This is a genomic window from Acidobacteriota bacterium (genome assembly GCA_022340665.1).
Classification (GTDB): Bacteria; Acidobacteriota; Thermoanaerobaculia; order Thermoanaerobaculales; family Sulfomarinibacteraceae; genus Sulfomarinibacter.
Genome location: JAJDNM010000046.1, coordinates 1 through 49,269, shown reverse-complemented (window position 1 = coordinate 49,269; position 49,269 = coordinate 1). Strand labels below are relative to the sequence as shown.

The 49,269-nt window shown below is 61.9% G+C and carries 34 protein-coding genes; 22 read left to right on the top strand and 12 right to left on the bottom strand.

The genetic code is table 11. The annotated features are described in order from the left end of the window. From LJE93_06590 to LJE93_06550, 9 genes are all read left to right on the top strand, one after another. Positions 1-745: ABC transporter substrate-binding protein (locus LJE93_06590; protein MCG6948568.1), on the top strand; the 745-nt coding region annotated here is incomplete at its 5' end. 52 nt (positions 746-797) lie between these two features. Further along, positions 798-2,093, top strand: a complete 1,296-nt coding sequence (gene mtaB / locus LJE93_06585) for a tRNA (N(6)-L-threonylcarbamoyladenosine(37)-C(2))-methylthiotransferase MtaB (GenBank protein MCG6948567.1) — start codon at positions 798-800, stop codon at positions 2,091-2,093. A gap of 142 nt (positions 2,094-2,235) precedes the next feature. Further along, a complete protein-coding gene (locus LJE93_06580; protein MCG6948566.1) occupies positions 2,236-2,811 on the top strand; it encodes an HD domain-containing protein in 576 nt (191 codons plus the stop codon). An 89-nt stretch (positions 2,812-2,900) separates the two neighbouring features. Continuing rightward, a complete protein-coding gene (locus LJE93_06575) occupies positions 2,901-3,422 on the top strand; it encodes a DUF4136 domain-containing protein (GenBank protein MCG6948565.1) in 522 nt (173 codons plus the stop codon). A 31-nt stretch (positions 3,423-3,453) separates the two neighbouring features. After that, a complete protein-coding gene (gene mutS, locus LJE93_06570) occupies positions 3,454-6,054 on the top strand; it encodes a DNA mismatch repair protein MutS (protein MCG6948564.1) in 2,601 nt (866 codons plus the stop codon). Then, complete coding sequence (locus LJE93_06565; protein ID MCG6948563.1) at positions 6,041-7,081, top strand: hypothetical protein; 1,041 nt, start codon at positions 6,041-6,043, stop codon at positions 7,079-7,081. The genes mutS and LJE93_06565 overlap by 14 nt, the downstream gene beginning before the upstream one ends. A gap of 144 nt (positions 7,082-7,225) precedes the next feature. Next, the gene (queC, locus tag LJE93_06560) at positions 7,226-7,915 is read left to right on the top strand and encodes a 7-cyano-7-deazaguanine synthase QueC (GenBank protein ID MCG6948562.1); all 690 of its coding nucleotides are present in this window, start codon (positions 7,226-7,228) and stop codon (positions 7,913-7,915) included. Positions 7,916-8,212: 297 nt separating this feature from the next. Then, the gene (locus LJE93_06555) at positions 8,213-8,602 is read left to right on the top strand and encodes a BlaI/MecI/CopY family transcriptional regulator (GenBank protein ID MCG6948561.1); all 390 of its coding nucleotides are present in this window, start codon (positions 8,213-8,215) and stop codon (positions 8,600-8,602) included. Continuing rightward, positions 8,599-10,593 (top strand): hypothetical protein, encoded by a 1,995-nt coding sequence (locus LJE93_06550; GenBank protein MCG6948560.1) that lies wholly within the window; start codon positions 8,599-8,601, stop codon positions 10,591-10,593. Before LJE93_06555 ends, LJE93_06550 begins: the two co-directional genes overlap by 4 nt. Before the next feature lie 21 nt (positions 10,594-10,614). Here the strand turns inward: LJE93_06550 and feoB are convergent, their stop codons facing one another. Together feoB and LJE93_06540 are read right to left on the bottom strand one after the other, a co-directional pair. Next, complete coding sequence (feoB, locus tag LJE93_06545) at positions 10,615-12,534, bottom strand: ferrous iron transport protein B (protein ID MCG6948559.1); 1,920 nt, start codon at positions 12,532-12,534, stop codon at positions 10,615-10,617. Beyond that, on the bottom strand, positions 12,531-12,812 hold the full coding sequence (locus LJE93_06540; protein MCG6948558.1) for a FeoA domain-containing protein: 282 nt from the start codon (positions 12,810-12,812) through the stop codon (positions 12,531-12,533). The genes feoB and LJE93_06540 overlap by 4 nt, the downstream gene beginning before the upstream one ends. 416 nt (positions 12,813-13,228) lie before the next feature. Between LJE93_06540 and LJE93_06535 the strand changes: the two genes are divergently transcribed. The 3 genes from LJE93_06535 to LJE93_06525 all read left to right on the top strand — a co-directional run bounded on the left by LJE93_06535 (position 13,229) and on the right by LJE93_06525 (position 18,940). Beyond that, entirely contained in the window at positions 13,229-15,238 is a 2,010-nt protein-coding gene (locus LJE93_06535; GenBank protein MCG6948557.1) for a beta-propeller domain-containing protein, read from the top strand. 207 nt (positions 15,239-15,445) lie between these two features. Next, complete coding sequence (locus tag LJE93_06530; protein ID MCG6948556.1) at positions 15,446-17,446, top strand: urocanate hydratase; 2,001 nt, start codon at positions 15,446-15,448, stop codon at positions 17,444-17,446. A 234-nt stretch (positions 17,447-17,680) separates the two neighbouring features. Beyond that, a complete protein-coding gene (locus LJE93_06525; protein MCG6948555.1) occupies positions 17,681-18,940 on the top strand; it encodes a DUF4010 domain-containing protein in 1,260 nt (419 codons plus the stop codon). Here LJE93_06525 and LJE93_06520 read toward each other — a convergent pair. Continuing rightward, entirely contained in the window at positions 18,912-19,310 is a 399-nt protein-coding gene (locus LJE93_06520) for a YkgJ family cysteine cluster protein (GenBank protein MCG6948554.1), read from the bottom strand. The two genes, LJE93_06525 and LJE93_06520, sit on opposite strands and share 29 nt — an antisense overlap. A 79-nt stretch (positions 19,311-19,389) precedes the next feature. Between LJE93_06520 and LJE93_06515 the strand changes: the two genes are divergently transcribed. Next, the gene (locus LJE93_06515) at positions 19,390-20,139 is read left to right on the top strand and encodes a hypothetical protein (protein MCG6948553.1); all 750 of its coding nucleotides are present in this window, start codon (positions 19,390-19,392) and stop codon (positions 20,137-20,139) included. Positions 20,140-20,186: 47 nt separating this feature from the next. On the opposite strand, the gene LJE93_06510 is transcribed toward LJE93_06515, so the two are convergent. The 4 genes from LJE93_06510 to LJE93_06495 form a co-directional block, all read right to left on the bottom strand. Further along, positions 20,187-21,242: a phosphotransferase family protein gene (locus LJE93_06510; GenBank protein MCG6948552.1), complete on the bottom strand. Its 1,056-nt coding sequence runs from the start codon at positions 21,240-21,242 to the stop codon at positions 20,187-20,189. 82 nt (positions 21,243-21,324) lie between these two features. Further along, positions 21,325-23,454, bottom strand: a complete 2,130-nt coding sequence (locus LJE93_06505) for an alkaline phosphatase D family protein (GenBank protein MCG6948551.1) — start codon at positions 23,452-23,454, stop codon at positions 21,325-21,327. A 320-nt stretch (positions 23,455-23,774) separates the two neighbouring features. Next, a complete protein-coding gene (locus tag LJE93_06500; protein ID MCG6948550.1) occupies positions 23,775-25,529 on the bottom strand; it encodes an ABC transporter ATP-binding protein/permease in 1,755 nt (584 codons plus the stop codon). After that, positions 25,526-27,331, bottom strand: coding sequence for an ABC transporter ATP-binding protein/permease (locus LJE93_06495; GenBank protein ID MCG6948549.1), 1,806 nt, complete (start codon positions 27,329-27,331; stop codon positions 25,526-25,528). The genes LJE93_06500 and LJE93_06495 overlap by 4 nt, the downstream gene beginning before the upstream one ends. A gap of 288 nt (positions 27,332-27,619) precedes the next feature. Between LJE93_06495 and hpt the strand changes: the two genes are divergently transcribed. The 3 genes from hpt (at position 27,620) to LJE93_06480 (ending at position 30,996) form a co-directional block, all read left to right on the top strand. Continuing rightward, a complete protein-coding gene (hpt, locus tag LJE93_06490; GenBank protein ID MCG6948548.1) occupies positions 27,620-28,153 on the top strand; it encodes a hypoxanthine phosphoribosyltransferase in 534 nt (177 codons plus the stop codon). A gap of 576 nt (positions 28,154-28,729) precedes the next feature. Beyond that, entirely contained in the window at positions 28,730-30,172 is a 1,443-nt protein-coding gene (locus tag LJE93_06485) for an HAD-IG family 5'-nucleotidase (GenBank protein MCG6948547.1), read from the top strand. Between the two features lie 8 nt (positions 30,173-30,180). After that, the gene (locus LJE93_06480; protein MCG6948546.1) at positions 30,181-30,996 is read left to right on the top strand and encodes a menaquinone biosynthesis protein; all 816 of its coding nucleotides are present in this window, start codon (positions 30,181-30,183) and stop codon (positions 30,994-30,996) included. 98 nt (positions 30,997-31,094) lie between these two features. Here the strand turns inward: LJE93_06480 and LJE93_06475 are convergent, their stop codons facing one another. Both LJE93_06475 and LJE93_06470 read right to left on the bottom strand, forming a co-directional pair. Then, positions 31,095-32,567, bottom strand: coding sequence for an SLC13 family permease (locus tag LJE93_06475; GenBank protein ID MCG6948545.1), 1,473 nt, complete (start codon positions 32,565-32,567; stop codon positions 31,095-31,097). Further along, positions 32,557-32,922 carry an MGMT family protein gene (locus tag LJE93_06470; GenBank protein MCG6948544.1) on the bottom strand — a complete coding sequence of 122 codons (366 nt, stop codon included), beginning with the start codon at positions 32,920-32,922 and terminating at the stop codon, positions 32,557-32,559. The genes LJE93_06475 and LJE93_06470 overlap by 11 nt, the downstream gene beginning before the upstream one ends. A 172-nt stretch (positions 32,923-33,094) precedes the next feature. Here LJE93_06470 and priA point away from each other — a divergent pair, with 172 nt between their 5' ends. The 6 genes from priA to LJE93_06440 all read left to right on the top strand — a co-directional run bounded on the left by priA (position 33,095) and on the right by LJE93_06440 (position 44,784). Further along, on the top strand, positions 33,095-35,512 hold the full coding sequence (priA, locus tag LJE93_06465; GenBank protein MCG6948543.1) for a primosomal protein N': 2,418 nt from the start codon (positions 33,095-33,097) through the stop codon (positions 35,510-35,512). Between the two features lie 350 nt (positions 35,513-35,862). Further along, positions 35,863-37,572 (top strand): TolC family protein, encoded by a 1,710-nt coding sequence (locus LJE93_06460; GenBank protein MCG6948542.1) that lies wholly within the window; start codon positions 35,863-35,865, stop codon positions 37,570-37,572. A 194-nt stretch (positions 37,573-37,766) separates the two neighbouring features. Continuing rightward, entirely contained in the window at positions 37,767-39,068 is a 1,302-nt protein-coding gene (locus LJE93_06455; protein MCG6948541.1) for an MFS transporter, read from the top strand. Positions 39,069-39,077: 9 nt separating this feature from the next. Further along, on the top strand, positions 39,078-39,596 hold the full coding sequence (locus LJE93_06450) for a hypothetical protein (GenBank protein MCG6948540.1): 519 nt from the start codon (positions 39,078-39,080) through the stop codon (positions 39,594-39,596). Positions 39,597-39,681: 85 nt separating this feature from the next. Further along, the gene (locus LJE93_06445; GenBank protein ID MCG6948539.1) at positions 39,682-42,006 is read left to right on the top strand and encodes a sulfatase-like hydrolase/transferase; all 2,325 of its coding nucleotides are present in this window, start codon (positions 39,682-39,684) and stop codon (positions 42,004-42,006) included. Between the two features lie 3 nt (positions 42,007-42,009). Beyond that, on the top strand, positions 42,010-44,784 hold the full coding sequence (locus LJE93_06440) for a sulfatase-like hydrolase/transferase (protein MCG6948538.1): 2,775 nt from the start codon (positions 42,010-42,012) through the stop codon (positions 44,782-44,784). Positions 44,785-44,812: 28 nt separating this feature from the next. Here the strand turns inward: LJE93_06440 and LJE93_06435 are convergent, their stop codons facing one another. The 3 genes from LJE93_06435 to LJE93_06425 all read right to left on the bottom strand — a co-directional run. After that, positions 44,813-47,122 (bottom strand): sulfatase-like hydrolase/transferase, encoded by a 2,310-nt coding sequence (locus LJE93_06435; protein MCG6948537.1) that lies wholly within the window; start codon positions 47,120-47,122, stop codon positions 44,813-44,815. A 122-nt stretch (positions 47,123-47,244) separates the two neighbouring features. After that, on the bottom strand, positions 47,245-48,516 hold the full coding sequence (locus tag LJE93_06430) for a tetratricopeptide repeat protein (protein ID MCG6948536.1): 1,272 nt from the start codon (positions 48,514-48,516) through the stop codon (positions 47,245-47,247). Between the two features lie 120 nt (positions 48,517-48,636). Then, the coding region (locus tag LJE93_06425) for a hypothetical protein (GenBank protein MCG6948535.1) at positions 48,637-49,269 on the bottom strand (633 nt) is incomplete at its 5' end.

Below are 49,269 nucleotides of genomic sequence, written 5' to 3'. Positions count from 1 at the left end.
CGAGCTCGAGGGCCGGCGGGCGGGCCGATTCCTGTATGACGACCAAGACAAGGGCACGACGCTGATCTACGCCGAGGATTCCGCCCAGGCACGCGGAATCGAGCCCCCCTTCCGGCTCGTCTTCGAGCAGGCGATGGGTGGTGAGGTCGTTGGCCGGGTCGCGATCGATGAAGAAGGCTGGCAGACGATTTCGGTTGATCTGCTCGCCGCCAACCAGCCGGCATCGGTCTACATCATCGGCTACGGCGACAAAACGATCGAGGTACTTCGTCACCTCAGGGAAAAGGGCTACGACGGTGTCATCTGCGCCACGTCGGCCTTCTACACCGGCCAGATCGTCGAGGATCACCCAGACCTGGTGGAGGGTGTGTACTTCCCGCAGCCGGCGTTCGACATCCAGTCCGAAGCGCAGCTGACACAGGACTTCGTCGACACCTACCAACAGAAGTACCAGGATGAACCGGACATTTATGCCGCTCACGCGTTCGACGCGATGCGGGTGGCGATCTTCGTGTGCGGGGAAACCAACAATTTCACTGCTACGGAAATTCGCAAAGTCCTGGCTTTCGGCGTCAAGGAGTTTCCTGGTGTTACCGGGATCATCCAGTTCAACGACTACGGCGACGTCCACCACAATCCGATTATGTTCATCGTCAAGGACGGGCGGGTCCTCAACTACGAGCGCTACATCGAAGAGGAGAAGGCCAAGATCAGAGAGAGGATCAAGGATCTTCTCAAGGGATGATGGCCATCGAGCTCGGTCCGCCAAGCTGATCGTCTGAAACGAAGAGGGAACGGTGCAGGTTCGTCTCGAGTCCGTCGGTTGCCGTCTCAACATCGGTGAGATCGAGGCGATGGCCCGTAAACTCGCCGCGGCCGGGCATCGCGTCGCTGCTCCGGGTGACGAGGCCGATCTCTGCATCCTCAACACCTGCACGGTGACCGCGATCGCTTCGCGGAAATCCCGTCAGCTCATTCGGCAAATCAAGCGCGCCAATCCCTCGGCCGCGATCATCGTCACTGGCTGCGACGCGGAAATGGCTCCGGCGGCGATGAACGAGATCGGCGTCGACCTCGTGGTCGACAACGCGAACAAGGACCGGCTGCTCGAGCTCGCCGAGATGGCGGGAGTCCTCGACTCGACGACCGTGGATCCCGACGAGCATACCCTTTTCGCACCAAGCCGCTTGGCTCGCACCCGGGCCTTTCTGAAGGTTCAGGACGGCTGTGACAACTCCTGCACCTTCTGTGTCATTACCGTGGTCAGGGGCGCGGGCCGAAGCGTGCCGGTGGACACGGTCGTGGAACAGGTGCGCAGTCTCGTCGATACGGGCTACCGAGAGGTGGTCCTGAGCGGTGTGCACCTCGGGTCCTATGGCCACGACCTCGGTAATCGAAGTGGTCTCGAGCATTTGATCCAGCGAATCCTCTCCGAGTCCGATGTGGAACGCCTGCGGCTTTCTTCGCTCGAACCGTGGGACCTCGACGCCGAGTTCTTCGGGATTTTTTCGGACCCGCGGCTCCTGCCACACCTCCACCTCCCCCTGCAGAGCGGCTGTGACGAAACCCTCAGACGGATGGCGCGGCGTACGAGCCGAGGAGAATTCGCGGATCTGTGTCGAGCGGCCCGGCGGGCGGTGCCGAACATCGCCATCTCGAGCGATATCATCGTCGGCTTCCCCGGCGAGACGGACAAGGAGTTCGATCAATCCACGGCCCTGGTGGAGGATCTGGCCTTCTCGCGCCTCCACATCTTCCGTTACTCGCGGCGCGAGGGCACCCCAGCGTCCCGTATGCCGGCGCAGGTTCCTGGATCAATTACCCAGGAACGCAGCCGCAAAATGCACAGGCTCGCGGCCGACCTCGAACATCGCTTCAACTCCGGGCTGGTCGGCAGCATCGCCGAGGTTCTCTGGGAAACGGCTGAACACCACGGGGAAACACTGCGCTGGAGCGGGTTAACGCCGAACTACGTTCGCGTGAGTGTGATCACCCCACCCGACGAGGACCTGTTGAACAGGATCACATCGACGGAAATCGTCGAGGTCGTACCGGGGGGCGTTGTCGGCAGAATTCGGAATTCGGAATTCTGAATTCGGAGTTCCGGCCCACAGTTGGTCGGCGACGAGACATTACAGAGAGGTATCCCACCTTGTCAGGATTTCTCGAAACGGCCATCCTCGCCGACGTCGTGGATTCCTGGGAGGCGATACACTGGCCTCGAGGGGAGGCTCAGTGGATCGAATTGTCGAGTTTCTTTTTGAAGTAGGAATGCTCAAGCGGACGCCGAGGTCCGGCTGGCAATTCCTGGACGGCGGATCGGAAACAGTTGCAGAGCACGTTTTTCGGACCACGGTGCTCGCGTTCGTTCTTGCTCGAATGGACGGAAAGGTAAATACCGACAAAACCCTGCGGCTTGCTCTGGTCCACGATTTCCCGGAAGCACGGACAGGTGACCTGAACTATGTCAATCAGAAATACGTGGTCGCCGACGAAGCGCGAGCAGCTGCAGACATGGGTCACGGTCTGCCCTTCGGTGAGGAGCTCGTCGAATTGATTGCCGAGTACCGCAATGAGGTCACCGCGGAAGCTATTTTGGCGCACGACGCCGACCAGCTCGAGATGTTGCTCGAACTCAAGGAGAGACTCGACACGGGATGCGAGGATGCCGGCAACTGGATACCGTTCACCCTCCGGCGGCTCCGGACCGACGTCGCCAAAGCCCTCGGCAGGAAAATCGTCGAGGGTGACGCGTCTTCGTGGTGGTTCGACAAAGACTCCGACTGGTGGGTCCGAGGCGGAAAGGGATAACCTCGTGGAGCTTGACTCTCCGGCCGGAATGATCGATTCTCGATTTCCGGGCCCCCTTGGCGTCGCAGAGGTGGAGGAGGATGGTCGAAATGGCGAAATTGCCGGTCGTGTGCGTTGCCATCCTGCTGTTGGCAGGCTGCAACTCGACCACGGCAGAACTGCCCGTGCGAACCGAATACGACAGGGCGACCGATTTCCACGATTGGGAGAACTTTCGCTTCGCTTCGGAGAGCGGCGGCTCCGACCACACCCGTTACCCCGCGTTCGAGAAGATGGTCCAGGAAGCTCTGGAAAAGGAACTCGTCGCGCGCGGCTACTCCCGCATCGAAGACGGGACACCGGATTTTCGTGTTGCCTTCGATCTCGTGTTTCGCGGCTCGAAACCACCCGTTGTGGCACCACAGGGAGGTGGCGCCGAACCGAGTGTGCAAACACAACCGAGTCCTCGCCAGAGAGGTGCGGTGACGATCAAGATGTTGGATCCGGCATCGGGAAAAATCCTGTGGACCGGCCAGATATCGGAAATCACGATGACCTCCCTGGAACCGCAAAAAGACCTCGGCCAGGCGGTGTGGAGGATCCTGGCGGAATTCCCGCCAATCACCGGATGACGTGGATCGGAGGAGGCACCCTGCGGTGAAGATGACTCCCATGTTGCGACAGTACCTGGAGCTCAAGGAACAAGCTGGCTCGGCACTTCTGCTCTACCGAATGGGAGATTTTTACGAGCTCTTTTTCGAAGATGCGCAGGTCGCCGCACCGGTGCTGGGAATCACCTTGACGAGGCGCCGCCAAAACGACTCTGTGGATGCACCGATGTGCGGTGTTCCGCACCACGCGTTCGACGGCTATCTGGGAAAGCTCCTCGATGCCGGATTCAGGGTTGCAGTGGCCGAACAGGTCGAGGATCCGGCCACGGCGAAGGGGCTCGTTCGCCGCAAAATCATACGCACGCATACGCCTGGGACGATTTCCGACACCGGACTCCTCGAGGGTTCTGAGCACTGTTACCTCGCCGCTTTCGGCGGAGACAGCGAAGCCTCGGCCCTGGCGTGGATTGAGATCAGCACCGGCACGTTCGAAGGCATGAGAAGCAGTGACCGGGAGTCCCTTACCGAGCAGCTCGCTCGTCTTCGGCCGCGCGAGGTTTTGGTAACTGAGGACTGGGATGGTTGGAAAGACCTGTGGCCAGTGGAAATCCCCAGGCCGACCGTCACGCCGGTGCCGCCCGAGACCTTCTCGCCATCGGCCGGCGAGCAACGCTTGCGCCGCGTGCTCGGCGTCAGCTCGGTTCGTGGCTACGGGCTCGACTCCGGGGAGCCACTGGTCGGAATGGCTGGCGCTCTTCTCGGTTATGTCGAAAATACACAGAAAGGCGCCCTCAGCCATCTTCGCGGTTTCACCTGCCACCAGACGGGAGATGCGCTGATTCTCGACCGCGCCAGCCTTCGCAACTTGGAGATTGAGCGCTCGGCCGACGGAACGCGCAAGGGATCGCTGATCGATATCCTCGACCATACCGAGACCAGGATGGGTTCGCGGTTGCTCCGTGACTGGCTGGTGCGACCGAGCAACGACCTCGAGGAAATCGGAGAACGTCACCGTGCCGTCGCCGAACTCGTGGATGGAGCAGAGTTGCTGCGAGATCTTCAATCTGCTCTTGACGGCCTACCCGATCTCGAGCGCCTCGCCGCACGCATTGGCCTCGGCCTCGCCACGCCGCGGGAACTGCACGGCCTGAGGGCAGGTCTCGATCGCCTGCCGGCGGTCGCCGACACGATCGAGCAGGCTACCTCGTCGAGGCTTCGCGGGCTCGGCGAAACCTTTGACCCGATGCCTGATCTCGCGGAAATCCTCCACCAGCGCCTCGCCGAGGAACCCGCGCAGATCGCCGGTGCGGGCGTGATCGCCGGAGGCTGGAACCATGAGCTGGACGAGCAGCGAAGCCTCGCGCGCGGCGGCAAGGAGATGCTGGCCGGCATCGAATCCCAGGAACGGACCAGAACTGGAATCGGCTCTCTCAAGGTCAAGTACAACAAGGTCTTCGGTTACTTCATCGAGATCAGCAAGGCGAACCTCGACCGCGTCCCGGACGACTACGAACGGCGTCAAACTCTGACTAACGCGGAGAGGTACATCACGCCCGAGCTGAAGGAGCTCGAGTCTCGTATTCTGTCCGCCGAGGAACAGGCCACTGCGCTCGACCGCCAGCTGTATGCCGAGCTGGTGGAATCATTGTCGCATCATGCCCAACGGATCGCGGTTTCTGCCGAGATTCTCGCCCAGCTTGACGTGCTGTGCGCCTTTGCCGACCGGGCTCGACGCTCGAATTACTGCCGACCAGTGATGGTGGACGACGCCGGCATCGTCATCCGCGAGGGCCGCCATCCGGTGCTCGAAGACGTCCAGCGAGATCCGCACTTCATTCCAAACGACTGCCGCCTCCACCCCCAGACCAGTCAAATCGTCCTTCTTACCGGCCCGAACATGGGAGGCAAATCGACCTATCTCAGACAGTGCGCCCTGATAACGCTGATGGCCCATGCCGGCTCGTTCGTACCGGCAAGGGAGGCGGAGATCGGCCTCACCGATCGAATTTTCACCAGGGTCGGCGCTTCGGACATGCTGGCCAGGGGTGAATCCACTTTCATGGTGGAGATGACGGAAACCGCCAACATCCTCCACCATGCAACTCCGCGCTCTCTGGTGATTCTCGACGAGGTGGGACGTGGCACTGCGACCTTCGACGGCCTGTCCCTGGCCTGGGCAATCGTCGAGTTTCTGCACGACCAGGAGGAGCATGCCGGGTTGGTGCTCTTTGCGACCCATTACCACGAGCTGACCGATCTCGGGCGCATGCTGCCGAGGTTGGTCAATCGATCGATGGCGGTCAAAGAGTGGCGCGGCTCGATCCTCTTCCTCCACCGAGTCGTCGAAGGCCCTGCTGACAACAGCTACGGAATCCATGTCGCCCGCCTCGCGGGCGTCCCGAACACCGTTTGTGCACGCGCCGAGGAGGTCCTGGCCAATATTGAAAGGCACGAGCTCAAGATCTCCGGCGATCCGGTGATGCAGACCCCGCGGACGGCCAATGCAGAACGCATCAACCAACTCGATCTCTTCCGTGCGCCGGTGGACGAGATATCGGATCGCCTGCGTCGTCTCGACGTCGACGGAATCACTCCTCGGGAGGCCCTCGAGTTGCTCGCGGAACTCCACGGAAAGGTGCATGAACAGAACTGATTCCTTGCCCCTCGTAATTGGGCTGCCCGGCACTTCGATCACAGATGAGGACCGGGCGCTTCTCGACAAGACGCGTCCAGCCGGAATTATTCTGTTCGCGCGCAACGTCGAGGACCCAGATCAGGTACGGAATCTGGTCGCAGGCCTCGACGACATCGAACCGAGGCCGTTTGTTTCTGCCGACCTCGAGGGAGGCGTGGTCAATCGGCTCACAGGCCTGTGGGGCGATCTGCCTTCCGCAGCCGAAGCGTCGGCCGCGGGCAGACGCGCCGTCCGTGCCCTCGGCGAGGCTGCCGGCGCCGCCTGCCGCAGCCTCGGCATCCACCTTGATCTCGCCCCGGTGGTCGATATCGACTGTCCTGGCGGCTGCCTGAGTGGACAGAACCGGTGCTTCGGGCACGATCCCGAGCGGGTCGTCGCTTTGGCCAAGCTCTTCAACGAGGGCCTCGGCACTTGGGGGGTCTCCGGCTGCACGAAGCACTTCCCGGGAATCGGGTCTGTGGCCGCAGACACGCACGAGGAGCTTCCCATCCTCGATCCGGGAGCCGACGAAATGGCACGCCAGATATCGGTATTCGAAGAGCTCGGCGCCGACTACCCCGCCGTCATGGTCGCTCATGTAGTGGTGCCTGGTTTGGGCGACAGCGAGCGTCCCGCTTCTCTGTCGCGACCGGTCGTCGAGAAAGCAACGAATCTCCGTGGTTCGCCGGTGGTGCTGGCCGACGACATCGAGATGGGCGCTCTCCAGGAATGGGGAGATCTGCCGGAGAGGGTGATCAAGGCCGTCCACGCCCGCAATCACGGCGTGCTGATCTGCAACGCATGCGATCGGATAGAGGAAATCGTGCATCACCTGGAAGCCGTGGCTGCCGAAGACAAGACCGTTACAACCCGGCTGTCCGAGATGACCGCGCGCATGGGAACGCTCGGTCGCGACCTGCAGCAACGAGCCGCCGCCGTGCCGGCACCCGACGACGAAACCGTCGAGCAGCTCTGGGAATCGGCGCGCCGAGAGGCGGCGAGCTAGCGCCACCGCTCAGTTTTGAGTTCTTAGTTTTGAGTTTTGAGTTCCCCCAACCCGCCCGGGATCGGGGAGGGTGGCGGCAACTCAAAACTGATAACTCAAAACTCAACACTTCCGAATCTCCTTTGATGGCGGCACAATATCTTCATGACCGAATGCGCTCCTGCCGTGGTGCTGCTTTCCGGTGGTCTGGACTCGACGACCGTTCTGGCCATCGCCAGGGAGGAGGGCCTCGTGTGCCACTGTCTGACAGTCGACTACGGTCAGCGACATCGAATCGAACTCGAGGCGGCGCGACGGGTGGCCGAAGCCCTCGGCGCCGCCTCTCACCGCGTGATTACCCTCGACCTTCGAGCGATCGGCGGCTCGGCACTGACTGACGACATCGACGTACCCAAGGACCGGGACCCGGAATCCGGCGAGGTACCGATCACGTACGTACCCGCCCGAAACACCGTGCTCCTTTCCCTGCTCCTCGGCCTGGCCGAGGTGGTCGGAGCCAACCAGCTCTTTATCGGCGCCAACGCGGTCGACTACTCGGGTTACCCTGACTGCCGGCCGGACTTCCTGCAAGCCTTCGAAAAACTGGCTTCTCTGGCGACCGTCGCCGGCGCCGAACAAGATGTGCAGTACCGGGTCCGCGCTCCTCTGCTGGACCTCTCCAAGGCCGACATCATCCGCCGCGGGCTCTCGCTCGGCGTCGATTACGGCCTCACCTGGTCGTGTTATGACCCAATCCCTGAAGGCCTCGCCTGCGGTCGCTGCGACTCCTGTACCCTGCGCCAGCGCGGATTCGAGGAGGCCGGAGTCGACGATACGATTACCTACGCGCCTTGAACGGCCGATGCCGCACGTCGCGTTCGAAGATCATCTCACCTCACTGACGCCCAATCCTTTTCATGAGTGGTTCGAACTGTAAAGACGCAAAGAGCGCCAAGAGATGATTCCGTCAGGCCGTCGAACTGCCTTCAACATTCTTCGCGTTCTTTGCGTCCTGGCGGTTCGCATGATCTTGAAGGAGGCCGAGCAGTCCACAGCCTCCCAGTGACCGCAAGGATCCCTTCTGGACGGCTTGGTCTTGACAAACTACCTTGGTAGTATTACCTTGGTAGTCGTAAACGATTCGGAGGACTCATGGGCAAGCACACACTCGGAGAGCTGCAACACGCCATCATGCAGGTCTTGTGGGCACGCACCGAGGCAACGGTGGCCGAGGTCCACAGGGCGTTGCAGGACGATCGTGGCCTCGCACCCACAACCATCGCCACCATGCTCCGTAAAATGGAAGACAAGGGTGTCGTCGCCCACCGGGTCGAAGATCGACACTTCGTCTACCGACCCACTGTCAGCGAAGATGAGGTTCGGTTGACGATGGTTTCGGAGCTGTTAAACCGCCTGTTTGCCGGAGATCCGGCGGCGCTGGTCTCGCACCTGGTCGTCGACCACGATATGGACGAGGCGGAAATCGAGAAGCTCCGAAGTCTCCTCGACGGACTCGATGCCGGAAATGGGGAAGATCGATGAACACAGCGACAGTCGCCTCTTGGCTCCTCACCTACCTGATTCACAGTACGCTTCTCCTCTGCGCTGCTTGGCTCTTCTCTCGCGCTCTTGGTGAACGACTGATGCCGTTGCAGGAGACTCTCTTGCGAGTCGCCCTGATCGGCGGTCTGCTGACCGCAACAGCGCAGGCCGGACTCGGTTTCGAGCCCGTCGGCGGAATCGTTGCCATTGAAGGTCTCTCAGCTGCATGCCCTTCCACCACGATCGATCAGACCGCAGTCAACACTTCTCTGGTCGCTAACCCGGCGTCATCCAGCCGGTTCACCCGGATTGGACGCGACTCAATCTGGCCAGTCGCTTTCGTTTCACTCTGGGCCATTGGCTCGCTTTTGGCGATGCTGACTCTCGGCCGGTCGGCGCTCGATCTCCGACGCCTGCTGAAGACGAGGACTCTCCGCTCCGGGGATCAACTTCTCAACCGATTGGCCGTCGCTATGGGCATGCGCCGCAAGGTCCGCCTGAGCACCTCGCCCGCGATCGCGGTACCCTTCGCCACCGGTGTCCAGAGGCCAGAGGTGTGTTGCCCTGAACGGGTCGACGATCTCGCCATCGAGCACAAAAAGAGCCTCTTCGCCCATGAGCTGGCCCACCTGGCGCGCCGTGACCCGGCGTGGCAGCTGCTCTACCGCCTCGGAGAAGCCCTTTTTTTTCTGCAACCGCTCAACCGGCTCGTCCGGCGCCGCCTGGAAGAAATCGCCGAGCACCTCACCGACGAGAGGGCCGTTGCGTGTACCGGTGACCGCCTGGGTCTTGCCAGGTGTCTGGTAGTCGTCGCCCACTGGGGGATCTCACCCGGCCTCCCGGTGACGGCCTTCGCGTCCGGTCCGCGCCTCGACCGCCGGGTTCAGCACCTCATTTCCGGGAATCTGGGGCATCGCGGCCATTCGCTATGGGCCCTCTCCCTCGTCATCGCGGCGGTTGTCTGTTCGGCGATCCTCATGCCCGCGATAGCGCCGTCGCCCGTGCACGCAGGGAGCGCGATCGATCGGTCCGCGACGAATCCAACCAAGACCTGGTCATCGGCTGACAAGGCGCCGGCGGAAGAGGCACCGCCTGCGCCGACCGCGCCTTCGCCGCCGATCGCAGCCGCCCCCGTACCGGAGCCTGTTTCGGCTCCAGCGGAGCCGGCTCCGCCGCACCCGTCCACCGGAATCGCTCCAGCACCGGTGTCGGCGCCTGTTGCCGCCGAAGCTCCCTCCCCCGTGTCCGTCCCTGCCACCGGTGTGGAACCCGTTCCGCCGTCCCAACCCGCCGCACCTGAACCGCCGTCGAAAGAGGCGGCTTCACCCGGCCAATCGACGGAAAGCAGCTCGCCCGAGGCCGAGCGCGCGAGAAGCGAAGCTCGAGTACGAGCTCATGAGGCGGCACTGGCTCGCAGGGCAGACTCACGAGAGACGGCCGAGCGGGCTCGGGAGCTGGCGCGAGAAGCCTCCGAACAACAACGTCTGACGGATGCCGAGCGGGAAAAGCTCCGTGACGAGGCTCGAGAGATGTCGAGGCGGGCAGAAGCCCTTGCGCGTGAGCGGGCGCAGATCGCTCGGGAACAAGCTCGTGAGGCCGCCGAGCGACAGAGAGAGCTTGCGTTGAAGGCCGCTCAACTCGAGCGTATGACAGATGCCGACCGTGAAAAGTTCCGCGCCGAAGCTCGAGAGTTGTCGCGGCATACAGAGGCCGAGGCGCGTGAACAGGCGAGGGTTGCCCGGGAGCTGGCTCGTGAGCAGGCCGAGCGACAGAGAGAGTTCGCATCGAGGGCCGCAGAGATCGAGCGCATGAACGATGTCGAACGGGAGCGGCTCCGCGAGCGCGCTGAGGCTCTCGAAGCCGACGCCCGCAGGAGGGCGCTCGAGGCGAATCGCCTCGACGCCGAGCGATTGCGGGAACTGTCGGACCGCGCTCGAAAGCGCGCCGAGGAGGCCGAACGTCAGGCGGAAACGGAACGCCATCGACAGTAGAGGCCCCAGGACCAGTCGAGTCTAGACGAAAAGCGCGTAACCGAAACGGCCGACGACTGCGATCACGAGTGCGAGAACCACCGAAAAGGCCGAGATCGCAGCGGTGTCGCGCCAGCCTAGCTCCTTCGCCATGACTGCTACCGTCGCAACGCAGGGCACGTAGAAGACAACAAAGAGCGTAAAGGTCAGCATCTGGCCATTGGTCAGAACGGTCGACAGATGTGTCGTGCCAAGCGCCTGAACGAGCATCACCAAGGTCAGTTCCTTGCGGAGTATGCCGAAGATCAGCGTCATCCCGACCGCCGCCGGCAGGCCGAGCGCCAGCACGGTGAGCGGCGACAACAGGGCGTTAATCGTGTCGGCCGCTTCCGCCCATTCGAGGAGGCCGAGAATCACCGACGATACGACCAGCAGCGGCCAGGCGATCGTGATGAACTCCTTGAGGGTCAGCCACGTCTTGGCCGCGAGCGTCTTCAGTTGTGGAAGCTGCAACTCGGGGATCTCGAGAATCAAGCCTGGTGAAGCACCATCGACAGTGCGCGCGAGAACATTGCCGAGCGAAACCACCACGGTGAGGTTGAAAAGGTAGATGCCGAGCGCCCACCAGGGACCCATGTAAGCTGCAACCAACCCGAAGATGACGATTGTCCGTGCCGAACAGGGTATGAACGAGGCGAGAACAGCAGTAATCCGCCGGTCTCGTTGGGATTGGAGTATCCGCGCTGACATGATCGCGGGTACCGAGCATCCGTAACCAAGAATCAGTGGCAGCACCGATTTACCGTGCAGGCCGATGCGGTGCATGAATCCGTCGAGGACGTACGCCATCCGAGGCAAATATCCGCTGTCTTCGAGGATCGCGAGTCCGATCAGAAAGGGCAGCAGATACGGTAGGACGATGGCAACTCCGCCGGCGATTCCCGTGAGGGCCCCGGCGGCAAGCGTTCCCAGGAGCGTATCGGGTGGGAGCCGTGCAGCGAGGACCGCACCCATCCGATCGGTCATCTCGACCAACGGCACCTCGATCCTCTGTCCGACCCGAAACACGACCCAGAACAGAAGACCGAGAATCGCGATCATCACTGGTCCGCCGGTCCAGGGGTGAAGGAACACCCGATCTGCCCATTCGCGCCAGCCGATCTCCGGTCGCTCATGGGCCACGACTTCCTCTTCGATACAGTGTGCAACCGCGTGGCGAGAGCCGGAGATCACCTGGTCGGCACTCCATCCGTGCGCCTTCTGCAACACGGCCGCAACGCCCCGCACCGGCTTTTTGAGTTCCGGCCGCTGGCCGTAAACTTGCCGCTCGAAGTGCGGGTCTCGTTCGAGCAGCTTTTCCGCCACCAACCGCCCGGGCACTCCGTCCCCGACGTCGGCGGCATCGATCAATCCGGTGACCTCCTCGATGGCCTCTTCGACCTCCCGGTCATAGGTCAGAGCGACAGCGTCGTCGCCCGTATGGACGTGTTGCAGCGCTCGGCGGAAGAGCTCGTTCACACCCGAACCCCTCCTGCCGACGGTCGCCACCACCGGCACGCCGATCTGCCGCGACAGCTCGTCGGGATCGACCACCATCCCACCGCGAGCAGCCTCATCCATCATGTTGAGAGCGATGATCATGGGTCGTTCAAGCTCGAGGAGCTGCATGGTCAGCTCGAGCGAACGGCCGAGTCGGCTCGCGTCCACAACGTTGATGATCAGGTCATAAGGATCTTCGAGGAGGTATCCTTCCGACTTTCCCGCATCCGCTCTTGACGAGGTCAGCGAGTAGATGCCCGGCAGATCCACGACCTCCACTTCATGACCGTGGATCATTGCCTTGCTCACGGTGAACGTAGCCGAGGACCCCGGAAAGTTGGCGGTCGCCGCCCGGTATCCCGCCACCGAATTGAAGATGGTGCTTTTTCCCGAGTTCGGTTGTCCAGCGAGGACGAACCTCATTTCTGGCCTGCCTCCGGATCGGCCGGGTGGCCGATCAGAGGCTCGAGCTTCCCATCCAGATCAACCCGGATCTTGGCCGCGATGCCTCGACCGAGGGCAAGCCTGGTACCGTTCACTTCGACCAGAACAGGACCTCTGAATGGCGCCCGTTCGACAACGGTCAGCCAGTCGCCGATGTGGATGCCGAGAGTGTTGAGGTGGGCACGAACACGATGGCCTCCATCGATCATCATCACCCGCACCCGTCGTTTCACATCCACCGTGTCGAGAGCCATCATCGGGGCCGAGAACCCTCCAGACCGAAGATCTTATCCGATTGTGAAAAAAATTGCGAATAAAAATCAACAAGGAGATTAATTTAGTGCCATGAGTACTTTAGATCTCTCCCCGGAGGGCCAATCCATGCCTCGGTCGTGTCAGGACAGATACCAAAAATGAGATCCGGGGTCGTTTTTCGACCCGGGCCGAATTCGCCGCATCCAAGTTGCTACGGCAGAATTCCGTCGTGGTTCGGGCGTCCTGAATCGACCGGTCAATCAACCGTCTGCACGACCCTACGGGGGTCTTCAACCTTCAACCCATCGCCCCGGTCTCCGCCCTCATGGACGGCGACACGACACTTCGGGCATCATCCGGATGCGCGATATATATTGGTCAGTGTGCTTACGGTTTGTGGCATGAAGTGGGAGTGGTGATGAAACCGATTCGGGCAATTGCGATGCTCACCTCGCTCCTCCTCGCCGTCCTGTCCCAGGCGGCGTGGACCGACGAGTTCCTGCGTGAGCCACAAACCCGCCGTTCAGCAGGGCGCCGGGTGAGGGCGACCAAGCCACCGTCGTCATCGGTCGCTCTCAAAGCACTGCACGACTGCGCCGAGGCGCGCGACTACCTGATCGAGGTGGCCGTGGAGCGGGTACTCGAGTACCGTTATCAACGATGGTTCATGCTGCCCTGGTCTGGAGGTCCCGAGGATGTCCGAGGATCCTCGGATGTGCCCAGCGACTTCACGACAACCAACAACCAGGAGGCCGGAGTCGACGAGATCGACATCGTCAAAACCGACGGCACACACCTGTATGCCGTTGAAGGCAAAGACCTTCACATCATGCAATCCTGGCCCGCCACCGCCACCGCTGAGCTGGCTGTCGAAGAACTTCCCGGATATGGCCGCGGCCTGTTCTTGCGCGGCGGACGCGCCCTGATCGTATCCGATGTGTGGAACTCGGAGGAAGATTCCGACGGTTTCACCGGAGGAACCCGCTTCACACTTCTCGACGTGGCGGACCCGGCCTCACCCGGTGTTCTGCGCGTCGTCGACATCGAGGGGTGGCTGGTCGACGCACGTCTGATCGACGGAGACCTATACGCCGTGGTTCGTTCGTACATCGAACTGCCGCCAGAGCTCTGGGTTCTGGCATGGCGCGATGATCTCGGGCTTCCCGACCTACCCTGGGATGCCACCGAGGACGAACGCGAGAGCATCCTCGCCGAGGCCCGCACGATCTTCGCGCCGCTGGTGACGGAAATCCTGGCCAAGTACGAGGTCCAGGACATGCTTCCCCGGATGCGCGACGTCTCGGAGAGAGAATCGGCACCCATCGCTGAACCGCTGCTCGATTGCGGCTCGCTCTTCAGACCCGTTCACGCGTCGACCTGGGCTATTCTCTCGATCGTCCATCTCGACCTCGACGAGAACGGACCGGTCAGCGCCACCGGTCTGATCGCGGATGGTTGGACGGTCTACGCCTCGAGGAAGAACCTCTACGTGGCGCAGACGAGCGATTGGTGGTGGTGGGGGTGGATGTGGGCTCCGACAGAGATGACGACTGCGATCCACAAATTCGAACTCGATCCTTCGCAGGACAGCCCTGTTCGGTATTCCGCCTCCGGAGAGGTCGACGGCTGGATCCTCGATCAATTCGCGCTCTCCGAACACCAGGGATTCCTGCGCGTGGCCGCCACCGAGTTCGACTGGTGGTGGAACACGACGCCAGAGCGGGAACAGGCGAGTTCCGTGTCGATTCTGTCCGACGACGGCAACGGGCATCTCCGAGAGGTGGGGCTGGTCGGCGGTCTCGGCCCCAACGAGCGGATCTTCGCGGTTCGATTCATGGGTGACACGGGATACGTCGTCACCTTCGAACAGATCGATCCGCTCTTCACTTTGGATCTCTCCGACCCGTTCTTCCCGAAGGTCGTCGGTGAGCTCGAAGTGACCGGATTCTCGTCCTACCTCCACCCGATCGGCAACGACTGGCTGCTCGCAGTTGGACAGGAAGCGGACGAAGACGGTCGGGTGATCGGCTTGGCAGTGAGCATCTTCGACGTCCGCGACCCGTCGGCCCCGACGCTCGCGCAGCGACACCTGGTCGAGAGCAACCAAGACACCTGGTCATGGTCCGAGGCGATGCACGATCACCACGCGTTCACCTACCACCGCGGCGTTCTCTCTATCCCGGCCTACATCGACGGCGCCGAAGGACGCTTCAGCGGATTGCTGGTGCTGGCGGCCGACCCGGAGGAAGGGATCCGCGAGATCGGCAGGATCGACCACGAGGAGCTGGGCTCGTCGGGGCAGCACGCCTGGATCCGGCGCAGCGTCTATATCGAGGACGTGGTCTATTCGCTGTCGTCGGCCGGGGTCAAGGTGAATGATCTCTTCCATCCCGAGGTCGAAATCGCCAGGGTGCCGTTCGAGGAGTAGCCACCACCAGGCCCCCCAGGCCATACGGTTTAACGGCCATACGGCAAAACGGCCGAATAATGAATCCTCGTGCGAAAAATACAAGAACCACCTGCCGTCGGGCCGTGGGCGGGTGGGCGGGGAAACCGTATTGTCGTCTTCCCAGGTTTGGCACGGATACGGGCACGGGCGCGAGGTGGAAGATACAATGCCCCACCGGAGGACGAGATGAGCGAACCCGCACTGACCGTCGAGCTGACTGAACTGCCGGAGGTCACGGAATTCAAGCCCGGGATCCGCCGGGCGCCCGATCGAGGCTGCACCCTCAACCCTCATGACACGAAGGTGGCGTTGGCAAACGCCCTTCGCTACGTGCCGCTGGAGCACCACGAGATCATCGCACCGGAGTTCCTCGAGGAGCTGATGACGCGCGGCCGGATCTACGGCTACCGCTACCGACCCGACGGCAATATCAGCGGCCGTCCGATTGATTCCTACACCGGGCGCATCACCGAGGCGAAGGCGATGCAGGTGATGATCGACAATAACCTCGATTTCGACGTCGCGCTCTATCCCTACGAGTTGGTGACCTACGGTGAATCGGGACAGGTCTGCCAGAACTGGATGCAGTACCTGCTGATCAAGCGATACCTCGAGATCATGGATGACAGCCAGACCCTGGTGGTCAGCTCGGGCCACCCGCTCGGCCTCTTTCCATCCCGCCCGGAGGCGCCGCGGACCATCATCACCAACGGGTTGATGGTGGGGATGTTCGATACCCCGGAGGATTTCCACCGCCTCGCCGCCCTCGGCTGCGTCAACTACGGCCAGATGACTGCCGGCGGATGGATGTACATCGGCCCACAGGGGATCGTTCACGGCACCTACATCACCCTTCTCAACGCCGGGCGTCTCTACCTCGGGGTGCCCGACAACGGCAATCTCGCGGGCAAGACATTCGTGACCTCGGGCCTCGGCGGCATGTCCGGCGCCCAGCCGAAAGCACTCGAGATCGCGGGCGGTGCCGGCATCGTTGCAGAGGTCGACCCATCCAGGGTCGAGACCCGGCACTCGCAGGGCTGGGTCTCGAGGGTCAGCGACGATTTGGAGACCTCGGTCCGCTGGATGCTCGAGGCAGCGGATGCCGGCGAACCGATCTCCATTGCCTACCTCGGAAACGTCGTCGATCTCCTCGAGTATCTCGACGCGAATGATATCGAGGTCGACCTCTATTCCGATCAGACTTCGTGCCACGTCCCCTACGGCGGTGGATACACGCCGGCGGGTGTTGGCTTCGAGGAAGGCCGAGAGCTGCTCGCTTCAGACCGTGATCGATTCGCCGCCCTGGTGGATTTAAGCCTGGTTCGACACTTCGAGGTGCTGCGAAGGTTGACCGAGAAAGGCGCCCATTTCTGGGACTATGGCAATGCCTTCATGAAGGCGGTCTTCGATGCTGGTGCGACAGAAATTGCGAAGAACGGTGTCGACACCTCCGAGGGCTTCATCTGGCCCTCGTACGTCGAAGACATCATGGGCCCGATGTGCTTTGACTACGGCTACGGCCCGTTCCGCTGGGTCTGCCTGTCGGGCAAAGCAAAGGATCTCGCCAAGACTGATGCCGCGGCGATGGGCTGTATCGACCCCGCCCGCCGCGGCCAGGACCGTGACAACTGGCAGTGGATTCGAGACGCCGAATCGAATGCCCTGGTTGTCGGCACCCAGGCTCGAATTCTCTATGCAGATGCAGAGGGGCGGACCTCAATCGCCCGGGAGTTCAACCGTATGGTACGTGAAGGCGAAATCGGTCCGGTGATGATGGGCCGCGACCACCACGATACCGGCGGCACGGATTCGCCCTTCCGCGAAACCGCCAACATTTACGACGGCTCGAATACGGTCGCCGACATGTCGCACCAGTGCTGGGCCGGTAACGCCGCCCGCGGCATGACCATGGCGGTTCTCTCGAACGGCGGAGGGGTTGGCACCGGCAAGGCGATCAATGGTGGCTTCGGCCTCGTGCTCGACGGGTCTGAACGGGTGGATCGTGTTCTCGACACCGCGCTCGAGTGGGATGCCATGGGCGGTGTCGCCCGCCGAGCCTGGGCTCGCAACGAAAACGCCGTCGAAACGGTCGATACCTGGAATCGCGCCAACGCAGGCCGGGGGCACGTCACCGTGCCGCGGGCAGCAGACCCGGATCTCCTCGATCAGCTGGTTGAGGACGATTGATCCTCGAACCTCGATGCTAGATGCTAGATGCTAGATAGATGCTGGATGCTAGATGCTAGATAGATGCTGGATGCTGGATGCTGGATGCAACAAAAACTTCAATCCTCTCCCGTGAATGTCCAGGGGTGGGCGGGCGGATCCAGCATCCAGTATCCAACATCCAGAATCTGCCGAATTGATGATTACCTTCCCAGTTTTTCGACGCTAGGTGCTCACAAACGCTAAAATGGCTTGGTGGACGCCTTCTTCTCCCATCTTCCGCCCGAGTTCTTCGGTTTCGTCCTCACGCTCGGCCTTTCCCTGCTGATCGGTTTCGAGCGCGAGGAGCATGAACCGGACGGGATCGGCGGCGTTCGCACCTTTCCGATCATTGGCCTCGTCGGTTTTCTGCTGGTCGTGGCCTTTCCGACGACCACACTTCCCTTCTCCCTCGGACTGGTGGTGATGGGCGGCTTGGTCGGCATGTCGCATTGGTACTCCTTGAAGGAGGGAGAGGCCGGTATCACCACCGAGACGGCCGCCCTGCTCACCTACTCCATCGGTGGCTGCGCCGCCATGGGCTTGTACTGGATCGCAATAGCCACCGGAGTGGTCGCGGTCATCTTGCTGCACGAGAAACGGTTCCTCGAAGGTCTGGCAACCGCCCTCCCGCGGCACGAGATGCGCACCCTTCTGCGATTTCTCCTCCTGACCGCGGTCATCCTGCCGGTCGTCCCGAACGAGGAATTCACCCCGTTTGAGATCAATCCGTTCAATATCTGGCTCGTCGTGGTGGCGGTTTCGGCTATCTCCTACGTGAGCTACCTGTTACAGATGTGGTGGGGTGAGGATCGGGGGCTGATCATCGCCGGCCTCCTTGGAGGCGCCTATTCCTCGACCGTTACGACCGTGGTCCTCGCGCGGCAATCGAAAACGAGAGAGCCGTGCTCGGTCGCCTACGCCGGCGCCATCCTCTCAGCCACCGGAATGATGTACATCCGTCTGTGGATCCTGCTGCTTCTCTTCGCCGCGACTCTCGCCAGCCAGCTCACCGCGCTGTTCTGGGGACTGGGGATCGCGGCCATCGTGATCGGCATACTGTTGACGCACTTCACCGGCATGGCCAAGGACTGCAGCTTCGATCCGTCGGCCGATCGACGCGATCGCAACCCTCTTGAGCTGACCTCCGCTTTCACGTTCGCGGCAATCTTCCTGGTGATTCTGATCGCCACAAAAGTGGTAACACACAGGTTCGGCGACACCGGGGTTCTCGTTATGGCCGCCGTCATGGGTGCCGCTGACGTCGACCCATTCATCCTCGGTTTGACCCAGACCGTCGGCTCGACACTCTCGATCGAGACCGCCGCCCTGGCGGTGGTCATCGCCGCCGCAGTCAACAACCTGATGAAGGGGATCTACGCGGTAATCTTCGGATCCAAGCGCACCGGGGGGCTCAGCCTCGCCCTGCTCGGCGGCCTCGGCGTGATCAGCCTGATCGCCTTCTGGATCCTCTGATCCGGCTTTCCCTCGCCTCATCGACAACCGATCGGCGCAGTTGCACCTCGTCCTCCCGGGTAAACCCGAACTCGCACGCCCACGGGCAGAATGCATCGAGGACCACCCGATCCACGGACAGATCGAGAATCATCGGGTAGAGGCGGCAGCCCTCGGGCCGGTCCTGGTGAACCGAGCACCGGCCGTTGGCGAGAAAGATGCACTGCCCATCAACATTCACGAGCTGAAGGTCGTCATCATCGTTGACGAAACAGAACGCGTTTTGGCCCGCCGATTGCAGTCGAGAAACGTCCGCCTCGGTCAGTGTCATGCGAGTATTCACGCAACAGATGTGGCAGTCGTGATCGAAGCACGGGTTCCGGCGGCCCATGCCACATTGTGCCTCCACCCTGCCCGGAAATCGACCGATCGGTTGGAGCAGCGCGTGCTAGCATTCGGCGAACACCGAAATGAAAAACCCTCACCGCAGCCGGTTCCGCGTGCGGTCCTACGAGACCGATCCACAGGACCGGCTTCGGATTCCGATCCTCTGCCAATTCCTACAGGAGGCCGCAACCACGCATGCCGCCATTCTCGGCGTCGCGGTGGAGGTGCTCATCGACAGTGGTTTCGCGTGGGTCCTCTCCAGACTCCAGCTCGAGATGGAGAGATGGCCTGGAGCGGACGAGGAGATCGTCATCGAGACCTGGCCGGATGCTTTGAACCGACTTTTCACCGAGCGAAAGTTCTTGATCTTCGACGTATCTGACCGTCGGATCGGAACCGCGACCACCCTGTGGCTGGTTCTCGATCTGGGACGGCGGCGCCCCATCCGTCTTCCGGCACGGGTGGTGGAACGCTTGACCGCGCTGGGCCTCGATCACACACCCACAAGAGGTGGAGACCTTTCGCCACCGGATCCGATCGACCACGAAATCCCGTTCACTGTTCGCCGTTCAGATCTCGACCTCGCCGGGCACGTCAACAACACGAGCTATGTGGAATGGGCGGTCGAAGCCGTGCCGGACGAGATCTGGGACATTCACGAGCTCGCCTCGCTCGAGATCAAGTTCCTCTCCGAATGCCACCACGGCCAGACCGTCATGTCGCGCAGCCAGCTGATTGACCGCGAAGAGGGAATCGAGGTGCGCCATCAGTTAATGCGACCGGACGACGACACAGACGTCGCGCGTGCGCGCACCTCGTGGCGCCCTCGTTGAAATCTGGGCCAGCTTGATTTTCGTCGGGACGGGCGCGCAACGCGTTTCTACCTCGTCACTGCCTCGGCTGCGTCAGCAAGCACCGAAACCCACAGATTGAGATTCAGGAAACGGGGATCCTTCGTCTGGCCGTGGTACGCACGGTAGTAGATCTGCTGGACGATCACCGCGAGACGGAAAAGACCGTAGCAGTAATAGAAGCCAAAATCTCCGACTTCGATGCCGCTCTTATCCGCATATCGGGCGATCACCTCCGCCCTCGAGGGCGCTCCAACCACGTTTGTGGGCATCATCCGCATCGCCTGCATGGCGGGAGGGTCGCTCTGCTCCACCCAGTACGCGAGTGACGCCCCGAGATCCATTAGAGGGTCACCGATTGTCGCCATCTCCCAGTCGAGGACACCGATGATCCGCCGTGGTTCGTGCGGGTCGAGGACCAGATTGTCGAGGCGGAAATCGTTGTGGACGATGCATCCGGTGCCGGTGTCCGGTGGTCGATTTGCCTCCAGCCAAGTCATGACGCCTTCACAGTCGGGCACGTCGGGTGTACGCACCCTGCGATACCGGTCGGACCATCCGGCTATCTGCCGCTCGACGTACCCTTTTGACTTGCCGAATGTCTCGAGGCCAACGGACCGATGGTCAACCGAGTGCAGCTCGATATGCACGTCGACGACGTTTTCGAAGAGGCCTCTGATGTCCTCGGGAGACAGTGACATCTCCGGTGGAAAATCCCTTCTGACGATGATGCCCTCGATGCGCTCCATCACGTAGAAGGGTGCGCCGATGATGCCTTCATCGTCGCAGTGCGCCAACGGTTTCGGGCAGTAGGGAAAGTCGTTTTGAAGGGCGGTCAACACATCAAACTCGCGCCGCATATCGTGGCCGGTCTTCGGCTTGCTGCCGAATGGTGGCCGCCGGAGCACTAGCTCCGAATCTCCGACCCGCAGCATGTACGTGAGGTTCGAATATCCCGAAGGATATTGCAGAACTTCGATATCGCCCTCGAGTCCGAGCGCGGTTGCTAGGAAAGGAGCCAAGCTCACGGTATCTAGTGTTTCTCCGGGGCGAGCCGCGACCGGCTGGTCAATGGTGTTGTTCATGTCTCAAGTGTCCACGATCATCGCAAAATGAGAAAGAGGGCCCGTCGAGCGGGCCCTCGATTTGCCAGATGGACCGGATTCATCAGGGCGCAGGAGTCAGCACCCCATCCCGAATCGTGAATCTGAGCGGAGTAAACAGGGCTTCCAACGCCTCCGGATCGTCGTAGTAGCTGTTACCAACCTCGTCCGAAGGCATCTGCTGGATGAGGATCTTCATCACGCTGTCGGCGACGTCGAAGATGCCGTAACCGTGGGAAAAGGTATTGGCGTACAGGATATCGGACTGCGACACAGCCGGGCTCATCGCCGATACCTGGAGGAGGAGGGCGTAGTTTTGGAGAATCTCCTCGATGCCCGGTATCTGCCCGAGTATCGGGTCGGAAGCGACGACCCTGATCACGATCTCGGCGTTCGTCGCCGAGGAGATGGCCGGCGGTGTGATCTCGTAAATTCCGTTCTTGTGGTCGGTCACGAATGTCGAGTGGATGTCACCCGAAATCACTACCGTGTTCGGGACCAGACCGAGGAGTCCCAGCACCTCCATGGTCTTTTGCGGCAGGCCGTTGAAGTCCTCGGCGTTGATCACCAGTTTTGTGCGGAGGAAATCCGGGAATTCAACGGGCAGCATATCGGCGATCGCCGGGTTGGTGAAATCGATCACCATCGGCGTCATCATGAACGAGTGGCCCAGAACCCTCCAGGTCGTCGGACTGGCGAGCAACGTCCCCTGGAGCCAGGCGTTCTGCTGCGCTCCATACACCTCCTGCGCCGCGCCCTCTGTCTCGAGGTAGCGGGCGGCGGCGTAGAGGTCGAAGGTATCCTTGATGACCTGCGTCCGCGATCCGCCTGAAGAGTAAATCGCGGTCTTGCCCATCACCAGGAACGAGATCCCCCGCGGTAGCATGGCCAGGACTTCCGCAGAGAACGGCGCTTGCAGCCCAGCCTCTGTAAACAGGAGATTGATGAAGGTGGCGCTCACATTCCCCGACATCGCAGCCTCGCCCAGATCAACCGCGGTGAAGAAATCGAGTTCGGGGTTTTCCATCATGTAGAGATTGGCGGCGATCAGGCTCGTGGTCTGCCGCAGGATCGGCAAATAACCGCCGAGAAGGTCCATATCGACGTAAGGGTCGAAACTCTCCCTGACCGCCGGCCACGCCTCACCCACCATGGCGGCAAGGGTTTCCTCGTCGACCGCGATCTCGCCGGGGAACGCGTCTTCCGGGATCAAATGGTCAGGCCGGAATGACCGCAGATCGGTCAGCACAAGGTGGAGGTTCGAGCCGTAGATCAGATCGCGATAGATCTTCGCGTTCGGATAGAGATCGGCAGCGGTGATCTCGAGCTCGCCCTCCTGGTTGAGGCCGGCATCGATCGGCACCCACTCGTAGAAAGCTCGTTCCGAGTTCTGCTTGCGCTCGACGTCGTACTCGTCTCGACGGCCGTTGTAGTAGGTCGCCGTGGCACCCCAAGCGTCGTTGGCATACTCGTGATCGTCCCAGACCACGAGCATTGGCCACCGTTCGTGGACTTCCTGCAGCACTTCGTCCGAACGGTAGGTGCGATAGAGGGTTCGGTAATTGGCCAGGCTGGCGGCGGCATAGTTGGGGTTCTCTTCCGTGCCGAGCTGAATCGCACCCTCGGTGTCCTCGAAGACCATCTTTCGTTCACTCTCCGGATCCTGGAACTGAGGGTCTCCGGTCGTCTCGTAGACGTAATCGCCAAGGTGGACGATGAAATCGATATCTTCGTCGTGATCGAGCAACAATTTGAGATAGGCGTTGTAGTAGCGACCGATGTAATCCTGGCAATAAACCACCGCAAATCTGACATCGACGTCCATGTCGGGGGTCGGCGCAGTCCGCGTGCGGCCGATTTGCGATAGGTTTTCGTCGACCGCGAACTGGTAGTAGTAGTCGGTGTACGGCATCAGCCCGTCGACCTTGACCTTGACGACGCCGTCGTATTCTTTGTCAATCTCAATCGACCGCTTCATCACCACATTCGTAAAGGCCTGATCGGTGGCGACACTGAGAATGACACCGGAAGGAATCCCGCCATCACCGTCGATCGCTCGGGTCCACAGCACGACACTCGTCGGCGTCGGATCACCCGAAGCCACAGACTGCGGAAAATAGTCATTTGCGGCGGCCACGCCAGCCACGACACACAGGACAACGATCAAACCCGCCGAACGAAGAAAACCACGCATCGCATCCTCCTTCCTCACTGCACGCACGTCCACCCGGTCCGGGGCCCGCGCAGGATCTCGACTCATTTGAGACGCCATATCTGTCACCTCGCAAGAAGCGGGGCACCATGGTAACTCACCCACCCACGTAATGCGGATTTGGGATTTCCCGCCCACCCACACATACCTCGGATACTCGATACTCGATGCTTGATGCTTGATGCTTGATGTTGGATTTTTGGATTCTACAAACGGTTGAATCCTGATTCATGAGTGCCAAGGGCTGGTTGGGTGAGACCAGGATCCAACATCCAGCATCGAGTATCGGGCGGGTGGGCGGGTCACGCGACCAGGAGGTCTTCGCCGGCACGGACGAGCTTGGCGTAGGCGCCGCCGGCAGCGAGCAGCTCGTGGTGGGTGCCCTGCTCGACGATACGCCCATGGTCCATCATCACGATCCGGTCGGCACGCTCCACCGTCGAAAGCCGGTGTGCGATCACGAGCACCGTCTTGCGCTCGAAGATCTTGGCAATCGCATCCTGAATCAGCTGCTCCGTGATCGAGTCAACGGACGCAGTGGCTTCGTCGAGCACAACCACCGAAAGATCGTGCGCCATCGCGCGCGCGAAGGTCAGCAGTTGCCCTTCCCCCACCGACAGATCGGCACCTCGTTCACGCAGCACATGGTCCCACCCGACGCGATCGATCACCCGATCGGCATGGACCAGCTCCGCCGCAGCCTCGGTCTCGGCTGCATCGATGTTTTCGTTCCCCAGATCGATGTTGAAGCGCACCGTCTCCGAAAACAGCTGCGGATCCTGCCGCACACCCGCGATCCGGCGACGCACGTCTTTCGATCGCAGGCCCGACAGCTCCTTCCCGTCAAGCGTGATGCTCCCCCTATAGCCCGTGTACGAAGTGTCGAGGATTCGGGTCAGCGTGGTTTTGCCAGAACCGGTCGAACCGACCACCGCTACCACTTCACCGGGATTCACGTCCAGGTCGATTCCGCTCAGGACGTCCTCGGTGTCTGGCCTGTATCTGAAGAACACCTCACGCATCTTGATCTCGCCCGCGACCTCCGGGTGGCTGACTCCGTCTTCGGACACGGTTTCCGTGACGTCGAGAAGACCGAGGACCTTCTCGAGTGCGGCTGCGCCCCGTTGCAGCACCGCGACCCGAGACGAGAGCTCCCGGAGCGGCCGGAAGAGGCGGTCCAGGTACTCGATGAAGGCAACCAGCACGCCCGCGCTGACCGGCTCGCTCAGCGGCAGGGGAAATCCCATTTGAGTGGCCAACCCAGACCCGTACCACAGCATCACTGCCACGCAGATGGCTGCAGTGCCGTCGACCAGCGCGTACATGAACGAGTCGTAAACATTCGAGCGTGTCGTAGCGCGACGGAATCGATCGTTCCTGAGGTCGAACAGGCGCTCCGAATGGTCCTCGTTGCCAAAGAGCTGGACAACCTCGACGCCGTCCACCCTTTCGGCGAGAAAGGCATTGACCGACGCCAACGCCTCTCGCACCTCCAGAAAGAGAACCCTGAGGCGGCGACGAATGATCTCGAGTACGGCGAGAATCGGCGGCGCCAACAGCATCAAGACGAGGGTCAGCTTCCAATCGAGCAGGAACATTGCAATCAGGGTGCCGGTGATCATCAGGAGGTCGAGAACGATGTTGATAAGGCCGGAAGAGAACGCTTCTCCGAGGGCGTCGATATCCGAGGTCGCCCGGGTCAACAGGCGACCTGCGGGCTGCCGGTCGAGATAGCTCTGACGCAGACTCAGAAGCTTCCGATAGACACCCGAGCGCAGCCGCACGATGGTGCGCTGGCCACCCCACGCGAGTGACATCACGTATCCACCCTCGAGCACATACGCGACGCCAACCGCACCGAGATAGAGCAGCGCGAGGGTCATCAATCCCTCGCTCACCCCCGCCACGATGTGGTCGTCGATGACCTTCTTCAGGATCCAAGGCTGAACCAGGCTGAGGCCCGCGGTGACCGGCGTCAGAATCAGAGCGAGAGCGAAGGCCCATGAATCGGGCCTGAGAAACGGCCACAGGTGGCGCAGCATCGAGCGATCCCTCACGACGCCACCTCGTCCGCCGCACTCTGGCTCTGCACGAGCCAGGTATCCCGGTAAACCCCCGGCCTTCGTATCAGCTCGCTGTGCGGGCCTTCATCGACCAACCTGCCGCTGTCGAGCACCAACACCGTGTCGCAATGTCGCAGGGCCGAGAGACGGTGGCTCGAGATCAGGACCGTTGGTGCTTCCGGTCGGCGCGCGAGGTGAGCGACCGTATCCACCAGCTGCGATTCCGTCTGGTGATCGACTGCCGACAGCACGTCGTCCAGGATCAACACATCACCACTCCGGTAGAGGCCTCGGGCAAGCGCGACCCGCTGTCGCTGACCACCGGAAAGCATGATACCGCGCTCACCGACCACTGTTTGAAGGCCGTCCGGGAGGGCCTCGAGATCGGCACCCAGCGCCGCCATGTCAACCGCGTCCCGAATCCGCGATACATTCGGCTTCTCTTCGAGAGAGACGTTGGCGGAAATCGCGTCGGAAAAGAGGAACGGTCGCTGAGGTACGACCGTCAGCCGCTGGCGCCAGCTCTCGAGATCGAGCGTCAGAATATCGACGTCATCGACGTAGACTGAATCTGCCGGCGGATTGTAGAGCCGGATGAGAAGATGCAACAGTGTGCTCTTGCCGCTTCCGGTCCGCCCGAAGAGTCCGACTACGCCACCAGCCGGGATGGTCGCGGTCAGGCCGCTGAGCACCTCGCGTCCCGGTTCGTCCGGGTAGGCAAAATGGAGATCTCGAATATCGATCCTCGGGCCGCGTCCTGCGTCCAGAATCACACCGGTTGAGCCCTCTGGTCGCTCGATTGGTGCATCCATGAGCTCGAAAATCCGTTCGAGAGCGGCCCTCCCCCGCTGGATCACCGACATCATCCACCCCATCGATCGAAGGGGAGGCAGAAAGACGGTCAACAGCGCGGTGAAGGCAGCGAGCTCTCCGACGGTCAGGGTGCCGGAGAGAGCCATCCTTCCACCCACTGCGATCAGGGCGAACATGGCCACGCCGCCCGAGAGGACGAGCAGTGGTAGAGCGATCGAGCGAATAAGGGCAAGGCGCATTCCGGTGCTGAGCCACGCGATGTTTCTCGTCTCGAAACGCTCGATGAACGACTCCTCTGCCACGAAACCCTGGATCGCCGCCATGCCCTGCAAGCTGCCGAGAACGTGTTCGGAGATCTCGCCGAGCTGTTCCTGGCTCCTACGCGCAAGCAGGAAGAGGCGTCGGATGCCCCACTGAACGAGACCAGCGCCGAGAGCGATCGGCACCAGAACCACAAATGTGAGCCTCGGCGACAGCGACATCATCTTCCACCCGGTGAGGGCTACAGCGAGGGTCACGTTGATCACCTGCAACCCACCGAACCCGACCAGCGTACGAACCCAGCTGATGTCGTTGGCGGCCCGGCTGACGATATCCCCCCTCTTCTGGGTCGCGTAAAATGACGGCTGCAGCCTCAAGAGATGGGCGAAAAGATCTTTCCGCAGGTTGTACTCGATGTGGCGCCCGGGATTGAAGATGAGAACTCTCGACAGGCTCCGGACCACGATCACCGCCACGCCCATGAGCGCGATAGCCACGATGTAGCGGGCCATAGGTTGCTCCGCGCGAAGGGCATCGATCGCGTGGCCGATCTGTCCTGGAATACTGACCGCCAGGTAATTGGTGATCCACAGAAAAATGGCGCCCGCGAGGTAGCTCCACCTGTAGGGCCAGGCATACTCCCGCAGGAGCCGCATCACCGGCCTTTCGGTCTTTTCAGGATTCTCTGTTACAACTTCGCTCAACACCAAGCTCCGTTTCACCGTCGTCTATCCTCGCATGTTTCCTCCCACCCGCCCAGACAGATGCTGGATGCTGGATGCTCGATGCTGGATGCTCGATGCTGGATGCTGGATGCTGGATGCTGGATACTCGATGTTGGATGTTGGATGTTTGATTCAACGAATCGCTGAATGGTTGAGTTGAATTGTCGAGGGGTGGGTGGGCGGAAAATTCGAAATCCGAAATCCGAAATGGGTGGGTGGCAGGCGAGTGGACCTGGATACCCGATCGCGCTAGGCTTCTTCCAGCCGTCGAGAAAAGGGGATGCGATGCCCGAAGAAATGCCTGAAGTCCTCATTAGCGAGGATGAAATCCACCAGAAGGTCGAAGAGCTCGCGCGGCGGATTTCGGCTGACTATCGAGACGTGGATGACCTGATTCTGGTCGGGGTCCTCAAAGGGTCGTTCATTTTTCTCGCCGACCTGGCCCGCCATCTGACGATCCCGAGAAGCGTCGATTTCATGGCCCTTTCGACCTACGGCGACCACACGGAGACCGACGGGGCGGTCCGCATGATCATGGATCTCCGGAGGAATATCGCCGGCCAGCACGTTCTCATCGTCGAAGATATTGTCGATACCGGTTACACCCTCGCCTATCTCGTCCGCACTCTGGCCGCGCGCCAACCCGCATCGCTCAAGACCTGCGTTCTGGTGCACAAGCCCGACCGTCGCGAGGTCTACGCGCAGATTGATTACCTCGGCTTCGAGATCCCCGACGAGTGGGTCGTCGGCTGCGGTCTCGACTGGGCGGAGAAGTACCGGACGCTGCCATATATCGGCGTGGTGAAGCCGGAGGAATAATCCCCCCAACCACCCACCGAATTCGGAATGAGGAATTCTGAATTCGGAATCCCGACCGCGACAGGGGGGAAGGTACCAGGTGGGTGAAATCTTCGGGTGGGGAGGGGACGGGTGTGACCATGCTCACGGCCTCGAGGTGCGACGGAACCTACGATGTTATTGGACGCACCGGACAATCTCCTCCTTTACAAGCCCGTTCGCGGGCTTGCTTTTTTGTTGGTCACACGGTTTTGGGCGAACATCTATTGCAGAACACGATACGGCGCCATCTGCCGTCCCCGCCTTGTCCCGCGGTCCTCAACGTAGCTCCACTACGCCTCCGGCCGCGGGCCGGCGGCGAAACCGGCATCTGGCACCGCCTCGCGCTCTTCGTGACGATGTTGCCCAAAACCGTGCGACCTGATGTCCCGTTCAAAGCAACGATCAACCCGCATCGTCGTGATCATCCCGACGAAGCCGATGAGCGAAACGCGGCCTCAGGTCCGGAATCGGCGCGAACACCACACAGGGTCGCATCGGGCGGGCCGCCGGGAACAAGTTCAAGCGGAGATGCAGAACGCTGCTAGACTCTGCGTAATGATGGAATCGACAATGGGTCTCGAACGAGTGCCGCCGGGACGGCAAATCTACTCCAACCGTACGCTCAATCTGCGCACTATCGGGGCCATCGGCTACGACATGGACTACACGCTGGTTCACTACCACGCCGAGGTCTGGGAACAGCGCGTCTACGACCGGCTCAAGGAGTTGTTTGTCGAGGATGGGTGGCCTATCGAAGACTTGAAATTCGACCCTCATCTGGTCATCCGCGGCCTCGTCATCGACACCGAACTCGGCAATATCGTCAAGGCCAATCGCTTCGGCTATGTCATGCGCGCCGCGCACGGCACCCACTCGATGAGCTTCGACCAACAACGGGCCGTTTACCGCCACACTCCGGTCGATCTCTCGGAACCGCGTTTCGTCTTTCTCAACACCCTCTTTTCGCTCTCTGCGAGCTGCTTCTACGCTCAGCTGGTTGATCTCTACGACGAACGATTGCTGCCGGACGTTCACGGCTACGAGGACCTCTACCGTGAGGTTTCCTCACGGCTCGACATGACTCACATCGAGGGTTCACTCAAGGCCGACATCATGGCCGACCCCGAGCCGTACATCCTCCTCGACCCGCAAGCACCGATAGCGCTGCTCGATCAGGTCAAGGCCGGCAAACGCTTGATGTTGATCTCGAACTCGGAGTGGCCCTACGCCGAGAGGATCATGTCCTACGCCTATGATCGATTTCTGAAACCTGATTACACCTGGCGGGATCTCTTCGAGCTGGTCATCGTCGGCGCACGCAAGCCGGGGTTCTTCAGCTACAACCTTCCTCTCTTCTCGATCGCTGACGAGGAGGCAGGATTGCTCCAGCCGGTGGCCGGACCGATTCCCGGCCCGGGTGCCTATCTCGGCGGCGATGCGACCAAGGTCGAAGAATACCTGGGGCTTTCAGGCGCGGCCATCCTCTATGTCGGCGACCACATTTTCGCCGATGTCAAGATGTCAAAATCGAGGCTTCGCTGGCGCACCGCCCTGATCCTGCGTGAGCTCGAGGAGGAGCTGGCTGCAGTGGAAGGCTTCCGCGACACCGAAAAGGAGCTGGTTGTCATGATGGCGGCCAAGGTCGATCTCGAAACCGCCCATAGCCGGTGCCGGCTCGCGTTGCAGCGCCTCAACCAGGGTTATGGAGAGCAGCCGGAGGCATCCGCCAAAGAGCTCGAAGCCGAAATCGCCCGCCTGCGGGCCGCAACTCTAGAACTCGACGAACGCATCGCGCCGCTCGCGCGCGAGGCGGCCGAGCTCGAGAACCCGAGCTGGGGCGGCCTCTTGCGCGCCGGCAACGACAAGAGCCACCTTTCGCGCCAGATCGAAGGTTCGGCCGACGTCTACACGTCGAGGGTTTCCAACTTCCTTTTTGCCACACCTTTCGCCTATCTGAGGAGCCGGCGCGGCTCCATGCCCCACGATCCCCGGAGCTGAGGTCCCAGGTGCCGTCCAGGTTCACGATTGCAGCTGTGAGCTTCCTCAATGCGAGGCCGTTGATCGAAGGTCTTGACGAAGAGCCCGGGATTCGCCTCTTTACCGACGTACCGAGCCGCCTTCTCGAGACCCTGCTCGAGGATCGCGCGTCAGTCGCCCTCTGCCCGGTGATCGATTTCCAGCTCTCACCGACCGAGCTCTCGATCGTTCCGGCGGGAGCTATCGGCTCCGATGGTCCGACTCTGACCGTCAGGGTCTTCAGCCGGGTGCCGATGGACGAGGTCGCGCACGTCCAGACCGACGGTGACAGCCACACTTCGGTTGCCCTGCTGAAGGTTGTTTTCGATGAGATGTACCAACGATTTCCGTCCGTAGACACCCTCGTATCAACCGATGTCAACGGCTCGGCGTCGCCGCCCGAAACCGTCCTGTTGATCGGCGACAAGGTGGTCCGAAACCGGCCAAACCCAGAGCTGTACCCCTTCGAGCTCGACCTCGGGGCGGCATGGAAGCAGATCACCGGGCTGCCGTTCGTCTTTGCCTGTTGGCTCGCCCGCGCCGGCAACGACCTCGGAAATCACCCCGAAGTGCTCGTCCGATGTCGAGATCGCAACCGAAGCCGCATCGACGAGATCGCCGCGTCTCATGCACTGGAGTCCGGCTGGTCCGAGCAGCTCGCTGTCGAGTATCTGTGCAGCATCCTCCAATACGATCTCGGACCACGCGAGTTCGCGGCGATCGAGCTCTTTTGGCGGCGCTGTCACGAACTCGGTCTAACGGATCGCCTGCGCCCGCTCAGTCTTTACGACAATTCGCAATTCTGAATTCTCGATCCTCAGTTCCCCGCCGCCCGTGCCGTTCTCGGGGTGGACGACCGGGAATTCAAAATTGAAAACCGAGAATTGAGAATCGATATCCTCGCCTATCCAAGCGGCAGGACGAATCGGCCAAGAGTCAGGACGGCCAGCGTGGTGAGAATCGCTCCAGCGAGGTTGAGCCAGATCCCCTCGCGGAAGAAATCGCGCGCGGACACCATGCCCGAGCCGATGACGATGGCGTTGGGGGGGGTCGCGACCGGCAGCATGAAGGCGCACGAAGCAGACACCGTCGCCGGAACCATCAGCAGATAGGGATGGACCCCGAGGACGCTGGCCAGGGCCGCCATGACCGGCATCAGGAGGGTGGCGGTCGCCGTGTTCGAGGTGAGCTCGGTGGCGCTGGTGGTGATCAGACAGACGGCGAGGATCACCAGAGGGAGCGGAAAGACCGACAGATCCTGCAGCCTGCCGGCGAGCCACTGGTCGACCTCGGCCGCGCGCACTGCATCGGCAATCGCGAAACCACCACCAAAGAGCAGCAGTACCCCCCACGGCACGCCCTTCTGAATATCGTCCCAGGTCAGCATTCGCTTTCCGTTGCCCGCCCCTGACGGCAACAGAGTCGCCAGTATGGCCGCAGCAATTGCCGGCACGGCATCGGTCAGAAGACCGGCATCGGGGATCACGCCCCAGCCCTCCAGCACGTCGCTCCAGCCCGGGATCGAGACGAAGCCGAAGTCCAGGCCTGCGCGCGTCACCCACGAAAATGCCGTGACCCCGAACAGTACGGCGACGCGGCGCTCGACCGTGGATATCGGGCCGAGAGCCGCACGTTCGGCGGCCAAGTTGGGATCGCGGCCGCCGCCCCCAGCCAAACCACGTCCGAGTTGAAGGCCGACAACCGGCAGGAAGAGCATGACAAACGGCACACCGAAGAGCATCCAGCCGCCGAAGGTCAACGGTTGGAGGTCTGGTGACAAATTCGGCGCCATGCCCGCCAACACCAGGTTCGGCGGCGTGCCGACCAGGGTCCCGATGCCACCGATCGAGGCGCCGTAGGCGACCGCCAGCATGAGCCGAATCGGCGCTTTTTCACTATCCAGCCTCGAGGCCACCCCAGCCGCGATCGGCAGCATCATCAGCGTCGTCGCAGTGTTCGAAAGCCACATCGAAAGCAGGGCCGTAGCGAGCAGGAATCCCCACACCAGCCGCCTCGGCGACGCACCGACGGTGTCCAGAATCGCTAGGGCAAACCTCCGATGAAGCCCGGAGCTTTCGACAGCCAGAGCGAGGATGAACCCCCCCAGGAAGAGGAAGACCATTTGATCGGAGTAGTTCGGCGCCACATCGCGAACGCCGCGAACGCCGAGCAGCGGAAACAGCACCAGAGGTAACATCGCGGTCACCGCCAGCGGCGCGGCCTCGGTCATCCACCACACGGCCATCCAGAGAACGACCGCGACGACCCGTTTCCCGTCGCTCGAGAGATCGCCGCCGGAGGTCAGCATCAGGATCAGGAACACGAGCGGACCGACGACCCGGCCCACGACCGAAACGGATAGACCGTTATTCGTCATCACCCGAACGGGCTGGCCACCAGCGGTAAACTTCGAGGTCGAGGGTGCCGTTGGCGCGAAACTCGACTCCTTCCTCCTCCAGCAGCGACCGCTGCAGTCCCTTGGGGAAGTCCGCCAATCGATCGGTGGAGCAGCCACCGGAGGCGTTCACGACTCGCTGCCAGGGGATGCCGTCGGGGCAGCGGTGCATCATCCAACCGACCGCACGCGGCGACAACCGGCTCGCCATCACCTCCGAGATCTGTCCGTAGGTCATGACCCGCCCGCGGGGGATGCGTCGCACCAGCTCGAAGACTTCCTGCTGAGAATTCAGGCGCTCGCCCTCGATGTCGCCGTGGACTCTTTTCACACCCATCCACCCAACCCTACCACCCCCATCTCAGCCTCCATCAGTTTTGAGTTTTGAGTTCTGAGTTTTGAGTGTTGAGTTACCGCGACCTCCGGACGACCCTCGAAAAACTCAAAACCCATTATTCAAAACTCTACACTCCGGCCAATGGCCGGATGCTCCGCGCTACCATGGCCGGGTGTTCGCCAAGGTCGCCATCCCGAAGAGCGCTCCGGATGCGCTCACCTACTCCATCCCGGACGATCTCGTGCCATTTGCGGTGCCCGGCGTGAGGGTTCGGGTACCTCTGCGAAAGAAGATCGTCACTGGAGTGCTGGTCGAGGTCTCACCTACCGCGGACATAGCTTCGGATATCGTACGACCACTGCACGAGGTCGTCGACCAGCAATCGTTGCTGCCGGGCCATCTGTTCCACGTCGCCGACTTCATCTCCAGCTACTATCGCAGCCCTCTCGGCGACACCCTCGCCGCAATGCTCCCCGCCGGCCTGCTGCGGTCAGACGGGGAGATCGCCAGGCTGACGCCAGCCGGCGCCGGGACGGACCCGGAGGCCCTTTCGGGCAAGAGAGGCAAGGTCCTCTCCGTGCTCCAATCGACCGCCAAGATCGGCGTCCCGGCCCTTCTCGCACGCGCCGGAGCCGTGAGCCGCGGCCCCCTCGATGCTCTGGTCGAGGCTGGTCTCGCGACCGTCCGAAGCAGCCGTCGGGATCGGTCACCCGAAGCGGAAGTCACCGCCGTCAAACTGCCCGACACGCCTATCGAAGAGCTGCTCGAGCGATGCAGTAGGGCGCCACGCCGCCGCGAAATTCTCGAGTGGCTGGCCGAGCAGGGCCGTCCTGCGCTTGCTTCCGAGGTCTGCGGCGCGGTCGGTTGTTCACCTTCGACCCTGCGTGCGATGGACTCCGCGGGCCTCCTTCTTCGTTTCCGGCAGCCGGCTCCGAGAAAACCGCGCTGGGTTCTCAAACCCACGGACACGCGCCATCGCTTGACTGCTGAGCAACAGCTCGTCGTCGACGCGGTGGGCGCGACCGTGAATGCCGGAGAGTACGCACCGTTTCTCCTCGAAGGAATTACCGGATCGGGTAAGACAGAGGTTTATCTGCGGTGCCTCGAACAGGTTTTGGAACGCGGCCAGAGCGGCCTCGTTCTGGTACCGGAGATTGGCCTGACCCCGGCTGCGTCGGGCGCGGTCGAACGGCGATTCGGCTCACAAGCCGCGATCCTTCACTCTGCGCTCTCGGAGGGCGAGAGGTGGAGGGAGTGGAAGAGGATCAGGGACGGGCGGGCCAGGATCGTGGTCGGCCCGCGGTCCGCCATCTTCGCCCCGTTCGACAACCTCGGTCTGATCGTTGTCGACGAGGAGCACGACGCCGCCTACAAACAACAGGAAACACCTCGCTACCACGCGCGCGACCTTTCGCTGGTGACCGCACAACATCTCGGCGTGCCGGTGATTCTGTGCTCGGCCACGCCGTCCGTCGAGTCTTCGGCACTGGTCGAGAGAGGCCTTGCCCGACACCTCAGATTGACCCGGCGGGTGGCGGGCGGCCAGCTCCCAGAGGTCGAACTGGTGGACCTTCGAGGCGAGCCTCCGGAGCCTGGAGAACAGGGCCGCACGCTGTTTTCACGCCGACTGCGCGAGCTGCTCGAGGAAACTGTCGAGCGAGGCGAGCAGGCAATCCTGTTGATGCAGCGCCGTGGCTGGGCGCCGATTCTGCTCTGCCGCGATTGCGGCCATCGTATCGAATGCCCTTCGTGTTCGGTGTCGCTCGTGGTCCATCGTCGGTCGGGCGACCTCCGATGTCATTATTGTGATCACCAAGCCGCGTCGCCACACCAATGCCCGTCGTGCGCAGGAAAGCTCCTGGACGCGGTCGGGGCCGGCACCGAAAAGGTCGCCCACCACCTTGATCGCCTCTTTCCCGGAGTGACCAGTGCGATCCTCGACCGGGACACGGTGCGACGTCGGTCCGGGCTCCAGGAGACGCTTGGCGCGTTCGCTTCGGGAGCGGTTCAAGTCCTCATCGGCACCCAGATGGTCGCCAAGGGTCATCACTTTCCAAATGTCACCCTGACTGGTGTCATTTCGGCCGACGCCATGCTCGGGCTGCCGGATTTTCGCGCCGGCGAACGCACGTTTCAGCTCCTCACCCAGGTCGCGGGCCGTTCGGGCCGTGGTGATCGGCCCGGGAGAGTCGTGATCCAGACCTACTACCCGGATCATCCTGCAGTTCGCCTCGCCTGCCAACACGATGTGACGACGTTTCTGGAGGAAGAAATCCTCTTCAGACGCGGGTTCGACTACCCACCCGTGACCCGTCTCGCACTGGTGCGGTTCGAAGCCGCCAATGAACGCCTCTGCAGGACCGCGGCGGAGGCCGCAGCAGCAGTCATCTCACCGCTCCCTGACCGCGTACGGCTCCGCGGGCCTGCTCCCGCCCCTCTGGAACGCATCCGAAACCAGTGGCGCTGGCAGCTCCTGATCTCCGCCGCCAACCGAGAGCTGCTGCGCGGAGTTCTGGAGAAGACCGAGACTCTGAAGGTGCCGAGGAATGTGCGGCGGGTGATCGACGTTGATCCGGCATCAACGCTGTAAGCACAGACCCACCTATTCCGCGGCAGCGCGACGCGAGGCGGTAGTGGTTCGACGACATCTGGAGGCGCAAGGTCGGAGCCCAGCAGGCCGATGTGAACGCCCGACCGTCTGATATCCTTTTCCTCGGCCCCACTCGAGAGGATTTCGCATGCTGTCGATGTCCAACACCCAAGGGTCGGGAGCAAAGGTCGATCCAGCGATGCAGGCATGCCCGGTGAATAGCAGGGTCAGAACTTCGTAAGGAATCTTGAAGAAGTCCGTTTTGATGTTGACAGTCGCACGCATTCGGCGAACTTTTCATCTTTTGGTGCGTAGAACATGAGCGTACCGAGATCGAAGGAGGCCTCATCGTGAACACCAGGAAAACAGCTCTTCTCACTGCCATACTGCTTGCCGCATCCGTCGGGTTGGTCACCGCCGCCGAACTCGAAGTCTCCGCGTTGCCGGCGCAGGTCGAAAGCCTGCCGGTGACCGAGGGAGACGTCCTCAAGCTCGATCTCATAGGCGCCTACCAGCTTGCCCTTGCTCGCAATCTGAACCTCCACGTGGGGCGGTACGACATGGCCATCGCCAACGCCAACGTGCGCGGTTCGGGCGGGATATTCGATCCGACCTTGTGGGCCGACCTCGGATTCGATTCGACCAAGGCGCCGACGTCAACCATTCTCGAGGGTGCAAACGTCGCAGTAAGCGACAACATGGGTTTCGGTATCGGCGTCAATCAGCTCCTTCCCAGCGGCACCGAGCTCGAGGCATCGTGGTTGTCCAATCGCGGCAAGACCAACTCGGAGTTCTACTTCCTCAATCCACGCTGGGATGCTCGGCTCAATTTCTCGTTGACCCAGCCCCTGCTCAACGGATTCGGTACCACCGCCACCCGTTACCAGATCATCATCGAGGAGAATCTTCGCGACCAGACCGCGGTTGCTTTCGAGGTCGACATCATTCAACTCCTGGCCGACGTCGAGCTCGCATACTGGGAGCTGGTGGCCACCCGGCAGGCAATCGCGGTCACCGAGCAGTCACTCGAACTCGCCGAACGCCTCCTGGAGGAAACTCGGCAACGAGTCGAGGTCGGCACTTCGGCTCCGATCGACATGGTCCAGTCCGAGGCCACGGTCGCGACCCGCCGGCAGGAGCTCATCTACGCCGAGAATGCGGCCTCAAACGCCGAAGACAACCTCAAGGGTCTGCTCGGCTTCGACCTGCCACACGAGTGGCAGGTTCGGATCGAGACCACCGATTCCTACAACGTCGAACCGATCCGCCCCGAACTCGAGGAGTCGATCGAGATCGCCCTCCAGAAGCGTCCAGCCATCATCCGGCAGGAGCTCGAGATGGAGCGCCTCAACACGAACGTCAAGGTCGCGCGGAACCGAGCCCTCGCGCGCCTCGACCTGACCGGATCCTACGGTTGGGGGGGCGTCAGCGGCACGGGGACGGTCGAGGATCCCGACACCGGAGAGCCGATCACCATTCGCGAGGGTTGGGGCGATGCCGCGAGCCAGGTCTTCGACTTCGATTTCCCGAGGTGGACCCTCGGTCTGAATTTCTCGGTACCGATGGGTAATCACCGGGCCAAGGAGCAGCTCGCGGCGGCACGCTATCAACGTGACCGCTCGGGCGCTCAGCTCGCCGCCCTCAAGCAGGAGATCACCCGCCAGGTCAGGTTCGCGGTACGCGCGCTCGAGGACGGAGCCGCCGCCATCGATGCCGCCGTCGCATCGAGCCGCCTCGCGGTCCGGAATCTCGAGGCCGAACAGACCAAGTTCGCCAATGGCCTTTCGACCAACTTTCAGGTATCAGAGATTCAGGACGCGTTAGCCTCTGCCCGGTTTGCCGAGATCCAGGCGAGGGTCGGATACCGCAAGGCGATGGCTACCTATTTCGCCTCCACCGGAACCTTCCTCGAGGCAAAGAATGTCGTGATAACCGACGACGAGGCGTCGGAATCCGTGCACGATTACTGGGAGGATGTCGAGTGGCTTCAGTTCACCGACTTCAAAGGGGAGGAAGAGGTGCCGATGCCGCTCTCACCGTCTGAAATGGAAGCGAACTGACGCCAGCGGAGCCGATTCAGATACGACGCCCTCCCCTTGCCGGGAGGGCGTTTTTGCTGGATGCTGGATGCTGGATGCTGGATGCTCGATGCGACAATTCCTTGATCCCGCTCTCTGAGCTGTCGGCGGATCAAGAATCCAGGATCTAGTATCCAGTATCGTGCGGGTGGGCGGGTGGGATAGAATCTCCGCCCATGGAATTCAAATTCCTCCGTCAGCTTCCGGGCACACTCTATTCCGCAGTCGTGATGGAGCTCTTCGAGCGTCTCGCCTACTACGGCATGGTGATGGTGCTCGGCATCTATGTCGTCGATCGGCTCGGCGTGCCGGCAGACACCTACGGTGTGGTCTACGGCCTCTTCACCGGCGCCCTCTACTTCCTGCCCGTGCTTGCCGGCGCTCTCGCCGATCGGTTCGGGTACAAACCCGCCCTCACCGTCGCTTTCGCGACCCTTACCGGGGGTTATTTCCTCCTCGGCTCTACCACCGATTTCACGATCATCTGCGCCGCCCTCGGCCTCATCGCCATCGGCGGCTCGATCATCAAACCCACGATTTCTGGCACCGTCACCAGGACCACCGAGGAGGGCAGTACCCGACCAGTCGGGTTCGGCCTCTACTACATGATGATCAACGCCGGCGGTCTCATCGGCCCGGTGGTCGCAGCCCAGGTTCGCAACCGTACCGAGTTCCGCTACGTCTTCTGGGTCTCTGCAGCAGCCTGTGCGCTGATGTTGGTGCAGGCGATTGTGGCCTATCGGGAGCCGGTTCCGGCTGAAGAGAGGGCCTCCGGGAAGACCCTCGGCGACATTGTCCGCGAAATCCTCAGGGTGCTCGCCAACTGGCGCTTCGTCCTGCTTCTGGTGATCTTTTCCGGGTTTTGGGGCATGATCAACGTTCTGTTCGGCTTCATGCCCCTGTACGTGGAGACTTTCACCGATCTCTACGCCGCCGAGGCCGCCATCGACTCGATCGTGCCGCTCACAAAGGTGGCGGGCCACTGGCTCAACCCCGAGGTGCTGATCTCGCTCGACGCATTGCTGATCGTCCTATTCCAGGCCCTCATCGCCTATCTCACGCGCCGCTGGCCGACTCTGAGAACGATGCTGGTCGGCACCTCGATTGCAACCGTTTCCTGGGTCTTCCCGGGGATGTCGCCGACTGCGACTTTCATCTCTCTCGGAATTCTCGTCTGGTCAATCGGCGAGATGATCTGCTCGCCCAGGTTCTTCGAGTATTGCGGAACGGTCGCGCCAAAGGACCAGGTGGCGTTGTACCTGGGTTACTCCTTCTTCGCCATCTTCATCGGCAACATATATTCTGGTCCGTGGGCGGGCTGGCTGTACGAGCGTTTCATCCGAATTCCCCATGAGGCCGGCGTTGCCACTCAGCCGTGGGCCTTTTTCGGTGGGGTCATGTTGATGGGTGCCTTTTCTATCGCGGGTCTCACTCTGTACGGGTTTTTCGTCGACCCCGAGAAGAGCCGAACCGAATGAGGGTGCGTGATGATTGAAAACATCCAGGCTCTTTTCACCAATCCCAGCTTCCCCAGCCTCCACGTGGTTGTGGTTCACCTGCCAATCGCATTCATCCTGCTCGCACCGTGCCTCGACCTCGCGTGCCTGGTCCTCCGCGGCACGGCGTGGTTGGATCGGGCAGCGACCCTGCTGTACGTCGCGGGCACAATCGGCGCAGGGACCGCCTACCTGACGGGCGAACGCGCCGCCGAGGGGCTGGCGATCATACCCGCGGCCGCCGAACCGACCCTCGCCGACCACGAAAGTCTCGCAGGTTTGACGCTGGCCGCACTCGCTATCGTTTCGTTCGTGCGGCTGTTGGTGAGCTGGCTCGGTCGCAACGACCGCCGCATCAGCGTCGGCTTCTTCCGTCTGATCGCCCTCCCGCTGGCATTGGCGGGATTGATTCTCGTCGCCCTCACCGCCGAACACGGCGGCGCACTCGTCTACGAGCACGGCCTTGGCGTGCAAACAGAGCACACTGAGTCATCAAGCCGTACGCCGTGACAGCGCAGCCGAAAAACAGCACGACACACAGGCACCGCAGCGACGATCGAGATCTATCTTCATCGATCTATTATCATCATCAGCGATGAACGCTCTGAATCCTGAGCGCCGTTTCGCGAAACCAAGACTACTCTGCGTGTGGATCGCAATCGTCACTACTATCGGTTTTGTTGCGTGCACCAATAAGGAACCCTTGACAGCTCGTGATCGAAGCCTCAACCTGCTCGTGATTACCCTCGACACAATCCGGGCGGACCGACTCGGAGCCTACGGAAACACGCGCGTCCGAACCGATTTCATCGACGAACTCGCCGAAAAGGGCGTCCTCTTCGAAAGCTGCGTCGCGCCGACACCGCTGACACTCCCGTCGCACACCTCGCTCTTTACCGGCACATATCCCGTCTGGCACGGTGTTCGCGACAACGGCAACTACGTAGTTCCGGAAGAGCTGACGACGATGGCGGAGCTCGCGCACACCGCGGGCTACCGCACCGGTGCCTTCGTCGGTGCCTTCGTTCTCTCCTCACGGTGGGGTCTCGATCAGGGCTTCGCCAGCTACACCGAACCCACGGGTGGATACGATCCCGCGTTGGTCTCTTTCGCGCAGATCCAACGGCCCGCTAATGAAGTCGTGGACGACGCGATCGAGTGGCTCCGCACAGACTCGGAGCAACCGTTCTTCGCCTGGGTCCATCTCTACGATCCCCACCTCCCGTACGACCCTCCGCCGGAGTTCGCGAGGGAATATGCCGGCGATCCCTATTTGGGCGAGGTGGCCTTCGCCGATTCGCAGCTCGGGCGTCTTCGGGCGTTTCTTGAATCGTCGAAACTCGCTGCTCGGACCCTGATCGTTTTTGCCGGAGACCACGGTGAGGGACTCGGCGACCATGGGGAGTTCGACCATGGGCTGCTTCTCTACCAGACCACCACCCGAGTTCCTCTGGTCATCGTCCACCCGTCGATGAGGTCGGGCGGCGTCAGGAGACCAGAGGTGGTGTCGCTGGTCGACATCCTGCCCACGGTCGCCGACGCAGTGGGCTTCCCGCTCCCCGAGAGCGTCCAGGGTCAGAGCCTATGGCCGCTGATTGGCGGCGGCGGTGTGTTCGAGGAAAAACCGGCGTATGCCGAAACCCGTTACCCGAAGCTCCACTTCGGCTGGAGTCCGCTGACGGCGCTTCAGGATCGACGTTTTCAACTCATCCAATCATCGGATCCGGAGCTGTATAACCTCGAGCGCGATCCCTTGCAGGAACACAACCTCTTCGACGTCCACTCCGATGTCGCAGAGCGTATGGCTCGCGAGCTGGAGGCGCTGACTGTCGGTCTCGGACAGGGAGCGCTGGACGCCTCGAGCGCGCCTGACGCCGAGACCATCGCCAAGCTGGCGGCGCTCGGATACGTGGCGGGCAAGATAGAGCCTGGTGACGAACAGTCCACCGAGGACCTCCCGAGCCCACGAAGCATGCTGTGGTTGTATAACAGCCTCATGGAGGCGAGCAGCGCAGTCTCCGCTGGTGACGACGCCGAGGGGGAGCAGAAGCTCCTCGAGATTCTCGGCGTCGACGACTCGCTCGTCGACGCCTGGGTGGAGCTCGGAAGGCTCTACCGGCGTCAGGGCAGATTGGCCGAGTCCCTCTCAGCCCTGCGCCGTGCACACGCCGAGAGACCCCTCGATCCCTCCCTCGTGTCAAAGCTCGCGAATGCGCTGATATCGAGTCACCAGTTCACGCAAGCAGAACAACTGCTGACGGCCGCGCGGGAGAAGCACCCCGAGGACCCGTACATCGTCTTCGCCCTCGCTAGAATGTTGGAGGCCAGCGGCCGTTTTGCCGAATCGGAAGCGATGTTTCGAAGGGTCCTGACCCTCGACCCGCGATCGGCACCCTCCCACGTCCGACTGGCCTCGCTCGCCCTGCGTCGGGGCGACCTCGTCTCGGCCGGCGTTGAAGTGGACACGGCGTTGCGACTCGACCCACGAGTCGCCGAAGCGAGCCTGGTGAGGGGCCAGCTTCTGGAGCGTCAGAATCGTTTCGAGGAAGCTGCGCAAGCCTATCGAAAAGAGCTCAGCTCCTCACCGAACAGCCTTCCGGCGGCGATCGCCTTGAGCCGCCTCGAAGGCCGACTCGGCCGCTCGGCTGAGCAGGAGCGGGTACTTCGCGATGCGATCCAGGAAAACCCGAAGTCGCCCGGCCCATATTTGGTGCTCGCGCTGACATTTCTTCAGCGCGGAGAACGCTATGAAGAGGCAGTCGAACTCGCCGAGCTCGGTTTGCAGCAGGGACCAAAGGGCCAGGAGCTGCAGATGGCTTACGTTCTACTCGCCAACCTCCACAATCGACTCGGTGACGGTGAGCGAGCATCCGAGTATGCTCGCCTCGCCGCCGACGCCGCCAAGGGCCAGGGTGGGTAGACTATGTATTCATTTCCGGAGTCCGCTCGTAGGAGACGAAGGCGACGGCCATGGGTGGCGGCGGCGGCCGTGCTGTACCTCATCTGTTGGGTGGCGTGTTCGCCTCGTGATGCCGAGCGGCCGGAGCTCGCTCTTGATTTCGACGCCACGAATCGCCCCTCTGTACTGCTCATTACGCTCGACACGACCCGGGCGGACCATCTCGAACCGTATGGAGTAGAAGACGTTGAAACTCCTGCGCTTTCACGGCTCGCTGCGGAAGGGGTCGTCTTCGAGCACGCAATGGCGACCTCTCCGGTGACGGCGCCGGCTCACGCTTCGCTGCTCACCGGCCTGTATCCCCCACACCACGGCGTCCGTAACAACTCCACGCATTATCTGCCTGAAGAGATTCCAACGCTTGCCGAGTGGCTCTCCGAGGCCGGCTATCGAACTGCCGCCTTCGTGTCGACCGTCATATTGGAGGCTCGCTACGGCCTCGATCAGGGATTCGGGGTGTACGACGACGAAATCCGATCCGCGGTCGCCGGCGATGAACGGCGGATGACAGTCGAGCGCCCGGCCGGGGCGACGACGGATCGCGCCCTCGCCTGGCTCGATACACTCGGCAGCAACGAGTCGTTCTTTCTATGGGTCCACTATTACGACCCACACATCCCATACTCGCCGCCCTCGCCGTGGGCCGAACGATACCCGAACCGGGGCTACGACGGTGAGATCGCCTACACGGACTCGCAGATCGCCCGTCTGCTACAACACCCCCGAGCCATGACCGACGACGTCATCGTGATGGCGATCGGCGACCACGGCGAGAGCCTTGGCGAGCACGGCGAAAAGACCCACGGCCTCTTGGTCTACGAATCGACGATCCGCGTGCCTTGGATCCTACGAATTCCGGGCTTACCCGGTGGTCTTCACATAGAGTCACCGATCAGCCAGGTCGACATGGTGCCGACAATCGTCGAGCTGGCGGCCCTTGACACGAAATCAAAGCTCGAGGCACTCGACGGGCAAAGCCTGGTGCCGCTGTTCCGAGGCCACGATCTGTCACGTCGGCGGCTCCTCTTTGCCGAGACCGAGGTGCCGTTTTTCGCCTACGGATGGTCGCCTCTTCGAAGCGTGCGCGAGGGCGCCGTCAAGTTTATCGACGCGCCGGTTCCGGAACTTTACGACCTCGAGCGAGATCCCGCGGAATTGTCCAATCTGGCCGCCGAGCGCAGCCGTGACGTCCAACGATTGGCCGCCGAGGCCGAAGCCTGGACAGAGCGGCGCGACGATACCGGCAGCACAGTCAGTGTCGACCTTGAGACTGCTGAAATGCTCCGAGCTCTCGGATACTCCGCCGGCGATCCAGGGCGCCCGGAGGGTGAGGGTCGCGGCAACCCCGTCGAGCTGATGCCGGTTCACGATGAGTTGCAGAGAGTCCGCGAGCTGTTGGTGTCCGGCCAACCTCGAGAGGCCGTCAGCCGTGCGCAAGGCGCTCTCACCATAGATCCCGAGAACCTCGCCGCGCTGCAAGATCTGAGTCGCGGATTCGCCCTGCTGGGGCGCCTCGACGAGGCCGCCGAGGTGGCCGCGAAAGCCAGCGCCGTGGCGCCTTGGAGCGCCCAGGCCGCAATGGTCGAGGCGGATGTCGAGTTCCAACGCGGCCGATACCTACGAGCGCTCGAGATCATCGATCGCGCCCTCGAGCTCGATGAGCGCTTCGTGGAGGCGCGCCTGGACCGAACTCGCTACCTCGCCGCCCTTGGTAGAACCGCAGAGGCGTCAGCAGAGCTCGAACGGCTGCTGGCGGAGTATCCCGATAACAGCTGGGTCGAGTTTCGCTACGCGGAGATCGTCGAGGTCGCGGAGGGGAACCTCGAGGCCGCGGAAAAGCGGCTGCGGGAAATCCTCAACCGGAACCCGAAATTCACAGAGGCCTGGCTGCTGCTCGGCACGACCTACGCTCGAACTGGACGGACCTCTGCAGCGATCGCGGTCTATCGCGAAGCGATCGACAATGGCGCCACTCGCTCAGAAATCATGACCCGCCTCGCCCTACTGCTTGCAGAACGCTCCGATCCAGAAGCCGAGTCGGCCCTCCATGCTGCAATTGACTCGAACCCGGTAGTGCGGGCCGATCTGCATGTCGCTCTCGGCGAGCTGTTGGCCACGCAGGGTCGTAATCAGGAAGCAAGGCAACAGTTCCAGCTCGCGGCGGATGCGCCACCCCTCTCCGTTGGTACCCGCAACTCGACGGCGGTAGCTCTGTTGCAGCTCGGACGACCGCACGAAGCGGAAGCTATCTGGCGCGAGTTGATCCGGGACCACCCCGAGTTCGGGCGTGCGTGGCTCAACCTGGCAACGCTCGCGATCCAACTCCAATCGTGGGCGGAGGCCGAGCGTTTCGCACGGTCCGCTATCGATAAGGAGCCGAGGTCCGCTGGAGCATGGAACAGTCTCGCCATCGCGCTCGAGGAGCTCGGTCGCGGAAACGAGGCGGAGAGTGCTTATCGTCGCTCCGCCGAGATCGACAGCAGAGATTGGCGAGCTCTCTTCAACCTCGGGATTTATTACCGCAAGAACGCCCGTTATGAAGAAGCGGCGTCGGTCCAACGGGAGGTGTTGGCTCGAAATCCGAAGCACGCCGGCGCACACTTCGAGCTCGGCATCCTCTACGCCGGTCCCCTCGGAGATCCCGAGCAGGCGAAAGTACATCTGCGGGCGACGATCGCCGCCGACCCCAATCATCCGAGGGCGCGGCAGGCACGCATCGTCCTTGACCAGCTCCAATGACCTGCGTCAGCCCCCGGAATTCATGGTGCTATCGGGCTTGGCTGCGGAGCTGCTGCGCCAGGGCGATCGCGCGATCACGCTGCGATCCCGGCTGTGCACGGGCGACGTAGTCGTCGAGAAAACTGTTTGCCTGCAAGGGCCGACCGGCTTGGGCGTGGGCGACGCCGAGGTTGTACAGCACATCGAGGACCTCGGGATCGAGCTCCTGTGCGCGCTCCCAGGCCGCAATCGCCTGATCGTAATCGCCGAGGCGCGCGTTGACCGAGCCCAGCGCGTTCCAGGCATCAAAAGAGGCGGGTCTGCCGGCAACCGACTCTTCAAGGCATGTCTTTGCCTCGGGCAGCTGCCCCTGGGCCATGGCGATGATGCCGAGGTTGAGCTTCAACACCGCGTCGTTCGGCGCCTCGAGGAGGGCGCGCTCCACCCACAGCCGCGCCTCGCTCCAGTTCCGGCGCGACATCGCCGCCTTGCCGATCGCCAGCAGTATTCCCGGGTCATTCGAATCCTCGAATCCTCTGAGGACCTGTTCCGCTCGGTCAGGCTCACCGAGCCTCAAATAGACCATGGCGAGCTTCGAGCACAGCGAGTCACTTTTGATCCCCTCGTGCAACGCTTGTGAGAGGAAATCTGCAGCCTCTCGCGGCTCGCCCTGTGCAATTAGAATGTCGGCCATGACGAGTCGTGATTCTGGACGCCGATCCCCGGGAACCGCTAGGGCGGCGCGTGCTTCGCTCTCGGCTTGATCGAGATCACCGTGCAACAGCGCGATCTGGGCGAGCAGCGAGTGGGCGGCCGAGGGGTCATACGACAGGGAATGTCGGGCGAGAGCTGCCGCCTCGTCGACACGACCTAGGCGGTAGAAAAGTGCCGCCGCACTCAACGACAGTCTCTTCGAGTACGGCACCTTGTCGAGAGCGTCGCGATAGGTCGCTGCCGCGTCTTCTGCAAGGCCCTGACCGAGTTGTGCAAGCGCGAGATATTCCCACGCGTCCTCGATTCCCGGCTCTCTGTCGACGATACGACGAAACGCCGGCACCGCCGACACGAGGTTCCCATCAGCGAAGAGGCGGTGCGCGTGACGAATTTCCGCGAGTACAGTGATCCGGTCTTTCGGGTCTGGGAGCGTTTCGTTGTCGGTGATCAGCGTCGTTTCGCCGATATACCCGAGCGCCTGGAGCCGTCGTTGAGTCTGGGCGTCGGTCGACTGGGGCGCTGCCACCTCCCGGTCATAAGCGCTCATCGTTGCCCGGAGATCCGCCACCATTTCGGGCTTCGATTGCACGAGGTTCAGCCTTTCGTCAGGATCCGAGAGGAGGTCATAGAGCTCCGGCCGCGGCGCGTCAATGAAATGGTGGCTGCCGACGACGAGTGCCTTGAGATCACTCCACCCGAAATGGAGGCGAGGGTAGAGCGTCTCGGCATAGATCGAAGGTTGCGGAAGACCAGCTCTCTCCTCGGAGAACAGCGAAGCGCCCTCGAGCCGGGCATCGTCCGGCAATCCGAGAATTCCGGTCAGCGTCGGATACAGGTCGATCAATTGCACCGGGTGGCTGATCGTGTCACCGGCTCGTTCCGAATCCGGCATCTTGAGGATCAGCGGCACTTGCAGCGTCGAGCGATAGAGAAACACTCCGTGCTCGTCTTCGCCGTGATCGCCGAGGCCTTCGCCGTGATCGGAGAGAAAGACGATCAAGGTCTCGTCGTACGCACCGAGTGCACGCAGCTCATCGATCAACTGGCCGACCACTGCATCTGCCGCCGCCACCTCACCGTCGTAGGGAGATTCATAGCGAACCGCGAACTTGGGAGGAGGGTCATAAGGGGTGTGGGGTTCGAAGATGTGGAAAAAGAGGAAGAATGGTCGGTCGGCAACCGATCGCAGCCATGGCAGCACCGCCTCGAGGGTCTCGGTTCCGGGGCGCTGGGCCGACTGGATCCCCGGCTTGCTCGGATCCGGGATGAGCTCGATGCCGTCGTCGTAGAAATCGAAGCCTTCACTGATCCCTGTGGCCCGCCGGAGGACGAAAGCTGACACGCCTGCGCCTGTCGCATAGCCCGCCACCTTCAGCGTCCTTTGGAGGAGAGGGGTGTTGGTTGTATCCAGCGGGTAGCCGAGATTATCCCGCACCCCGTGAGTCGGCGGCAGTGTCCCGGTCAGCAACGAGACGTGGGCAGGCAGGGTCAGAGGGACGTGGGTGTAGGCACGTTCGAAAAGGATCCCATCGGAGCGCAGTGTGTCAACCGCCGGAGTTTCTACACCGCGATAGCCGTAGGCAGGCAAATGATCGGATCGCAGGGTATCTACCGAAATCACGACGAGTGAGGTTTTTCCGGCCACCCTCAACCCGGGGTTACCATTTCGCGAACAGCCGATAATCGGCAGAATTATCACGACTAATGCCGTGATGCATCGTGTTGCACTGCTTCGCAAGGCGGCGGTCCTCCGGATTGCCTGAAGCCCTATTGCTGATAGCTGAGCAGGCCCTTCGCGATCTCGACGTCCGGATCATCGGGCGCGAGTTCGATGAATTTCCGCAGGTGCGATCCACCCTCCTCGACGTTGCCCGAGTTGTAGAGCGCCACTCCGAGCATGAAATGCGCACGAGCCATGTCGGGGTCGGCCTGCAGGACGTAGTTCAACTCGAAAACAGCCGCCTCTAGCTGGTTATTGTCGAAGAGCTGAACCGCGTGGTCGTAGACCACCGTCGTCACCCACTCGGGATCGAGCTCGACCAGACGGCTGAGCATCTGCCCCGAGGTGGTGGTGTCCCCGGCAAGCCGCGCAGCGTCGAACCCGATCCGGAGGGCACGAACATCGTCCGGCTCGAGTTCGAGGGCGGACTTCGCCATGGCCAGACTTTCAGCCGGACTGCCCTGGGTCAGACTGATCTGAGCCAGCGCGATGTAAGCGGCCACCAATTCCGGAGAGAGGTCGATCACCTGTTGAAACTTCGATTGCGCGGTCGAGACATCGCCGGCCGTGTAGGCATCGACTCCCTCGTTGAAGATCCGTTTCGCGGCCGCATCGAGATTTCCCACCTCGCGTAGCGCCGCTGCGGCCTCATCCGCCTTGGCCTCGTCGCCGAGGTTTCGATAAGCGTCGAAACGTATCTGCATCGCGCGGACATCCTCCGGGTCGAGGGCGATCGCAGCTTCGGCCTCGGCGGCCGACGTCGCCCAGTCTTCGCGCAGGGCCGCTACCGCTGCCAGTGCGGTGTGCGGCGCAGCCATTTCGGGCTTCATTTCGGCGGCCGCGCGGTACTTCTGCTCCGCCAGGTCGAGATCTCCGAGACGCTGCGCTTCGACACCCTCGTTGAATGTCCGTACCACCTTGTCGCCGCCACTTCCGCCGCCCGTAGCCTCGGCGTCCGCCTCGGCCTGAGCAGCGGAATTCGGCGCCAATATCCACTGCGCCATGATCGTACCGCCGGCAGTGAGCCGGGGTTGCTCGACCTTCGTCTGGTAGCCATCCTTCTCTAGGCGAATCTCGTACCGCCACTCTATGTTGCCGAAGGACAGCGTCAAGGCGCCCTTCTTGTTGGTCTTCTTCACTACTTCGAACTTCTCCGAGTCCGGCGTGGTGACCGTGACGGTCACGCCGGGAATCGGATTTCCTTCCGGATCAACGACTTTGCCGGAAATGCGCGCCATTTGCGCCTCGGTGTCGGGCACGATGAGAACGAGTGACCCGACCACCAGGGTCGCAACCATAATTTTTGAAACGAGTCTCATGACACCTCCTCCAGGCCGAAAATGCCCGGTCATGGTAACAGAATCACACCACCGATCGCTGGCAAAAAAAGGCCCCGGCGCCGCACAGCACCGGGGCCGGAGAAATAATTCGATGGAAGGTCAGAAGCGCAGGCCGACCGAGAAGCGGACTGTCCGCGCCTGCTGATAATCACCCTCACTTTGCGCCTCACCCCACGAGGAGCCCTTGCGCCAGTTGACACCCTCGACGGGCGTTTCGGTGAAGGGATCGAAGGACTCGAGGCTGGAGTCGTTGCGGTAGGTCAGGGTGGTGTTGTTGGGATCGACCACGGCGTGCTCGTTGAACAGGTTGACCACCTCAGGCTGGAGGAAGATCTCGAGCTGGCTCCCGCCGATGTTGATGAAAAAGGAGTAGTTGAGGGAGATATCGGTGCGGGTGACGTCATCCGTCCGGAAGGCGCCACGGTCAGAGAAGAAGTAATTTGGAGTCCCTGGCCAGCCGTAATAGCCCAGGTCAGCGGGATCGCCGACGTAATCGACCACATCAACACTCCCGGAGGCGCTGTACGGGGATCCGGAGAAGAAGGTCTGCAGGAGGCTCAGCGACAGGTTGTGGTGCGAGGTGGCGATGGCGTCCCAAACAACCCAGGCCTGGAACTTGTGGGTCTGATCAACCCCGAGGTACCCGTTCGGTACGTTCCACGACGCCTCCTTGTACTCCTGGTAGTTGAAGAAGCTTCCCGGCACGGGCCCGGAATCGTAGGTCTCGCCGTT

Excerpts from the sequence above, each read along its gene's own strand:
- LJE93_06575 (MCG6948565.1), top strand. The coding sequence starts at position 2,901 with ATGGCGAAATTGCCGGTCGTGTGCGTTGCCATCCTGCTGTTGGCAGGC.
- mutS (MCG6948564.1), top strand. The coding sequence starts at position 3,454 with ATGACTCCCATGTTGCGACAGTACCTGGAGCTCAAGGAACAAGCTGGC.
- LJE93_06565 (MCG6948563.1), top strand. The coding sequence starts at position 6,041 with ATGAACAGAACTGATTCCTTGCCCCTCGTAATTGGGCTGCCCGGCACT.
- queC (MCG6948562.1), top strand. The coding sequence starts at position 7,226 with ATGACCGAATGCGCTCCTGCCGTGGTGCTGCTTTCCGGTGGTCTGGAC.
- LJE93_06555 (MCG6948561.1), top strand. The coding sequence starts at position 8,213 with ATGGGCAAGCACACACTCGGAGAGCTGCAACACGCCATCATGCAGGTC.
- LJE93_06550 (MCG6948560.1), top strand. The coding sequence starts at position 8,599 with ATGAACACAGCGACAGTCGCCTCTTGGCTCCTCACCTACCTGATTCAC.
- feoB (MCG6948559.1), bottom strand. The coding sequence starts at position 12,534 with ATGAGGTTCGTCCTCGCTGGACAACCGAACTCGGGAAAAAGCACCATC.
- LJE93_06540 (MCG6948558.1), bottom strand. The coding sequence starts at position 12,812 with ATGATGGCTCTCGACACGGTGGATGTGAAACGACGGGTGCGGGTGATG.
- LJE93_06535 (MCG6948557.1), top strand. The coding sequence starts at position 13,229 with ATGAAACCGATTCGGGCAATTGCGATGCTCACCTCGCTCCTCCTCGCC.
- LJE93_06530 (MCG6948556.1), top strand. The coding sequence starts at position 15,446 with ATGAGCGAACCCGCACTGACCGTCGAGCTGACTGAACTGCCGGAGGTC.
- LJE93_06520 (MCG6948554.1), bottom strand. The coding sequence starts at position 19,310 with ATGGGCCGCCGGAACCCGTGCTTCGATCACGACTGCCACATCTGTTGC.
- LJE93_06515 (MCG6948553.1), top strand. The coding sequence starts at position 19,390 with ATGAAAAACCCTCACCGCAGCCGGTTCCGCGTGCGGTCCTACGAGACC.
- LJE93_06510 (MCG6948552.1), bottom strand. The coding sequence starts at position 21,242 with ATGAACAACACCATTGACCAGCCGGTCGCGGCTCGCCCCGGAGAAACA.
- LJE93_06505 (MCG6948551.1), bottom strand. The coding sequence starts at position 23,454 with ATGCGTGGTTTTCTTCGTTCGGCGGGTTTGATCGTTGTCCTGTGTGTC.
- hpt (MCG6948548.1), top strand. The coding sequence starts at position 27,620 with ATGCCCGAAGAAATGCCTGAAGTCCTCATTAGCGAGGATGAAATCCAC.
- LJE93_06485 (MCG6948547.1), top strand. The coding sequence starts at position 28,730 with ATGATGGAATCGACAATGGGTCTCGAACGAGTGCCGCCGGGACGGCAA.
- LJE93_06475 (MCG6948545.1), bottom strand. The coding sequence starts at position 32,567 with ATGACGAATAACGGTCTATCCGTTTCGGTCGTGGGCCGGGTCGTCGGT.
- LJE93_06470 (MCG6948544.1), bottom strand. The coding sequence starts at position 32,922 with ATGGGTGTGAAAAGAGTCCACGGCGACATCGAGGGCGAGCGCCTGAAT.
- LJE93_06455 (MCG6948541.1), top strand. The coding sequence starts at position 37,767 with ATGGAATTCAAATTCCTCCGTCAGCTTCCGGGCACACTCTATTCCGCA.
- LJE93_06450 (MCG6948540.1), top strand. The coding sequence starts at position 39,078 with ATGATTGAAAACATCCAGGCTCTTTTCACCAATCCCAGCTTCCCCAGC.
- LJE93_06445 (MCG6948539.1), top strand. The coding sequence starts at position 39,682 with ATGAACGCTCTGAATCCTGAGCGCCGTTTCGCGAAACCAAGACTACTC.
- LJE93_06440 (MCG6948538.1), top strand. The coding sequence starts at position 42,010 with ATGTATTCATTTCCGGAGTCCGCTCGTAGGAGACGAAGGCGACGGCCA.
- LJE93_06430 (MCG6948536.1), bottom strand. The coding sequence starts at position 48,516 with ATGAGACTCGTTTCAAAAATTATGGTTGCGACCCTGGTGGTCGGGTCA.